Genomic DNA, 57,671 nt, shown 5'->3' with positions numbered 1-57,671 from the left:
GCTGTTTCCACACTGGACGGTGGCCCGCAATATCGCCATGGTACCCCAGCTTCTGAAATGGCCACGGGAGCGGATCGACGAGCGCGTGCATGAGTTGCTGACGCTGCTGGATCTGGACCAGGCCACCCACGCCAACAAATATCCCCAGCAATTGTCCGGCGGGCAGGCTCAAAGGGTGGGCGTTGCCAGGGCGTTGGCTGCCAACCCCAATATTCTGCTGATGGACGAACCCTTCGGTGCGCTGGATGCCATCACGCGGGAGAACCTGCAGCTGGAGATGCTGCGTATCCAGAGTCAGCTGCGGAAAACCACGGTCTTTGTAACCCACGATATTGACGAAGCCCTGAGGCTGGCGACCCGCATTGCCGTGATGGATCAGGGCCGGATTATCCAGCACGACACGCCGGAGAACATTCTCCGGCGACCCGCCTCCGTTTTTGTGGAGAATCTCGTGGGCAAGCAGGACCGAGGCCTGAAACTGATGAGCCTGCATACCGTGCGGGATCTGATGGAGGCTCACCCTCAGCCCAGAGAGCCGGAACCCGGCGCCGACGGCCTCAAGGAAGACGACAGCCTGCGAGTGGCTCTTTCAATCATGCTCTGGCAGAACTGGAGCCAGGTGCCGGTGTTCAATGCCGATGGCCAGGAAACCGGAACCATCACCCGTGACCGCATTATCCAGGAAGGTGCCTGATGCGGGTCTGGTTGCCGCCTGTGATGCTGACTGTGCTCCTCTGTGCCCTGAGCGCGGGCATGCCGGCTCTCGAACCGCTTTTCGAGTGGATGCAGCCCGATAAGCAGAATGTGATCTACGAGCGGGAGAGCTTTCTCTTTCTGCTCCAGAACCATCTGATGCTGGTGGTGATTTCCGCCCTGGTTGGAACCGTCGCTGCGGTTGCCGGGGGAATCTTCGCCACGCGCCCGGCTGGGCGGGACTTTCTGCCGCTGGTTAGCCAGATTGCCTCTATCGGCCAGACCTTCCCGCCGGTGGCGGTTCTTGCCCTGGCGGTGCCGGTTCTCGGGTTTGGTGAGGCGCCGATTCTGGTGGCGCTGATTCTGTATGGCTTGCTGCCCATTCTGCGCAATACCCTGGCCGGCTTGGAGGGTGTCGATGCCAGAGTGAGGCAGGCGGCGCTCGGTATGGGCATGTCGCCTTTTCAGGTGCTGTTGCAGGTGGAGTTGCCGCTGGCGGGCAGGGTGATCCTGGCCGGTATCCGGACCTCGGTAACCATCAACATTGCAACGGCCGCCATTGGCTCAACCATCGGTGCCAGAACCCTGGGGGATCCGGTGATCGCCGGTCTCGTCAATGGCAACACAGCCTACGTGTTGCAGGGCGCGATTCTGATTGGCATGCTCGCGCTGACGGTGGACAGCCTGTTCGAGGCCGCTGAGCGGGTCTGGGACCGCCGGTTTCTGCCCCAGACCGCAGGCTGATCGCTGGCGCAGGCCATCCGCTGCTTTAAAAATCCTGCTTTGATGTCTAGTCTGACGAAGATGGACAGCGCAAGGAGCACAGCGGAATGAAGTTTCCTTCGAGCACGTCATTTGCACTCCTCGGCGCAGCACTGATCGCGATCAGCTATGGTCTGGCGCGCTTTGCGTTCGGTCTGTTCGTCCCCCCGATCCGGGATGACCTGGGGCTGGCGCCGGATGTGATCGGTGTGATCGGTGCGCTGCCGCTGATCAGTTTCGTATTCGCTACCCTGGTGGCTCCGCTCTCGGCAAATCGTCTTGGTGCCCGCAATACCGCCATGGCATCCGGTATTTTTGGTGTTGTTGGCCTGGCGCTGATCAGCCAGGCCGTGGGGGCCGTCTCCCTCGGGGTGGGTGTTGTTCTCTGTGGTATCTGCACGGGCCTGATGATGCCGGCTCTCACAGCCGCCATGCAGGCGTTGGTGAGACGCTCGCTCCACGGCCGGGTAAGCTCGGTGATGAACGCGGGCACCAGTATCGGTGTCGTCGTTGCTGTGCCGACGATCCTGTTCCTCGCCGGGGCCTGGCGCTATGCCTACGCGTCCTTTGCCGTGCTGGCGGTAATTGGCGTGATTGCCACCTGGTTCTTCATTCCGTCTGTATCCCGTGTTGTGCCCGCCAATGCTGCGCCGGCGCAGCCAATCAGTGCGGATCAATGGTGGCGACTGCTCAGGCTCTCGCTGTTCGCGTTCATGATGGGCTTTGTCTCCGCCGCCTACTGGATTTTCGCACCCGATCTCGTGGTTAATCTGGGATCCATGCCATCCGATGCCACGGCATGGCTGTGGCTGGGGGTCGGTATTGCCGGCCTTGGCGGCGCGGTGGTGGCCGATCTGGCTGACCGGAACAACCCACCGGTTACCCAGGCCCTGATGCTGATGACACTGGCCGCGAGCCTGGCGTTGTTGGCGGCCAGCCCCGACAACCTGATGATTTCGGCGTTTTCAGCACTGGTGTTTGGTCTGGCCTACATGAGTCTGACCGGGCTGTACCTGATGACCGGCATTCGCCTGCTGCCGGGGCGGCTGTCCATGGGCCCCGTACTGCCTTTCATGGCAGTATCACTGGGCCAGGCGGCTGGCTCGCCGATAGTCGGTATTCTTGTTGGCAAGGTGGGTTACGCCGATGCCTTTGCCATGTTCTGCGCCATCGGCATTATCGTGGCCATGTTGTCGCCGCTCTATCCAAGGCATCTGGAATACGAACCGGATGATGAGACCGAAGAGGATACCGGTCTGCAGGCCGCCTACGACTATCAGCTGCAGAACGAGGAGGGCGAGCCCCTGTCGCCGGTCACCGGTAAGACCGAGAGCTATTAGGGCGGATAGCCGAGAGTGTTATTCCTCGGATGTATCTCTCGGCGCCGCCCAGCTTGTGTAGCCCAGGTCCATAACCCGGGCGACTTCCTCATCGGGTATCGCCGATAGATCGCCCAGTTCCAGCGGGTCATAGTGGAAGGCGTACAGTCGAGACGTGAATTCGGCCACGGGCAGGGAAGCTTCACCGCGAAACTCGCCATTGCCGTGGGTTGAGCAGGTAATGCCCTGGCCCCAGTTCTGGCCGCTGTCGTTGTTGGGGTTAAAAAAGTACACCCGCATCTCGTTCTTCGGGCTCAGGGCAACCCGCAGGATATTGATGGCGTGCCGGCCAACAAAGCGGGCGGCGCTGTCTGTTACAGCAATCCCTGCCGGCTGGGCGTGAATGACCGGTATGTTGCCGTTGTAGAAGGGGTGATAGCTCGCGTAGAAATGCCGGATAAATCCCTCGTAGTCCTTTACCTCGCCGGTTTTTACGTCGGCGACCACGCGGAAGCCGTGGCTGACCCACCAGCCGTAGAATTCCGGGTTGATCCAGCGATGGGCGTCGTCGTCCCGGGTCTCACAGCGGCGCCACATCTCACCGTAGAGGCGATCGAGATGAGGGATGAGCACGAGCGATACCGGGTCCACATCCACTGGCGTTCCCTTAACCAGGCCCGGTTCCAGATCGCGGGAAGAAACCTCCTGGCCTTCAAAGCGGCTCAGCACTTCGTTGTCGCGTGCTGCCCAGGCCAGGACTTGCAACAGGTAATCCGCCTCGTTTGACGCCCACATGGAGAGGCCAATGGCAGACTGGCAGGTGGGGTTGTTGCCCTGACCAACGCCCAGCGGCTGGCCCAGCAGGTTGATAACCCCGGCCAGCAGGAATACCCGGGGTGGCCGGGCATCGCCGAACGCCTCTCTGAGAGCCTGATCGGTTTCCGCAGAGGGCTTCAGTTTGATTTGCCGCCACAGTGCCTGGGCCACAGAGGGTGTAAACAGCGATCCGCGCTCCAGCATCATGGTCAGGCCATAGACGGCCTGGCAGGTTTCCGGGTAGATGGCCTCGTCAATCAGGGCATGGACCAGATCGGTGTAACAGTAGAGATCGTCCAGCCCGGTCATGGTCAGCCCCAGTGTGTTGGGGATGAGATCGTCCTGGCCGCTGGCGCGCAGGAACCGGAGCATCACCGCGTGGTAGGGAGAGGCAAGGCCGGTGTCGAACATGCTGCGGGCAAAGTAGGTGGCTTCGGAGGAGAGCGCCACGTCGTCCATGTCTTTCAAACGCTGCTCGTAAACGGCAAGGCCGGGGTCCTCGGCGCTGGCAGGTGTGGGGGCAAAGAGGGCCTTCACCAGCCGCGTGGCATCGGCATTGCGTCCGGTTTTGATGTCGGGGTCGTAAAGGCATTTGGCGATCTGCCCGATCATTTCCCGAATACTGTCGACCTGCACCGGCCCCTGGTCCAGCAATCGCCAGACTTCCGCCACCAGGCTGTCCAATAGGCTTTCATAACCGAGGTGGGAGATCAGGTACCGATAGAGTTCCTGAACGATGGTGCCAAGTTGCTTGGGTCTTTCACGATCGGCTTCGGTGAGCTGGCCAGACAGCAGGTCCAGGTTTAATGCCATCACCTGGGTGAGAAAGTGGCGTGCCTGCTCAGCAGAAATTCCGGGATGGAAGTATTTGCCACGGGTGACGGCCAGCATGCGCAGTTCGCTGACCGCCTCGACAATGGTGGTAACTGCACCCGCCTCCCTCAGAGAGTGTTTGGCGAGCGCCGGTTGCAGCAGGGCTGGCCGGGCCCAGTCGCTGGTGCCGAAAATGCCAGCGGATTCGAGCGACCTTACGCGCCGGTAGATGGCGTCGAAGCCGCCTGGCAGCGTCATTAGCATCCGTGTGCGCTCCAGGAGACTGAGACTGGAGGCTTTGGGGTCCGATTTGCGGGCGCGGGCAAATTCTGCCAGCGCCATGTCGAATTGCATCAATGCCGGCTTGAGCGCAGGATCTGCGTCTTGGCGCTCCATAGCGTTGGCTCCCTTGAGGTATTACCCGCCCTGGCGAAAGCGTTGAATAAAGGCTTCAGACTCCGCGATTGACTGTTCCATATTGCGAATCAGGGAATCTACATCCTGACGGATGCTGACCAGTTCGTTTTCCAGCGAACCGATCGCCTGGGCATTCAGATTATGCTTAAGGTACAGCACCTGATCCTCAAATGCCTGCAGCACCGGTTCCATTCTGTCCTCGGCGTCGTGCATCCGGCTGATCAGCTGGCCGTACTGAACGCGGGTCTCTTTCAGCTGCTGTTCGCTACTGCGGCGCAGTGATGCGCTCTCGTACAGGCTGAGTTCGTCTTCCCATTCATCGAACAGGTCCTCGGCGACTTCTTCTACCTTGTCGATCCGGTCTCTAACCTCTTCGGCACTCGCCAGGCTGTCTTCGTAGGCATCGCTGATTTCGGCATATTGTTCCTTTAGCTCGGTGTCAGGCGTGTCCACCACACTCTGGAAACGCTCAAGCGACGAACGGAAGGTTTCCTGGGCGTCGTTCTGGCTGTCCCGGGCATCTTCAACCCGATCCACCAGGATGTCCCGCTTTTCATACCCGAATTTTTCCATGGTTTTGTAGTACACCGTGGAGCACCCGCCAAGGAGCACCGCGCTGAGCAATAGCACCCAGACACGTTGAAGGCTGATTTTTGTTTTCGAGTAGTCGGTTGCGGGGCTGGGCATAGGGGCGTCTCCGGTTGCATGCTAATCACAGAAGTGAAGCATGGCGGTGGAGCGCTGACAAGCACGTATTCGGCCTTGATTTGCTGGAGCGGAAAACGACAAACCCCGGCAAGTGCCGGGGTTTGTCCGTTCAACCAAAGCAGGGACCGTGGTTATTTCTTCAGTCCCATCTCCTCGATTGAAATCTCCCGCATCTTGAATTTCTGGATCTTCCCGGTGACGGTCATCGGGAATTCGTCCACGAACTTGTAGTTCTTCGGGATCTTGAAGTGAGCGATCTTGCCCTTGCAGAAGGCCTGCAGGTCCTCGGCTGTGACTGGCGCCGCGTCTGGAGCCAGCTTCACCCAGGCAATCAGCTCTTCGCCGTACTTGTCATCGGGAATGCCGGTTACCTGCACTTCTTCGATGGCCGGGTGAGTGTAGAGGAACTCTTCGATTTCTTTCGGGTAGATGTTCTCGCCACCGCGGATGACCATATCCTTGATGCGGCCAACGATCTGGACATAGCCTTCTTCGTCCATGGTGGCCAGATCGCCGGTATGCATCCATCCGGCGCTGTCGATGGCTTCGCGGGTTTTCTCTTCGTTGTTCCAGTACTTCAGCATCACGCTGTAGCCACGGGTGCACAGCTCGCCGATCTCGCCACGCGGAACCACGTTGCCGGTGCCCGGATCAACGATCTTGGTTTCCAGGTGCGGCTGGGTGCGGCCCACGGTGGTGACCTGCTTCTCGAACGGATCCAGGGAGCTGGTCTGGGTGGAAACCGGGCTGGTTTCGGTCATTCCGTAGGCAATCTGAACCTCTTTCATGTTCATCTTGCCGTTGACCTTCTTCATGACCTCTGCCGGGCAGATGGACCCCGCCATGATGCCGGTGCGCAGGCTGGAAAGGTCATAGGTCTCGAATTCCGGCTCGGTCAGTTCGGCAATGAACATGGTGGGCACGCCGTACAGGGCGGTGGCCTTTTCCTGGTGCACGGCCTGCAGAACCGACTTGGGCTCGAAGCCTTCGCCGGGATAAATCATGGTAGAACCGTGGGTGATACAGCCCAGGTTGCCCATGACCATGCCGAAGCAGTGGTACAGGGGCACCGGGATCACCAGGCGGTCTTTCTCGGTCAGGATCTGGCTCTCGCCCACAAAGTACCCGTTGTTCAGGATGTTGTGGTGGGTGAGGGTAGCGCCTTTCGGGTTGCCGGTGGTGCCGGAGGTGAACTGGATGTTGATGGGGTCGTCAAACTGCAGTTCGCCCTGGCGTTTTACCAGATCGTCCTGGGACACGTCGCTTGAGAAGCCGAGGAATTCCTTCCAGGTCCACATGCCGTCGTGCTTGTCTTCGTGCACGTTGATCACGGCCCGCAATTCCGGAACGTGGTCGGCCTTGAGCTTGCCGGGGGAGCTTCGCTTCAGCTCCGGGGCCAGCTCGTAGATCATCTCGCGGTAATTGGAAGCTTTGAAGCTGTCAGCCGTCACCAGGGTGGTTATACCAGCCAGGTTGAGGGCGTATTGCAGTTCGTGGACACCGTAAGCCGGGTTGATGTTCACCAGGATGGCACCGACTTTGGCGGTGGCGAACTGGGTAACGGTCCACTCGTAGCGGTTGGGGGACCAGATGCCCACGCGGTCGCCGCGTTTGACGCCAATGGCCATGAAGGCGCGGGCGGCTTCGTCGACTTTTTCAACAAACTCTTTGTAGGTCCAGCGAATGTCCTGGTGCAGGCACACCAGGGCTTCGTTGTCCGGGTATTTCTCGGCGGTGCGGTCGAGCATTTCACCGATGGTCATGCCCAGCAGGGGCACTTCCGCGGTTCCGCTGGTATAACTTGGTAGAGTCTTGCTCATATCTCTGCCTCCATTGTTTTTGTATTCGAGGGCGAGCAGGGTGGTTTACCTGCTAGCGACTCTGACTGTGATATTCGGGGTTCGGTTGCATATCGCTGGCAATCGCCACCCGGTTGGACATGTTGTAAAAGCCGATCAGGTTACTGAGATCCCAGATGCCGCGGTCGCTCAGACCGGCATCCCGCAGGGCCTGGATGTCGTCTTCGGTGACGGTGGCCGGCGAGCGGGTAAGGTGGGATGCAAAATCCAGCATCGCCCGCTGGCGCTTGTCGAGTTTGGCGCTGCGGTAGTTCATCACCATGTGCTCACCCAACTGGGGATCGCCGCTCAGGACCCGCACGGCGGCGCCGTGAGCAACCAGGCAGTAGAAGCATTTGTTCTCGGAGGAAACCACCACGGCGACCATTTCCCGCTCCAGTTTGGAGAGTTCGCTCTCACCGAGCATAAGCTCGTTATACAGGCGGGTGAAACCGTCCAGCTGTTTAAGGTTCTGGCTGTAGGCGGTGAGTACGTTCGGGATCATGCCCAGTTTTTCCTGGCAGATCTGGAAGTACTTCTGGGTGTCTTCCGGCATGTCTTTGATCTCCGGGATGGGGAGATCGAGGGCCACTACGTTTTTGTTGCTCATTCTTGGGCTCCTAGCCTTCCTGTTTGGTGCTTTGGCGGGCGGGAACAGCTTCCCAGGACACGCTGTGAATACGTCCGTGTACGCTTGACTGCAGCATCCATGCTGCAGACAGTCCTGGGAAGCTGTTCCCACCCGCCAATTTGATCATTGGCAGTTGCCGCCTAGTGCCTGGCCGACTTTTGAGCCGTTGTGGCGATTCAGTTGGCTGCATATCCAGTCGCCTGTGGCGACAAGCTTTTCCAGATCGACGCCGGTTTTGATGCCAAGGCCGTTAAGCAGGTATAGCACGTCTTCGGTGGCGACGTTGCCCGAGGCGCCTTTGGCGTAGGGACAGCCGCCGAGGCCGGCGACGGAGGCATCGATGACGCTGACGCCTTCTTCCAGCACCGCGTACAGGTTGGCCAGTGCCTGGCCATAGGTGTCGTGGAAGTGGGCCGCCAGCTTTTCCATGGGCACGTGGGCAGCGACGGCTTCGAGCATTCGCTTGGCTTTGATCGGGGTGCCCACGCCGATGGTGTCGCCCAGAGAGATTTCGTGGCAACCCATTTCGTACAGGGCTTTGGCCACGGTGGCCACCTGTTCCGGGGCGATGTCGCCTTCGTAGGGGCAGCCCATGACGGTGGAAACGTAACCACGCACTGGGATGCCGTGTTTGCGGGCTTCTTCCACCACCGGGGCGAAGCGTTCGAGGCTTTCGGCGATGGTGCAGTTGATGTTCTTTTTGGTGAAGGATTCGGACGCGGCGCCGAACACCGCCACTTCGTCGGCCTTCGCCGCCAGTGCCCCCTCAAACCCTTTCAGGTTCGGGGTGAGGGCGGAGTAGCGAACGCCAGCCTTGCGGTTGATGCCGGCCATCACCTCGGCGGCGTCGCCCATCTGTGGCACCCATTTCGGGGACACGAAGCTGGCGGCCTCGATGTGGCTCAGGCCGCTGTCTGCCAGGCGGTCGATCAGCCCGGTTTTGATGACGGTGGCGATCACCGGGCCGGGCTCGTTCTGGAGTCCGTCCCGGGGGCTCATCTCAACCAGGCGAACCTGTTTGGGAAAGGCCATCAGCCTGCCTCCTCTTGTTGCGCTTCAGGGTCATTCACCTCAATGGCAATCAGTTCGGCACCTTCGGAAACCTGGTCGCCTTCGGCGAAGAAGATTTCAGTGACTACTCCGTCGGCCGGGGCCTTGATGGCGTGCTCCATCTTCATGGCTTCCATGATCACGAGGCTCTGGCCAGCGGTAACCTTGTCGCCAACCTTGGTCTGCACGGCCACGATGGCACCGTTCATGGGCGCGGCCAGGCTGCCTTCGCCGGCCATTTCCTCAAAGCCGTAGCTTTCCTTGTACACGGTGCAGTTGAAGGTGTCGCCTTCGTAGAACAGCACCAGCTGGTCGTTGTGCAGGTTGCCGTGGATGCTGATGCGATGACCGTTGATGACCGCCTGCAAGTAGTCGTCATCCAGCCGAGCAGTGAGGTTGTAGACGCTGTCACCAACGAATACCTGATAGCGGTCGTCGCGCTCCAGCACCTTGAGGTCGTGAATCTCTTCACCCACCTGCAGCTGCAGCGGCTGGGCAAATTCCGAGTTCATGCGCCAGCTGTTCTGGCGGCCGAACGGCGACCAGGGGTCGGTGCTGACCACTTCACGGGATTTGCGCTGTTCCAGAACAAAACCGGCGGCCAGTACCAGGGCTTTATGGGTATCCAGCTTGGATTTCGGGAACAGCAGTTCCCGGTGATCGTCGATAAAGCCGGTGGTCAGTTCCGCTTCCCGGAACGGTTGGGCGTCCGCCAGGGCGTGCAGGAACCGGATGTTGGTCTTCACGCCCGCGATGCGGTAGTGCTCCAGGGCCTGAACCATGCGGTTGATGGCCTGGTCGCGGGTTTCGTCCCACACGATCAGCTTGGCGATCATGGGGTCGTAGTGGATGCTGATGTCGTCGCCTTCGGTCACGCCGGTGTCGACGCGCACATGGGCGCTTTCATCCGGGGTGCTCAGGTAGCGCAGGTTACCGGTGGCCGGCAGGAAGTCCTGGTCCGGGTCTTCGGCGTAGATCCGCGCTTCCAGGGCGTGGCCCCGGGTTTTCACCTGGGACTGTTCCAGCGGCAGGGCATCACCCCAGGCCACTTTCAGCTGCCATTCCACCAGATCCTGGCCGGTGACCATTTCGGTAACCGGATGCTCGACCTGAAGGCGGGTGTTCATCTCCATGAAGAAGAAGGAGCCGTCGACGTCGTACAGGAATTCAACGGTGCCGGCACCCACGTAGTTAATGGCCTGGGCGGCGCGCACGGCCGCCTCACCCATGGCCTTGCGGGTTTCTTCGCTCAGGCCCGGGGCCGGGGCTTCTTCGAGGACTTTCTGATGGCGGCGCTGCACGGAACAGTCACGCTCGGCCAGGTACACGCCCTTGCCTTCCTGGTCGCAGAAGACCTGGATCTCCACGTGCCGGGGCTGGGTCAGGTAACGTTCGATCAGCATGTCCGGGTTGCCGAACGCGTTCTGGGCTTCGCGCTTGGCAGCAGCCAGAGCATCGTCAAACTCGCCCATGTTGTTCACGACGCGCATGCCTTTGCCACCGCCGCCGGCGACAGCCTTGAGCAGCAAGGGGAAGCCGCATTTCTCGGCTTCGGCCCGCAGGGTTTCAACCGACTGGTCGTCGCCGTGGTAACCGGGCACCAGCGGCACGCCAGCCTTTTCCATGATGGCCTTGGCCGCTGACTTGGAGCCCATGGCAGCGATGGCCGAGGAGGGCGGGCCGATGAAGACAATGTTGTTGGCTTCACAGGATTCGGCAAACCCGGTGTTTTCCGAGAGGAAACCGTAGCCCGGGTGGATGGCCTGGGCGCCACTCTTTTTGGCAATCTCGATGATCTTTTCGGCCCGCAGGTAGCTCTCGGAGCTCGGTGCAGGGCCGATGTGGAAGGCTTCGTCAGCCATGGCCACGTGCCGTGCATTGGCGTCGGCCTCGGAATAGACGGCGACAACGCGAATGCCCATGCGGTGGGCGGTTTGTATGATCCGGCAGGCGATTTCGCCCCGGTTGGCGATCAGTATCTTGCTGAACATTGTTATTCTTCCTCCGGAACCCAGTTGGCCTTGCGCTTGTTCAGGAAGGCGCTGAGCCCTTCCTGCCCTTCTTCACCCACCCGGATATCCGCGATGCGGTGTGCCGTGTCGTCAATCACGTCGTCGTTGATGGGCTTGTGGCTGACGGCGAATACCAGGTCCTTGGCGGCTTTCATGGCCTCGGGCCCGTTCATGGCCAGTTGCTGGAGCATGTCGTTGCAGCGGGCTTCCATGGCGTCGACATCGTCACAGACGATGTGTACAAGGCCGTATTCCTGGGCCTGCTTTGCCGTGAACACTTCGGCGGAGATGAAATACCGCCGGGCCTGGCGCTCGCCGATGGCGCGCACCACGTAGGGGCTGATCACCGCCGGAATCAGGCCGAGCTTCACTTCGCTGAGGCAGAAGCTGGATTTTTCGGTGGCAATGACGATGTCGCAGCAGGCGGCAAGGCCCACCGCGCCGCCGAAGGCAGCGCCCTGTACCAGTCCGATCACCGGCTTGGCCAGATGGTTGAGTACGTTCATCAGCCGCGCCAGTTCCCGGGAATCGTCCAGGTTTTCCTGGCGGCTGTTCTCGGCCATGCGGCGCATCCAGCCAAGGTCGGCCCCGGCGGAGAAGTGCTTGCCTTCGGAGCGCAGGATAACGATCTTCACGCTGTTGTCGGCATTCAACTCGGTGAGGGTGCTGATCAGCTGCTGGATGATCACGTCGTCAAAGGCGTTGCGTTTGTCAGGGCGGTTTAGAACCACCTCGGCAATGCCTTCGTCGCGACGTTTGAGCAGAACTGCGGATTCGTTGTCTGTCATGTCAGTCTCCCCGATTACATCCGGAACACGCCAAAGCGTGTCGGCTTGGCGGGTCGGTTAAGGGTGGCAGACAGGCTCAGGGCAACCACTTCCCGGGTCTGGGCCGGGTCGATAACGCCGTCGTCCCAGAGGCGGGCACTGGCGTAGTACGGGTGGCCCTGGTGTTCGTAAGTGTCGATGATCGGCTTCTTGAATTCCGCCTCTTCCTCGGCGCTCCATTCCTGGCCCTTGCGCTCCATGCCTTCACGGCGAACGGTGGCCATAACGCCGGCGGCCTGTTCGCCGCCCATCACCGAGATGCGGGCGTTCGGCCACATCCAGAGGAAGTCGGGGCTGTAGGCGCGGCCGCACATGCCGTAGTTACCCGCGCCAAAGGAGCCGCCGATCAGTACGGTGATCTTGGGTACGTTGGCACAGGCCACGGCCATAACCATCTTGGCGCCGTGCTTGGCGATGCCTTCGGATTCGTACTTCTGGCCAACCATGAACCCGGTGATATTCTGCAGGAACAGCAACGGGATGTTGCGCTGGCAGCACAATTCAACGAAGTGGGCGCCTTTCTGGGCGGCTTCGCTGAACAGGATGCCGTTGTTGGCGATGATGCCCACCGGGTAGCCGTGGATATGGGCAAAGCCGGTGACCAGGGTCTGGCCGTAATAGCGTTTGAATTCGTCAAACTCGGAACCGTCGACGGTGCGGGCGATGACGTCACGCACGTCGAACTGCTTGCGCAGGTCGGTGCCAACGATGCCGTAGATCTCCTCGGCGTCGTACAGCGGTGCCTTGGGTTTGCGGATTTCCACATCCGTTGGCTTGCGACGGTTCAGGTTGGAGACGCTGCGCCGGGCGATTTCCAGGGCGTGTGCGTCGTTCTCGGCGTAGTGGTCGGCAACACCGGAGATTTTACAGTGCACGTCGGCGCCACCGAGGTCTTCGGCGGTCACTACTTCACCGGTGGCGGCTTTCACCAGCGGCGGGCCAGCCAGGAAGATGGTGCCCTGGTTACGGACGATGATGGATTCATCGGCCATGGCGGGCACGTAGGCGCCACCGGCGGTGCACAGGCCCATGACGACGGCGATCTGCGGGATGTCGTCGGCAGACATACGGGCCTGGTTGTAGAAGATGCGGCCGAAGTGGTCGCGATCCGGGAAGACTTCGTCCTGGCGGGGCAGGTTGGCGCCGCCGGAGTCGACCAGGTAGATGCACGGCAGGCGGTTCTGCAGGGCGATTTCCTGGGCGCGCAGGTGTTTTTTGACGGTCAGCGGGTAGTAGCTGCCGCCTTTTACGGTGGCGTCGTTGGCAATGATCATGCATTCGGTGCCGGAGACGCGGCCCACGCCGGCGATGACGCCTGCAGCGGGGACTTCTTCATCGTAAACGTTGTAGGCGGCGAACTGGCCGATTTCCAGGAACGGGGAGCCGTCGTCCAGGAGGCGGTTGATGCGCTCTCTGGGGAGTAGCTTGCCACGGGCGATGTGGCGCTCCTGGTAGGAGGGGCCGCCGCCTTGCTGGATGGTGGACACTTTGTCGCGCAGGTCGGCAACGGCCTGGGCCATGGATTCCTGGTTGGCCTGGAACTCTTCGGACCTGGGATTAATCTTGCTTTGAAGTATTGTCATTTTTTCGGGCCTCGAGGTTCGGGGCGGCGGGACTGGCAGGGAATCTTTCCGGGAACCGCTACGAGCACATCCATGTGCGCTTGACGTCGGCCATCCATGGCCGCCGACATTCCCGGAAAGACACCCTGCCACTCCCTCGTTTTAACTTGGGAGCAGGCCGTCCCCGGTGCAGGGTTGAACGGCCTCGCCTTGTAACGGCAGCTTACTTGTTCAGGTACAGCTCACGACCGATCAGCATCCGACGAATCTCGGACGTGCCCGCGCCGATCTCATACAGCTTGGCGTCGCGCAGCAGGCGGCCTGTCGGGTATTCGTTGATGTAGCCGTTACCGCCGAGCAGCTGGATGGCGTCCAGGGCGATTTTGGTGGCCATTTCGGCGGAGTAGAGGATCGCGCCGGCGGCGTCTTTCCGGGTGGTTTCCGCGCCACGGTCGGCGGACATGGCAACCATGTAGACGTAGGACTTGGCGGTGTTCATCCAGGTGTACATGTCGGCAACTTTGCCCTGTACCAGTTCGAATTCGCCGATGGCCTGGCCGAACTGTTTGCGCTCGCGGATGTAGGGGACGACAACGTCCATGGCGGCCTGCATGATGCCCAGCGGGCCGCCGGAAAGAACGAGACGCTCGTAGTCGAGGCCACTCATCAGAACTCGTGCGCCGTTGCCTTCGCCGCCCAGTACGTTTTCCTTGGGTACTTTGCAGTCTTCGAACACCAGTTCGCAGGTGTTGGAGCCACGCATGCCGAGCTTGTCGAGTTTCTGGTGGCGGCTGAAGCCCGGGGCGTCGCGCTCTACGATGAAGGCGGTCACGCCCCTGGAGCCGGCGGAGGTGTCGGTCTTGGCGTAGATGACGTAGGTGTTCGCATCCGGGCCGTTGGTGATCCACATTTTGTTGCCGTTGAGGAGGTAGTGGTCACCTTCATCTTTGGCGGTCAGTTTCATGGAGATGACGTCGGAGCCGGCGTTGGGCTCGGACATGGCCAGGGCGCCAATGTGCTCGCCGCTGACGAGCTTCGGCAGGTATTTCTGTTTCTGTTCTTCGGTGCCGTTGCGGTGAATCTGGTTCACACACAGGTTGGAGTGGGCACCGTAGGAGAGGCCAACGGAGGCGGAAGCACGGCTGATTTCTTCCATGGCGATGACGTGCGCCAGGTAGCCCATGTCGGAGCCGCCGTATTCTTCGCTCACGGTGATACCCAGCAGGCCCATGTCGCCCATTTTCCGCCACAGGTCCATGGGGAACTCGTTGTTGCGGTCAATTTCCTCGGCGCGCGGTGCGATTTCGGAAGCAGCAAAGCCGTTGATCTGCTCGCGGAGCATATCGAGGGTTTCGCCGAGGCCGAAGTTGAGCTCTGAGTATTGTGATTTCATCGTTGGCTACCTTTGATTTCTGTCATTCATTAGTTTTCAGCGGTCTGCCTGGCTTCTTCTTTCGCCGGCGCCTGCTGTTTCTTTTTCTTCTGCAGCTCGGCCAGGGCTTCTCGGCACCGAGCTTCGGCTGTATCCATTTCCATTTCTGCCTGGGCAATGTCGTTTTTCTGCTGTTCCAGCTGAGCCCGTTTGTTTTCCAGGATGGTCAGCATCTTCAGCAGCTGTTTTTCATTGCCGCTGAGGGTTTCGTCCCACAGATCGAACAATTCTTTGGTTTCCGCGAGGGAAAATCCCATTCGCTTGCCGCGGAGAATAAGCTTCAGACGCACTCGATCCTTTGAACTGAAGATCCGTGTCTGCCCGCGCCGCGTGGGCCTGAGCAGCTCCTGATCCTCGTAGAAACGAATGCTCCGGGTTGTCACGTCGAACTCTTTGGCGAGCTCGCTGATGCTGTATGTCTGTTTAATGTCCATTGGGATTTCCTTTTTAGACTTAGGTTAGATAAAGTTTACGTAAACGTAAAGTAGTTTTAGGGTCCGATTTTTAACAAACAGAATCCTGAAAAGGGGAGTGAACGATGGAATTCAAAAATGTGGCAGCCATTGTAACAGGCGGTGCTTCCGGGCTGGGCGAGGGTGCGGCCCGTGCGCTGGCGGCATCCGGATGCAAGGTGGCGATCCTGGATCTGCAGAAAGAGCAGGGCCGCAAGGTGGCCGAGGACATCGGCGGGATTTTCCTTGAGTGTGATGTAAGCTCCCCCGACAGCGCCGAAGCCGCCATCAACGCCGCCCGCGAGGCCCATGGCCCCTGCGGTATTGCCGTGAACTGCGCCGGTATTGCCACGGCCTCGAAGATTCTGGGCCGTGAGGGTGTGATGCCGCTGGAGAACTTCAGCAAGGTTATTCAGGTCAACCTGATTGGTACCTTTAACATCCTGCGCCTGGCGGCAGCGGATATGGCCCAGCGCGAACCCAACGCCGATGGGGAGCGCGGTGTGATCATCAATACAGCATCGGTCGCCGCCTACGAGGGCCAGATTGGCCAGGCGGCCTACAGTGCCTCCAAGGGCGGTGTGGTATCGCTGACCCTGCAGTCGGCCCGTGAGCTGGCTCGCGAAGGCATCCGTGTAAATACGATTGCACCGGGCCTGTTCATGACGCCCATGATGGCGGGTATGCCCGAGGAAGTTCAGGAAAGCCTGGCGGCCACGCTGCCGTTCCCGAAGCGCCTCGGCAAGCCGGAAGAGTTCGGCATGATGGTGGATCAGATGGTGCGTAACCCGATTCTCAATGGCGAAGTGATTCGTCTGGACTGCGCGCTCCGCATGGCGCCCAAGTGAAGCATTCAATTGCAGGAGACATACATGACCGTGTCTGTTGATAAAGAAGAACTGGGGATGTTCCGGGATTCCGTTATCAAGGTCCTGGAAAAAGAAGTGACGCCGCACTACGAAGCCTGGGAGAAGTCCGGGCTGGTGCCTCGCGAGCTCTGGAACACCCTGGGCAACGCCGGAATGCTGTGCGTGGATGTGCCTGAAGAGTGGGGCGGCATCGGTGCGCCTTTCCAGTTCTCCGTGGTGGTAGGTGAAGAGCTGGCCCGCATGGGATTCGGCGCGCTATCCACCAACGTGATGGTCCATTCGGACATTGTCGCTCCCTATCTGAGCCACATGGGCAATGAAGATCAGCGTCAGCAGTGGTTGCCCAAGCTGGTTTCCGGCGAAGCCGTTGGCGCCATCGCCATGACCGAGCCCGGTGCCGGCAGTGACCTGCAGGCGATCCGCACCAGTGCGGTGAAAGATGGCGATGACTACATCCTGAACGGCTCCAAGACCTTCATCACCAACGGTCAGCACGCTGATATGGTCATCGTTGCCGCGAAAACCGATCCGAAGGCCGGCGCCCGGGGCATCAGTCTGTTCCTGGTGGATACCTCACTGCCTGGCTTCAGCAAAGGCCGCAACCTGGACAAGATCGGCCAGCATTCCGGGGATACCTCCGAGCTGTTCTTCTCCGACATGCGCATCCCGGCTTCCGCGCGTCTTGGCGAAGAGGGGCAGGGGTTTGTGTACCTGATGAAGGAACTGCCCCGTGAACGTCTGGTGATTGGCGCCCTTGGCGTGGCTGCCGCCCGTGGCTCCCTGGATCTGACCATTGCCTACGCCCAGGAGCGGGAACTGTTCGGACAGAAACTGGCCCAACTGCAGAACACCCGCTTTGAAATCGCGCGCATGGAAACTGACTACCGGGTGAACAAGGCGTTCGTGGACCAGTGCATCGACCAGTACGACCTGGGCGAACTGGACGCGCCAACCGCCTCCATGGCCAAGTACAGCGCCACTGAGATGCAGTGCCGCGTGGCCGATGGTTGCCTGCAGCTGTTTGGCGGTTACGGTTACACCACCGAATACCCGATTTCCCGGGCCTTTATCGACGCGCGGGTGCAGCGCATTTACGGCGGCACTTCGGAAGTCATGAAAGAAATTATTGCCCGGTCGGTACTGGGCAAGGCCTGAGGAAGGCAACTCGAATGCTCGGGGTCCGAGCAGGGGCAGCCTTTCCGGGACTGTCTGCAGCATGGATGCTGCAGTCAAGCGTACAGGGACGTATTCACAGCGTGTCCCGGAAAGGCTGCCCCTGATCGGGCCCTCCACCCAATCAGGAGGACAACAAAATGGACAGCAATGATGTGGTAATCGCAGGTTCAGCAAGAACCCCCATGGGTGGCATGATGGGCTCCCTCAGCTCCGTGCGCTCGCCGGATCTGGGCGCTATCTCCATCAAGACCGCCATTGAACGCTCCGGCCTTCAGCCGGCGGATGTCCAGGAAGTGATCATGGGCTGCGTATTGCCCGCAGGCCTCGGCCAGGCCCCGGCCCGCCAGGCTTCCCGGGCTTCCGGCATTCCCGACAGCTCCGGCTGCACCACGATCAACAAGATGTGCGGCTCCGGCATGCAGGCCGTGATCATGGCTCACGACCAGATCAAGGCAGGAACCAACAACATCATGATCGCTGGCGGCATGGAAAACATGAGCCAGGCGCCGTACCTGCTGCCTAAAGCCCGTGGTGGTATGCGCATGGGCCACGGCCAGGTGATGGACAGCATGTTCCTGGATGGCCTGGAAGACGCCTACGAAGGCGGCCTGATGGGCGTTTTCGCCCAGCGTACCGCTGATAAATACGACATCAGCCGCCAGGCCATGGACGAATTTGCCATCGGTTCCCTGCAGAAATCCCTGGCGGCCATCGAAAACGGCTGGTTCCGTGATGAGATTGTTCCGGTCACCGTTTCCGGTCGTGGCGGCGACACCGAAGTCGACACCGACGAGCAGCCGGGCAACGCCAAACCGGAGAAAATCCCGCACCTCAAGCCGGCTTTCGCCAAAGACGGTTCCGTGACTGCGGCCAACTCCAGCTCCATCAGCGACGGTGCCTCCGCCCTTGTTCTGGCCTCCGCCGCCGAAGCCGACGCCCGAGGCCTGACGCCCCAGGCCCGCATCGTGGCCCACGCCACCCACGCACGCCTGCCCGCCGAGTTCACCCTGGCGCCCATCGGTTCCATCGAGAAGGTGCTCAAGAAAGCCGGCTGGAGCGTGGACGACGTGGATCTCTTCGAGATCAACGAAGCTTTCGCCGTGGTGACCCTGGCAGCCATCAACGAGCTGAAGCTCCCCGCGGAAAAGGTCAACGTCCACGGTGGCGCCTGTGCCCTGGGGCATCCGATCGGTTCTTCCGGCTCCCGGATCATCGTTACCCTGATCAATGCCCTGAAGCAGCGTGGTCTGAAGCGCGGTGTGGCTTCGCTGTGTATTGGTGGTGGCGAGGGGACTGCCGTTGCCATCGAGTTGATTTGATCGGTTCTTGTTGTAGCCTGCCCGGCTAGGGGCGGGCTGCGGGGTGGCCGGTGAATTTTTCTTGGAAAAAGAACTCGCTTCGCTCAGACACCTTTTTCCGGCGAAAAATTCACCAGCCACCCCACGCCGAGATACCCCCTGAGATATCGCGAAGTTAGTGACTTTGATATCAGTCATGCGGCCCAAGCCATGATTTGCTAGCCTTAAATGCATTGAACGTCCCCGGCATTGGAGAAAGAACCCCCGTGCGAAAGAGCCACGAGTTTATTGAGGAATCCCGCAAACAGTGGAGCTCCGAGCCTGCGTTTGTGGCCTCCATGGCCGCAGCGGCTGTGGGGCTTGGGAACCTGTGGCGGTTTCCGTACATGGTGGGGGAGAACGGTGGTGGCGCTTTTGTGGTGGCCTATCTGCTGGCGCTGATTGTCGTGGTTTTGCCCATCATGATTCTGGAAGTGTCTGCAGGACGTCTTTCCAAGGGCAGTACGGTTCAGACCTACCGGCAGGTGAACCGCTTCGGGGTTGTTTACGGGTGGTTTGTGGTGCTCATCACCATGGCCATTACCAGCTATTACCTGGTGATTACCGGCTGGACCCTGGGTTATGCGGTGGATGCCGCAACAGACAATCTCCGAGTGTTTGGTGACTTTACCGCCGGGTATAACTCGCTCTGGTATTTCTTCGCGGTGACCGTGCTGGGGGCAATCATCCTGGCCAAGGATGTGACGGCCATCGAGCTGATGTCGAAGATCCTGATGCCGGTTTTGATCATTGTGATGATCGGTCTGGTGATTTTCGCCAGCCGCACACCCGGTTGGGAGCAGACCAAGGATTTCTTTTTCCAGGTGGACTGGAGCCGGTTGGCGGACGGCAAGCTGTGGGCGTTTGCGTTCGGGCAGGCGTTCTACACGCTGGCGATTGGCCAGGGCTACCTGGTGACCTATGGCAGTTTTATCCCCCGGCAGACCCACGTGCCCCGGGCCTGTCTGATTGTTGCAGGTACCGAGACCAGTGTGGCGCTGCTGGCGGGCTGGATGATCTTTCCGTTTGTGTTCAGTCTTGGCATGGAGCCCGCGGAGGGCAGTCAACTGGCGTTTGTGACCATGCCTCGGGTGTTCGAGGACATGGTTGGCGGCTACTGGGTGGGTACGCTGTTTTTCAGCCTGTTTTTCATGGCCGCGTTCAGTTCCAGCCTGGCCGGTCTGAAGGTGATGATTGCGGCGGTAGCGGAGGAGTTCCGGCTTAGCAATGGCAAGGCCGTCAGTCTTGTTACCCTGGTGATGCTGGTGCTGGGCACGGCATCGGCACTGAGTTTCACCCCGCTGGAGTGGAACATTGCCGGGGAGCCGGTGCTGGATGTGATCGACCGGGTGGCCGGCGGTAATGTGATCATCTTCTCCGGGGTGTTGGGGGCCGCCATGTTCTGCTGGTTTATTCCGCCCGAGAAGATACGAACGGTGCTGGGCACCCAGAGCCGCTGGTGGGAGTGGCGTATGTACCTGGTTGGTCGCTACCTGCCGCTGGTGATGCTGATCTGGATTGTGGTGACCTATGCCCTGAACCAGGTGGGCATTACTCCGGCCTGACCTGGAACTCCCTGGCGTCGATCTTCAGCTTCTTCAGGCGCGAGGTCAGGGTGGTCGGTTTGATGCCCAGCATGGCCGCCGCGCCGTCATCGCCGAAGACCCGGCCACTGCTCATGGTGAGGGCCCGGGCCAAATTCTGTTTCTCCAGTTCCCGCAACTCCTGCTCCGTCATCAATTCGCCGCTGTAATGTCTCGCAGGCGGCGCTTCTGCCGTGTTGGACCGGGCTGCGGACTCTGGGCCTGGCAGGTCCAGATCCAGCCGGCCGTCGGCGGTGATTACCTGGCGCTCGATCACATTCTCCAACTCCCGCACATTGCCGGGCCAGTGGTAGGCTTTCAGGGTTTCAACGTCACGTTCTTTCAGGGCCAACAGAGGCCGGTTGAACTTCTGGCACGCGCGGTTCAGGAATTCCTGGGCGAGGATGGGGATGTCCTCCAGCCGCCGGCGCAAGGGTACGGATTCGATGGGGAAAACATTCAGGCGGAAGTAGAGGTCTTCCCGGAAGGTTTTTTCCTGAACTTCCGCCTTCAGGTCACGGTTGGTGGCCGCGATCACCCGCACATCCACAGCCCGGGTTCGGTTTTCGCCAACCCGCTCGAATTGCTGATCCTGCAGCACCCGGAGCAGTTTACCCTGGAGTTCAAGGGGGATTTCGCCCACTTCGTCCAGGAACAGGGTGCCGCCGTCGGCCAGTTCGAACCGGCCCACGCGATCGCTGACGGCGCCGGTGAAGGCACCTTTGATGTGGCCGAAGAACTCGCTCTCGAACAGATCCTTGGGGATGGCCGCACAGTTCACCCGAATCAGGGGCCGGTCACGTCGGCTGCTGGACTGGTGGATGGCACGGGCAATCAGCTCCTTGCCCGTGCCGGATTCGCCGGTGATCAGCACGTTGGCATCGGTGGGCGCCACCATACCGATACGGCGCACGATGGCTTTGATGGCCTCGCTCTGGCCGAAGATTTCGTGGAAGTGGTACTCGGCGCTGAGTTCTTCCTGCAGATAGGCGTTCTCCATTTCCAGTCGGTGTTTGAGGGTCTCTACTTCTTCCAGCGCTTTCTGCAGTTCTTTCTGGGCTTCCTGACGGGCGGAAATATCCCGGAACACAACCACCGCGCCCACCGGATGCCCGTTGTCCAGGATCGGTGTGCTGGTGTATTCCACCGGGAAGCCGCTGCCGTCCTTGCGCCAGAACCAGTCCTCGCCAACCCGCTTCACGCTGGCATCGCGGAAGGCGGCGTATATCGGGCAGTCCTTCAGGGGATACAGGCTGCCATCGGCATGGGAGTGGTGCACCACGCGGTGCAGAACCCGCCCCATGAGTTCGTCAATTCGCCACCCCAGCATGCGCTCGGCTGCGGGGTTTGCGAAGGTGCCTCGCCCCTCGGCATCCACCCCGTAAATGCCTTCCCCGACGGCATGCAGGATCAGCTGGTTTTCCCGCTCCATGTCCTTGAACAGTTCTTCCACCCGACGCCATTCAAGCAGGCCGCCCCGGTGGTAGTGGTTGGCATCGTGGCGCTCCCGAAGGGTTCGCAGCTGGCGTCGGTCCCTCAACAACAGCAGCACATTCTGGGTTTCCGCCTCGCCGACCCTGGATGAGGAGATTTCCAGTTCCACGGTGTGGCCGTCCCGGTGCTGGAGGAAGAAATCCCGGCTCCAGCCGTGGCTGCGAAACAGGGTTTCCTCAGTGAATGCAATCAGTTGCGGCCGCTGGTCGGTGAACAGGTGGGTGCATGGCGTTCCGACGAGGGATTGCCGGTCGGAGCCGATCATTCGGCCCATGGCACTGTTGGCGGACAGAATCAGGTCCCTGCCTGCATCTACCAACAGCGCAGCCTCTGGCAGATGGTCAATCCAGTTGCCGGTGATTTCAGGGCGAATGATGGCTTCGGTGTTCATGGCGATTTCCTGAGTCAGTTCCCGAAGGAAGAAACAAACCCTGTGCCAACTACGAAAAATCGCAGTCCGGGCTACGAAAAATCGTGAAATACGAAATGTCGTAGCTCTCCTGTTTTCAGGCTCCTCATTCCTGATGCCTTAAAAACAATGGGTTAAAAAAATAACCGGACTTGGCACAAACCCTGCGATACCTCTCTCAGAACGCGGAGCCGACCCGACCATTTCCAGCCTCGGGCCCGAGCCGCACCTTTGTTGCACCGTGAGAGTGCAGAAATAACCCAAAACTTAGGTCCCAAACCCAGGAGAGTGCGCCATGACCACGAAAAGCCTTGGAAACCCGTTTGACGGTGACAAGTCCCTGATTCATGCCAAGACCTGCGGCTGCCCCGAGTGCAAACCCGGCGACAGCACCCCGTCGATTTCCCTCGATCTCAAGCCCTCTGCCGGCCAGCAGGCAGTTGCTGACGAGCATTTGGATTCAGAAGCGATGATGGATCGCGCCATCGAAGGCGCGGTGGTGCGCTCGGTGTTTGGTCACAACGAACACAGCCGGCGCGCCTTCATGAAAATGATGGGCGCGGGCACCGCGGCGGCCGTTCTGGGCAGCGTGTTCCCGATGGAAAAGGCCAAGGCCGCGGTGAAGGAATCCCTGGGCAAGCTCGAGAAGACCAAGCTGAACGTTGGTTTTGTACCGATCACCTGCGCCACGCCTATCATCATGGCCCACCCGATGGGCTTTTATGAGCGGTACGGCCTCGATGTGACCGTCACCAAGACCGCAGGTTGGGCGGTGGCCCGGGACAAGTCCCTGGCTGGCGAATACGACGCCTCACATATGCTTACTCCCATGCCCCTGGCGATGACCATGGGCGCGGGCTCCACACCGGAGCCGTTCATCATGCCGGCCGTTGAGAACATCAATGGCCAGGCCATCGTGCTGCACGTCGACCACAAGGACAAGCGCGACCCGAAACAGTGGAAAGGCTTCAAGTTTGGCGTGCCGTTCGAGTACTCCATGCACAACTTCCTGCTGCGTTACTACCTGGCCGAGAACGGTATCGACCCGGACAAAGATGTGCAGATCCGTGTGGTCCCGCCACCCGAGATGGTTGCCAACCTCCGCGCCGGTAACCTGGATGGCTACTTGTCACCGGATCCGTTCAACCAGCGTGCTGTTTGGGAGAAGGTGGGCTTCATCCACATGCTGACCAAGGACATCTGGGAAGGCCACCCGTGCTGCGCCTTTGCCTGCAGCAAGCAGTTCGCGACCCAGAACCCGAACACCTACGGCGCCCTGTTGCGCGCCATCATCGACGCGACGCAGTACTCCAACAATCCGGATAACCGTAAGGAAATCTCCGAAGCCATCGCGCCAAAGAACTATCTGAACCAGCCGGTTCCGGTGATTCAGCAGGTGCTGACCGGCTACTACGCCGATGGCCTTGGCGAGGTAAAAGACGTGCCGGACCGCATCGACTTCGACCCGTTCCCGTGGCACTCCATGGGCGTGTGGATCCTCACCCAGATGAAGCGCTGGGGTTATATCGAGGGTGATGTGGACTACAAAGGCATTGCCGAGCAGGTCTACCTGGCGAGCGAGACCGGCAAGATCATGGAAGAACTGGGTTACACCGCTCCGGACAAGACCTACAAGACCCACACCATCATGGGCAAGACGTTCGATTCTGATCGTGCCGAAGAATACGCACGCAGCTTCGACATCGGGAGGGTGTAACCATGGCTTCCCTGAACGTCCGGGCAGCACTGCTGTCGGTGTCGTTCCTGATTCTGGCCCTGGGGCTCTGGGAAATGGCAACCCAGCCCCCGGAGGCCCAGACAGGACTGACCGAATACGAAATGCTGATGGGTGGTGTGGAGCAGGAATCCCGGGTGCCGCCACCCTCGGCGGTGATCAAGCTGGCCTGGGCGGAGTTGTCCGATCCGTTCTATGACGCCGGCGCCAACGACAAGGGCATCGGCATCCAGCTGGCCTATTCGGTGTACCGGGTATTGACCGGCTACCTGGCGGCCATGGCCATTGCGCTGCCCGTCGGGTTCCTGATCGGCATGTCGCCGCTGATGTACAAGGCCCTGAACCCTTACATCCAGGTGCTGCGGCCAATTTCGCCGCTGGCCTGGATGCCCCTGGCCCTGTTCATCATCCAGGACTCCGATGCCTCAGCGATCTTTGTGATCTTCATCTGCTCGATCTGGCCAATGCTTCTGAACACCGCCTTTGGTGTGGCGAACGTGAGGCAGGACTGGGTCAACGTGGCCCGCACCCACGAACTCGGCCCACTGCGCACCGCCATTACGGTGATCCTGCCGGCCGCAGCACCCACCATTCTGACCGGCATGCGGATCTCGATTGGCATTGCCTGGCTGGTCATCGTGGCCGCGGAAATGCTCGTGGGCGGCACCGGCATTGGCTACTACGTGTGGAACGAATGGAACAACCTGGATCTGGCCAGTGTGATCTTCTCCATCCTGATGATCGGGGTGGTGGGCATGCTGCTCGACCTGGCCCTGGGCAAGGCCCAGAAACTGGTGGAATACAAAGAATGAGCGGTCCGGCACCGGTTTCCGGTGCCGGCCTCAACCCTCCGAATGGAGACCTGTTATGAGTAAGTCATTCCTGGAAGTAGATGGCCTGTCCAAAGTCTATCCGGACGGCCAGGGCGGTGAGCTGACCGTCTTCGAGGATATCCGCTTTGCCCTGGAGAAAGGTGAGTTTGTTTGCATCATCGGCCACTCCGGTTGCGGCAAATCCACCATCCTGAACGTGTTGGCAGGCCTGGACGAAGCCAGCGCCGGCAACGTGGTGATGAACGGCAAGGAAATCAAAGGCCCAGGCCTTGAGCGCGGGGTTGTGTTCCAGAACTACAGCCTGCTGCCCTGGAAAACCACCCTGAACAACATCGTCTTCGCCGTGCGCGCCCGCTGGCCGGAGTGGTCCAAGGAAAAGGTGAAAGAGCACAGCGAACGCTACCTGAAGATGGTGGGCCTGGACCACGCCCTGAACCGCAAGCCGTCCCAGCTGTCCGGCGGTATGCGTCAGCGGGTGAGTATCGCCCGGGCCTTCGCCACCCAGCCGGAACTCCTGCTGCTGGACGAGCCTTTCGGCGCGCTGGATGCGCTCACCCGGGGTGTGATTCAGGACGAGCTGGTGAAAATCTGGGAAGAAACCCGCCAGACCGTGTTCATGATCACCCACGATGTGGACGAAGCCATTCTACTGTCTGACCGCATCTTCCTGATGTCGAACGGCCCCAACGCCCGCATCGCTGAGAGCGTGAAAGTGGACATTCCGCACCCGCGGGCCCGGGCCACCATCTTCCAGAACCCGGCCTACCACAAAACCCGGGACTACCTGGTGGACTTCCTGGTCAACCGAAGCGGCTCGGCTCTGCCGGAAAAAGACGGCACCCCGAAAATCGTCGAACCCGCCAAAGGCGTTGCCCAGTCCACGCCAGCGTCTGCCGACTCTGAAACCGAATCCGAATCTGAGACTGCCGCCCGTGCGGTGAATGCCTGACGTTAAAACCCAAGAGAGGAAACAGCCATGATGAACAAAGAACTGATGACCGCAAAAATCCTGGAAGCCAAAGTGTCCAAGGGTATGACCTGGGAATCCATCGCCGAAACCATCGGCCTATCCCCGGTGTTCACCACCTCAGCGGCCCTGGGTATGAACAGCCTCACCGAAGACAAGGCCTTCGCCCTGTGCGAAGTGCTCGACCTCGACAAGCCAATAGCCGAAGCCCTGCAGGTCTGCCCCAAAAAAGCCTGGGACGGTGCTGTTCCGCAGGATCCGCTGATCTATCGTTTGTACGAAGTGGTGGGTGTCTATGGCGATACCATGAAAGAGCTCATCCATGAGAAGTTCGGCGACGGCATCATGAGTGCCATCGATTTCACCATGGACATCGAGAAGGAAGAGAATCCGAAGGGCGACCGTGTGGTCGTGACTATGAACGGGAAGTTCCTGCCTTACAAAGCCTGGTAAATCGGAAGAGCCCGCCTTTGTAGCCTGTTGGTTGAGGGGCGGGCCTGCGGGGTGGCAGGTGGAGTTTTTCTTGGAAAAAGAACTCGCTTCGCTCAGACACCTTTTTCCGGCGAAAAATCCACCTGCCACCCCGCGCCGACGTGCAACACGGGTTCACCGGTTTAAGGATTTTTGTGCTTTTGTAGGTTGGATTAGCCGCAGGCGTAATCCAACGGGTTTTGTCGGATTACGCTTCGCTAATCCTACGAAATATTCCCTTTAGAATTATCGCTGCTGCCCGTCGGTAGGGGGTGGGGGTATTTTTTCTGACAGGGAAAAGATGTCTGAGCGCAGCGAGTTGTTTTCCCCGAAGAAAAGATACCCCCACCCCCGTACCTGCCCGCCAAATCTCAGGCTACAGAAAGACCACGCCCGCCAAACCTCAGGCTAGGAAAGGACGATACCCCCAAAGTCTCAGGCCGAACGAGACCGGGCCACAGATCCAGCCGCGAGGGCAACCTCGGCAACGGTGTGAAGCTTCTCCAGTTGCGACTGCAACATGGCAATCGGCCGCGTTCCCTCCAGCGTCAGCGCGATATTCAAATGCTCGCCGGCGGTTTCGACCGCCATGGTGGCAATCCGGAACCCGCGGATGCGGACCACCTGGCAGAGCCGCTCCAGGGCGGCGGCTTCGTGGGTCATGCGGCAGTTGATGGTATAGCTGGGTGTCGAAGGTTGGCTTTGCGCGTTCATGCAACTTGCTCCTTGCTGGCTTTAGCGGTGCGGGCGGTTTCGTCGATCATGTCGGTATTGCTGGCGCCAGGTTTTACGATGGGCCAGACGTTCTCTTCACGGCTGATGGCGACGTGCAGCAGCATCGGGCCGTTGTAGGCCAGGATGGTTTCAATGCCGCGGCGGATCTGGTCGGTGCGTTCGATGTGCAGGGCCGGGATATCGAAGGCCCGGGCCATGGCTACGAAGTCCGGGTTGTCGTCCAGGTTTATCTGGCTTTCCCGGTTGTTGTAGAACAGCTCCTGCTGCTGGCGGACCATGCCCAGGCACTGGTTGTCCATGACGATCAGTTTTACCGGCAGGTTGTAGCGGCGGATGGTGGCCAGTTCCTGGGCGTTCATCATGAAAGAGCCATCGCCGGTGACGTTGATGACGGTGCTGTTGCGATCCGCAAACTGGGCGCCGATGGCGGCGGGCAGGCCGAAGCCCATGGTGCCGAGGCCGCCGCTGGTCAGGTGATGGCGCGGATGATCGAAGTCGTAGTGCTGGGCTACCCACATCTGGTGCTGGCCAACGTCGCAGGCGATCACGGTGTCGTCCGGGGCAATCCGGGAGAGTTGGCGGATAAACGCTGGGCCGGTAATCGGGGCCAGGGGCTCTTCGTTGTCAGCGGCGTGGAAGCCGCCGGTGGTGTACCAGGTACGGCACTGTTTCTGCCATTCACTGATGGCCAGTGGCTCGGCCTGCAAGGCGCCCGCCAATGCTTTCAGGATGTGGTTCAGATCACCGCGAATGGCCAGATCGGCATCGCGCAATTTGTTGATCTCGGCGGCATCAGCATCAATGTGGATCATCCTGGCATTGGGTGCAAAGCCGTCCAGTTTGCCGGTGGCGCGATCGTCCAGGCGGGCGCCGATGACCAGCAGCAGGTCGCACTCGTCGACGGCCTTGTTGGCGGCCCGGGAGCCATGCATGCCCAGCATGCCGAGGTTGTAGGGGTTGTATTTGCCGGGGTTGCCAATGCCCTTGAGCGTGACAACCGCCGGCAGGGCTGAGGACTCCGCAAAGGCCCGGAAGGTCTCCTCGGCGTGGGCCAGGCTGATGCCACCGCCGGTGTAAAGCAGGGGCTTGCGGGCGGCGCGCAGCATCGCCAGGGCTTCCGTCAGGTCGGTTGAAGCTGTTTCACGGGCTTCAGGCTGGGGGAAGGGCGCATCGGCCGCTTCGGACAGCAACAGGTCCTTGGGGATATCAATCCAGACCGGCCCGGGGCGACCGCTCTGAGCCAGTTCGATCGCCTCTTCCATGATGGTCGGCAGGCTGTTGGCATCATCGATCAGGTAGCTGTGTTTAACGATGCCCAGGGTCATGCCCAGTACGTCGGTTTCCTGGAAGGCGTCGGTGCCGATCAGGCCCGAGGGAACCTGGCCGGTGATCACCAGCATGGGAATGGAATCCCGGTGCGCGTTGGCAACGCCGGTGATCAGGTTGGTGGCGCCGGGGCCCGACGTGGCAATGCAGACGCCCAGCTTGCCACTGGCCCGGGCGTAGCCGTCTGCCGCCAGGGCGCAGCCCTGTTCATGGCGGCACAGCACATGCTCCACGCCCACATCGTCCACCAGCGCGTCGTATAGCGGCATGATGCAGCCACCCGGATATCCGAAAACCGTGCTGATGTTGTGGCGGTGGAACGCGTCAAGAATGTGCTGTGCGCCGTTCATGGTCGTCTTTCCCTTTTCTTTTGCCGTAAAAAAAGAAACCCCGGGACCTTTCGGTGCCGGGGGTTTCTGGTGTCTTGTCAGGTTTGTCGCTATCTCACCCGCTTGTCCACGCAGAAGCCCCCGGACGGTACCACGACCACCAGGACAAGCTTCACAAGGACAATCACTGCGTTGAGATTCATAAAATCGACAGTCTGCTCTGAATTCGTAAAAAGATTCTGTGTAGAATCTACCCCACGTTTTTAGCCGGATGCAACCGTTAATTGCCGGTTTTTTCTGCCAACCTCCGATTCAGCAACAGTGAGCATTCAATGACGAAAGCAAAATGGGGTTCTCTTGGGCTGTCACTTCTGATCGTGATCGCAATGGTGATCTGGATGGCGACTGGCGAGGTGAAGGTGGCCAGTGACGAGGCTCCGGAACGTCAGGACAGCGGCGATGGCCAGCCTACAACGGTGCAGGTGGAAACCCTGACGGCCCGGCTGCATGAGCCGGGCCTGATGCTGCAGGGCCAGTTGGAGCCCTGGAGTTCGGTGATGCTGAGTGCCCAGGTGCCCGGCCGCGTGGAGTCTCTGGCTGTGAGTCTGGGTGAGCAGGTCCAGCAGGGTCAGAAGCTGCTTACGATAGCTGATGAAGGGCGGAGTGCCGCGGTGTTGCGCTGGCAGTCCCAGGTTCGGAAACTGGAAGCGGACCTGGTGGCGGCCCGCCGGCTCCGCGCCAATAACCTTGCCTCGGAATCCCAGATTTTGAGCCTGGAAAGCGAACTTGCTGCCGCTGAAGCGGAGCTGACCGGTGCCCGACAGGCCATCAGCCACCTCACTCCCGAGGCGCCTTTTGACGGCATTATCAACAGCAAATCGGTGGATATCGGCGATCTGGTGCAGGTGGGTTCCCCCCTGTTTCAATTGGTGAGGGTGGATCGCCTGAAGGCTACCGCGCAGATCCCCCAGCAATCGGTGGGCAATGTGGCGCCCGGTCAGTCTGTTCGCGTGGATTTGCTGGATGGCAGCCGTCTTTCTGGCGTGGTGACCTTTGTGGCCAGCGCTGCCTCGCCCGAAACCCGGAGTTTTGCCGTGGAGATCGCGGTGGAGAATCCGGATCGCAAACGGGTGGCCGGTGGCAGCGCCAGCCTGCGGGTGGCATTGCCGGAGGTAAAGGCGATGTTTATCTCACCCGCTTATTTGTCCCTCGGTGATGACGGTCGCCCCGGTGTGAAATACGTGAACGGTGAGAACCGTGTCGAGTTCGGTGAAGTGAAGTTGTTGAGTGTATCCACCGAGGGTGCCTGGGTGACCGGTTTGCCGGATGAGATCCGTCTGATTACCCGCGGCGGTGGGTTCGTGAGCACCGGTGAGCAGGTCGTGCCGGTCGACGCCGCTGAAAACAGGGGCTAGACCGCATGCGCGCACTGATCTTTGCCGCCATCGACCGCAGCCGGACCACCTTGCTGACGCTGCTGTTCCTGATTCTCGGGGGGATTGCCGCGTTTCAGACCATCCCCAAGGAAGCCAACCCCGACGTCACCATTCCGATGATCTATGTCTCCATGACCCTGGACGGAATCAGCCCGGAGGACGCCGAGCGCCTTCTTGTTCGTCCCATGGAGCAGGAATTGCGTTCGCTGGAAGGCATCAAGGAAATGCGGGGTACGGCCTCGGAAGGGCATGCCTCGGTGATGCTGGAATTTGATGCCGGGTTTGATCCGGACAAGGCGCTGCAGGATGTTCGCGAGAAAGTGGATACCGCCCGAACCAAGCTGCCCCAGGAGGCGGACGAGCCCAGGGTGAACGAAATCAACGTGTCCCTGTTCCCGGTGTTGTCCGTGGGTCTGTCTGGCCCCTTGTCGGAGCGGGAGCTGATAACCATCGCCCGGCGGTTCCAGGATGCCATCGAGTCTATCCCGGAAGTTCTGGAAGTGGAGATTGGTGGCGATCGGGAGGATCTGCTGGAAATCGTGGTCGATCCCCAGGTGCTGGAGAGCTATGGCGTTGATTTTGATCAGCTGGCTTCGCTGGTAACCCGCAACAATCAGCTGGTGGCGGCCGGCTCGCTGGATACCGGCAATGGCCGCATGGCCCTGAAAGTGCCCGGGGTGATCGAAACCATCGAGGATGTGATGTCCATGCCGATCAAGGTGGACGGTGACACAGTGGTCACCTTCGGCGATGTGGCCATGCTCCAGCGTACCTTCAAGGACCCCACCGGTTTCGCTCGTATCAATGGGGAGCCGGCGCTGGTGCTGGAAGTCTCCAAGCGCTCGGGTGCCAACATTATCGAGACCATTGCCCAGGTTCGTGAGTTGATTGATCAGGCCAGACCGGAGCTGCCGGACTCTCTGGAAATCCGCTACATCATGGACCAGTCCGAGGAAGTCCGGGATATTCTCAGTGACCTGCTGAATAACGTGCTCACCGCCATCGTGCTGGTTCTGATTGTGGTGATTGCCGCCATGGGGCCGCGTTCGGCGGTTATGGTGGGGCTGACGATTCCTGGTGCCTTCCTCACCGGCATCCTGGTGATCTGGAGCATGGGGCTCACGCTCAACATCGTGGTGCTGTTCAGTCTGATCCTGGTGGCCGGCATGCTGGTGGATGGCGCCATTGTTGTGTCGGAGCTGGCGGACCGGAACCTGTCGGAGGGGCAGACGGTAAAGCACGCCTGGGCCGAGGCGGCCAGTCGCATGGCCTGGCCCATTATTGCGTCGACCGCAACCACGCTGGCGGTGTTTGTGCCGTTGTTGTTCTGGCCCGGCGTTGTCGGGGAGTTCATGAAGTTCCTGCCGCTGACGGTGATTATCTGTCTGATTGCTTCCCTGGCCATGGCGCTGGTGTTCCTGCCCGTGCTGGGCAGCACCAGTGGGGGGCGCCGGGCGCGGCAGGGGCATTCTTCGGGGCGCCTGATGGAGGGTTATCGACGGGTACTGGGGCTGCTACTTCGTTCACCGGGGCTGACGTTGATTGGTGTGCTCTGCGTGATCGCCGTGATCTACGCCGCGTACGCCCGCTTCAACCATGGGGTTGAGTTCTTCCCCAGTGTGGAGCCGGATTCCGCCCAGGTTCAGGTGAGGGCGAGGGGTGATCTTTCAGTGTGGGAGCGGGATGCCATTGTGCGTGAAGTGGAGCAGCGGTTGCGTGGCATGCCCGAGGTGAAGGCCCTGTACGCCCGCTCAATGGTACAGACCAGCTCGCAACTGGCGCCAGATGTCATAGGCGTTCTGCAATTCCAGTTTACCGACTGGTTCACCCGGCGACCGGCCAGCGCGATTCTCGAGGACTTCCGCGACATGACCTCTGATATAGCGGGCGTTGAGCTGGAATTCCGCAAACAGGAAGGTGGGCCTGCCGAAGGCAAACCGATAGAGCTACAGGTGAGCAGCCGCGAAGCAAACAGTCTCAATGGCTACGTGGACGAAATCAAAGACCGCATGCGTGAGCTCGGTGGTTTCGTGGACATCGAAGACGACCGCAGCCTTCCGGGGATTGAGTGGCGGCTGCAGGTTGACCGGGAAGCCGCCGCTCGCTTCGGTACCGATGTGCTGGGTATCGGCAGTGCCGTGCGCTTGGTGACCAACGGGTTGAAACTGGCCACCTATCGCCCTGAAGACGTGCGGGATGAAGTGGACATCGTGGTGCGAGTTCCGAATAACTGGCGGGAACTGGATCATCTGCAGCGCCAGACCATTCATACCTCCCGGGGCCAGGTGCCGCTCTCTGAATTCGTCGATCTTCGCCCCGGCGACAAAACCAACAGTATTGTCCGGGTGGATGGCCAGCGCACGGTAACCATCAAATCCGATCTGGCACAGGGGCGCCGCGTGGATGAGCTGCTGCGGGCCCTGCAGGCCGAGATGCCGGAACCGCCAGAGGGAATTTCGGTGAAGTTTGCCGGCGAGAACGAGGATCAGCAGCAGGCATCAAACTTCCTTGCGACGGCCTTCCTGGTAGCCATCGGCCTCATGCTGTTGATACTGGTGACCCAGTTCAATTCGTTGTACCAGACCTTCCTGATTCTCTCGGCGATTGTGCTCTCCACCGCCGGGGTGCTGCTCGGGCTTCTGGTAAACGGTCAGTCGTTCGGCATTGTGATGGTGGGAATGGGTACGATTGCCCTGGCAGGCATCGTGGTAAACAACAACATCATTCTGATCGATACCTACAACCAGATGCGCAAGGACGGGGTTGAGGCCTACGAGGCCGCCCTGGAAACCGGTTGCCTTCGCCTGAGGCCGGTGCTGCTGACGGCCATCACCACTGTGCTGGGGTTGATGCCCATGGTCCTCGGCGTCAATGTGGACCTGCTGACGCCCTCCCTGGGCCTTGGTGCGCCATCAACCCAGTGGTGGACCCAGCTGTCCAGTGCCATCGCGGGGGGGTTGGCGTTTGCTACGGTGCTGACGCTGTTGCTCACACCTGCATTGCTGGTGCTGGGTAACCGGGCCGGTCGGGCTTTCGGGAGTCTGACCAGCCGCTTCCGAACTACTTAATGCTTGATCCGGCCCGCCAGTTCCTGGGCCCGGGCAGCCATGGCTTCCAGTTCAGGTACCGTGCGCAGGTTGTTTTCAGCAGCCTGGTGCATGGCTTCGGAGGTTTCGGCCACATCCGTGACATTGCGGTTGATGTCTTCACAGACACTGGTCTGTTCTTCGGCCGCTGTAGCAACCTGGGTTGTTGCGTCGTTGATGCTGCCCATGCGCCGGTTGATTTCGGCCAGGGTGGCGCGTACGGCTTCAACGGCCTCGCTGCTTTCCTGAGCTACAACGCCTGAGGCCTGCATGAACTCGGTGGCGTCCCGCGAAGCCCCACTGATGGCGCCGATGATCTGGTCGATTTCCACGGTGGCTTCCTGGGTCTTGGCAGCCAGGTTCCGGACTTCATCGGCAACCACCGCGAATCCGCGACCTGCGTCGCCGGCCCGGGCCGCCTCGATGGCGGCGTTCAGTGCCAGCAGGTTGGTCTGGTCTGCAATTTCCCGGATAACCTGCATAACGTCGCCGACCTTCTTGCCATCATTGGCGAGTTGGTTAACGGTTTCGGCCGAGTTCCGGATCTGGTCGGTCAGACGCCGCATGCTGTCTACCGCCTTGTTGATCTGCGAATCCGCTGTAGCCGTCTCGTCGGATGTCTGGCTCACTTCGGTGGCTACCGAGGCAGCGTGACTGGCCACATCCTCCGCGGTGGCAGACATTTCGTTCATGGCTGTCGCAATCTGCTCAATGCGCTGGTGGGCCAGGTCAGACTGGCTGACGACACTGTCGGCGTTCTGGCGGATCAACTCGCCGGTATCGTTCAGTTGCCTGGCGTTCTCGCTCAGTTGGCTTCCGGTATCGCTGAGGAAGCGGTGCAGGCTTCGGGCAGCGTCGGCCAATTGCCCCAATTCGTCAGCCCGCTGCATGGTTACAGGATCCGAAAGATCACCGTCGCCCAGTCGGGAGATCTGCGAGGTGAGCTTCTGTGCGGGCCGGACCACACCTGACAAAAGGATCATTATCAGCGCGATGGTACCCAGAATGATGGCGGCAATCAGAAGACCCGCCACCAGCCAGCTACGCTCGGTGACAACGGTGTTCAGGGTTCGGGCCCGGACAAGGCTATCTTCACGGACTGCGGTTGCAGCATCTACAATCAGTCTGGCAGGTTCACGGTCGATCCCCTGTACCGCGGCATCGCCTGCGTTCGGATCAAAGCCTGAGCGTGTGAACGCCTCGAATCCCTCACGATAGGCACGCCCCATCGTCTGGTGTGCCTGTTTGAAGTCGGACATCAGTGACTTTGCCTGTGGCTCCTGAATTCGGGGAATCAGGTCATCAAGCTGGCTCTGTATTGATGCTTCGCGCTGCTGAAATCGGCCCCAGTATTTGTCCAGTTGTTCCGGGTCGGCTCCGCGGATCAGGACGTTTTTCCACTCCTGGACCTGGGTCTTGAAATCAGAAAGCACATCCTGGGCTTCAAGGGCGTTCACCATCCTGGTACTTACAAGACTGTTGAAGTCATCTTTGACTTTCAGGGAGAAGTTCAGGTAAATCACCGCCACTGCGGCGACGACTAGATTTGCCGTCAAAACGACGAGAAGAACCCGGTTGAGAATGCTTTTCGAGTACCAGTTCATCAGCTATTCCTGGGAGCGATCGATGGTAAGGGTGTGTCGCTAGTGTATACGTAGCGTTAGTTGATTAGGTTATCTACTTTGGTATCGGCTAGGGAAGCGGGCTCTTGAATGCAATTGGCCGACTTGAATATGAAGCTTTTATGACATCTATCTTATGAGCAACCCACTAACCGTTCTTTACCGGGACGAACACCTTCTGGCTGTCCACAAACCGGCCGGGCTGTTGGTTCACCGGAGCCCTATCGACAAACACGAAACCGAGTTTGCCCTGCAATATGCCCGGGCGCTAAATGAGGGCCAGCATGTTTACCCGGTCCATCGACTGGACCGGCCTACCTCCGGCGTCCTGGTGTTTGCCAGGGACAGCGACACTGCCCGCACGCTGGGTATGGCGCTGATGGCCGGTGAGGTGACGAAAACCTATCTGGCGATGGTGCGTGGCTGGCCGCCGGAACACGGGGAGATTGATCATCCCTTGCGAGAGGAACCGGAGGATCGACGGCTGAAAGGGGAAGAGCAGCCGGTGCGGGACGCTCTCACTTATTACCGCACGCTGGCGACGACCGAGATACCAGTGGAGATCGAGAAATACCCGAGCAGTCGCTACGCCGTTGTTGAACTGAACCCGAAAACTGGCCGAAAGCACCAGTTGCGCAGGCATATGAAACACATCAACCACCCGATCATTGGCGATGCCAATCACGGTCGGGGCCGCCACAACCGCTATTTTGCAGAGCGATTCGGCCAGGGGCGGTTGATGCTGGCCGCAACCCGGATGGCATTCCAGCACCCGGTTTCGGGTAAACCACTGACCATTAGCGCCGCGCCTGAGGCGAGCTTTCTGGAGGTGTTATCGCTTTTCCCGGGATTTGACGTACGGGATCACTCGGAAAAGTAGCGCTTGATAAACCCTGGGTAGGGAAGCGGTTTACTGTAACGGTAGCCCTGAAGGTAGTCGCAGCCTTTCTCGAACAGCCAGCTTTCATGGGCTTCGCTCTCCACACCTTCTGCAACGACAGAAAGGCCAAGCCCCCTGGCCAGGCCAATGATCGACAGGGTGATAGCGCAATCGTTTTCGTCATCCGGAAGGTTGTTGATGAACGAGCGGTCGATCTTGATGCGGGAGAAGGGCAGGCTTTTGAGCCGGGTCAGCGATGAGTACCCGGTGCCAAAGTCGTCGATAGCGAGCTCGGCGCCGGCGTGTACCAGCTGTTCCAGAACCCGACCGATGACACTGAAATCACCCTGGATGGAGTCTTCGGTCACCTCAAACTGCAGGGCACTGACCGGCATGCCCTGGTTACCGCAGATCTCTTTTACCAGCTCTGGCAACTCTGGGACCAATATCTGCTCTGCCGACAGGTTGACGGATATCGTTGGTAATGGCGTATTCCGGTCTTTTGCCTCACGCCAGTGAGCGCAGACGTTTTTCAGCACACAGGCGCCCAGCTCATACATCAGGCCGGCGCTGCGCGCCACGTCCAGAAATTCAATCGGTGACAGCCAGCCACGTTGCGGGTGCTGCCAGCGAACCAGGGCCTCGGCGCTTTCCAGCTGTGTTCCCGTGCGGTCCATGATTGGCTGGTAGAAGACATCGAGGCCGCTGGTTCTGAGTGTTTCCCGCAGCTCGCTCTCGAGCGCAAACCGGGAGCGGGCTGTCATCTGGATTTCCGAATCGAACAGGGTCGAACGGTCCCCGCCCTGCCGCTTCGCGTGGTACATCGCAGCCTCTGCACCTCTGAGCAGTTCTTCTGACTCGTGGCAATCGCCCGGGAAGTGACAGATGCCCACACTGGCACTGACATTCAGATCCTGATCGGACACCCGGATAGACTGGCGAATACGGCTGTGGATCTCGCGGATCACCTCGTCCAGAAAGCTCGGCTGGGTGTAGTTGCGAATAACCAGGGCAAATTCATCCCCTCCAATGCGCGCCAGAAAGTCCTTGCCCGCCAACTGGATTTCTTTCAGGCGCTGTCCGATATCGGCGATGACCTGATCCCCCGCCTGAGGGCCAAGGCCATCGTTGATGGTTTTCAGGCGGTCAACGTCAATCCAGAGCAGTGCAAGACTGCCGGTACCCCGGCCTTTGATCTTGCGCACCAGGTGGTTCAGCCGGTCACGCAGTGAATCAATGTTGGCGAGTCCGGTGAGGGAGTCGTAGCGACTGACGTATTCCAGCGCCCGCTTGGATCTCAGCCATGCCTCGTGAGTGTTCATCAGGCTTATGGTGTCTGCAATGGCAGCTGACAGCGAAATGTCCGGGACCGACCAGTCACGGCGCACACTTGACTCCAGGCAGACAACCCCGCTGAGTTGTTCGCCGTCGAAAATCGGCGCGTCTAACATGGAATGAATGTTTTGCACGGACAGATAATCGCGGTCGAAGGAACGGGTACGGATATCATTGCGGGCGTCTTCCACGGCAATGACTCGTTCTTCGGTGATGGCGCGGAAGTAGTCGGGGTGGTCTGAGCGAAACAGGTTGAACTCTGAGCCATTCTGCGCGATGCAGCTATTGCGGCCGGGCAGCTCTGTGTCGTGAAGCCACTCACAGGTGATCCGGTCCCGTTCTGGAGGGAAAAGCCAGACACTTGCCCGTTTCACGCCCAACAGCCGTGTGCACAGCTCCATGAGGGCTGCCAGCTTCCGGGGGCGGGGCATCTCGATAAAGCTGGTATTGTGGCTCAGCTCCATCAGTGCCTTGTGGTGGGTCACGAGGACTTCACTGTCACGCATGGCCGGGCTCAATAAATTGTCCTTCTTCGAATTACGAACGGCCTTGGCTCTCGGTTTGGATACTTGAACAGGTTATGTCTAAGTTCTTTAAAGAATATGGCAGCTGTTTTTATAAGTGTCCAACTTCAAACGGGATTGGTCAGTGAGTCCCTGGTGTTTTGCTCTCCACTACCAAGATGGTTCCGGCTGAAATCGCAAAGCAGCGGCCAGGGATGGTTGGCTTCCAGAGTAAAGGCGATATCCAGCAACGTGCGTTCGCCTCCGTGCCGCCCCATAAACTGAACGGACACGGGCAGTTGATCGGGCGTGTGGCCCATGGGCAATGAGATTGCCGGTGCGCCCGTGGCGTTTGCCAGAGGGGTGAAGCTCACATACTCGCGCAGCCGTTCGAACAGGGTGTCAAAAGGCACATCGGGGCTCAGGTGGCCAAGGGCGGGCGTGGTGTGGCCAAGTACCGGTGTGAGCACGGCATCAAATCCGGCCATGGCATGTGCATAGTCGTGCCAGGAACGCTTGAGCCGCCAGAGTGCGGTTGGCAGGCGCCAGAACTGTCGCCGGAACATCCTGTCGAGGCCGTTGGTCAGGCCGTCTGTTTTGTGTTTGTCGAAGGCCGGGTGAAGCAGTTTCCTGCCGTTGGCCCTGATGCCGAAGGCAAGCAGTGCCCAGTACAGGGCAAAGTCATCAGGGAAGGTGCTGTGCACCGGAACGGGCACTGGCTCAATGCGGTGGCCCATTTTTTCCAGCCTGAGCGCCGTTTCTTCGACAGTCCGTCGGGTGATGTCATCGGTTTTGTGACCGTTGATGGAATCCAGCACCAGTCCGATTCTCAAAGGACGACCGGAGGGGCCCTCCATTCTTCCAATGGGCGGCAGGCCGGGATTGCGGAAATAGGTCTCGGCCTGCTCGAAAAAATTAGCGGTATCCCGTACCGAGCGCGTCACTACGCCCTCGCTGATAATGTTGATCGGCAGGGAGGCCGCCGCTTCGTTGTCTATCAATCGTCCTCGTGTGGGCTTAAGGCCGACCAGGCCGCAGCAGGCGGCCGGAATCCGTATGGAGCCTCCGCCGTCATTCGCGTGGGCAATGGGTACCACGCCGGCCGCCACCAGGGCCGCTGAACCGCCTGAGGAGGCGCCGGAGGAATAGGCCAGGTTCCACGGGTTACAGGTTGCCGGCGCGTGTGCGGGCTCGGTTGTGGCGTTGAATCCGAATTCCGGCAGGGTGCTTTTACCCAGGCACAGAAAACCCTGGGCAAGCAACTGGCGGGCAAATGGACTGGTATCGGATGCAGGAACGCTGGGCAAGGCCAGGGAGCCGTGCCGTGTGGTCATGCCCGACACGTTGGTGTTGTCTTTGATCAGTGTTGGAACACCGCGGAACAGGGGAAAGGAACCGGTCTGGTCGGTGGCATCAAGCTGTGAAGCAGTCCATATCACCTGGTCGTAATTCGCCGCGGCCAGACCATGAATTAGCGGTTCGACCGCCTGTGCGCGAGCGATAGCGGCTTGCGTGAGTTCGGTGATCGATATTTCCCGGCGGCGGACCTTCTCGGCAAGGGCAGTGGCGTCATCGCAACCTATCGCGTCGTTGCTGAAACTGTGTCAGGACTGCGGGGCGCTCACGGCCAGACTCTCCTTGAAAGTGATTCCACGACTCTACTGCATTTGAAAACGTGATGACATGTCATTTTAGGTAGGGTGAGTGGTCGGCAGCCAGCACAGGGCCTTTTCACAGACCTCTTCAGATAATAAGCTGTCCGCCTGAAAACGTTGTAAGCGATCCTGATGGAATTTATTGAACCCCTCGTACGCCACTTTCTCGGCATTTTCTTTCTGATGATCGGTCTGCAGTTTGCTGGCCGAAGCCTCGGGCTGTATCAGAGAATGCGCTTTTCGCACATTAACTATGGTGAGCGAGGGAGTGCGCCCTGGTGGCACCGGCAAACCTTCAATGTGTTTCGGGCGTTCATTCTCGGCGTCTGCGTGGTGCGGATTTTTGCGGATATCGACCCCTGGCTGGGCGTGTTCGGCCCGCTCTATGTATGGCCGATTTTGTTGGTTGGTATGCTCCTCCTGATTGGCTCATTTACTTCGGTGAACTATCTGCAGGCCTACATGCATGAGGACTGGCGCTCTGGTATCGATCCTCGGAAGGATAAGCGCAAACTGCTCACAGGCGGGCCATTTGGCCGCTCCCGTAATCCCCTGTTCCTGGCTGTGATGGCTGGGCAACTCGGTTTTTTCCTGGCCTTGCCCAGTGTGTTTTCCCTGGTATGCCTGGTGGCCGGTGTACTGGTGATCACCCGCCAGGCCCGGGAGGAGGAGAAGGCGCTGGCGGAAAAATTTGGCGAGGACTACGAGCGTTATCGCGTGCGGGTACCGCGCTGGTTCTGACCCGCTGACGGCAGAGGGCTTTACGCAGATTTTTTCCGGGCTTCCTTGATCACATCGTAGGCATGACTGATTTCGCGGGTGCGTTCCTCTGCCATCTCCCGCATGCTCTCGGGCAATCCCCGGCCGGCAAGTTTATCCGGGTGGTTCTCGCTCATCAGCTTACGGTAGGCCTTCTTGAGTTCATCATCACTGGCGGAAGGCGATACCCCAAGAACCTTGTAGGCATCGCTGATCTGATCAGCGGAGGAGGGCTGGCCCGCACCGGCCCGGTTGGTGTGGGCTCCTCGGAGCATGGCTTCCAGCTGGTCCACCTGGCTCTCCGGTAGCCCCAGCCCACGGGCGATTTTTACCAGCATTTCGTGTTCGGCCGGGTGCACCTTGCCGTCTGCAGCCACGGCCGATACCTGAACCTGCAGGAACATCTGGAGAAACGCGGGTTGGCGTCCGCTGGCCTGGAGGAACTGGTTAAGCTCGGCATCCAGGTCGAAATCCGGCTCTTTACCACGGTTGAAGGCGGTTTTTGCCTTGGCTTTCTGTTCTTCATTCAGGCGGAAGCGAACGAACATGGCTTCGGCCATCTGAATTTCATCCCTGGATACCACGCCATCTGCCTTGCAGAGGGCACCCATCACAGCAAAAACCGATTCAATAAAACCGGACTGAATGCTCTGGAGCTTGCCAATCAGGCGGCGCTTGAGAAGGTTCAAGAGAAAGGCGCCAATCGCCGCACCTATGAGAAAGCCCGGGAATTTGCCAAAGGCGTAGCCAATCAGACCGCCAATTATGATTGCAAACAGCATTAATAAGTCCTTAACAGGAATGAATCAGCCCATAGAATATACGTGTTTTTCAGCCCGGCTTCATGAACAGGCTTTCATCGACCTGTGAAAAAGCCACGTAAGCTATTAGATTAAATCATTTATGAGGGGGCAGTAGTCATGACCCAAGACCTGTTTTCTAACCTGCCACCGGAACAGACAGTCGAGCCTCTGATGGATGGCGCGGTGGTGCTGCGGCAGTTCGCGCTCCCGAACGCCGAATCACTCATGGCCAGCATTGAAACGGTTACCTCAGAAGCGCCGTTCAGACACATGAAGACCCCTGGTGGCCATGCCATGTCTGCGGCCATGAGCTGCTGCGGGGATCTTGGCTGGGTTACCGATAGCAGGGGTTACCGGTATCAGGCGGAGGATCCGGAATCCGGCCGGCCTTGGCCCGCCATGCCTGCGGCTTTCCGGGAACTGGCCAGAAGCGCCGCCGAAACCGCTGGTTTTGAGGGATTTGAACCGGACGCCTGTCTGATCAATCGATACCAGCCCGGGGCAAGAATGGGGCTGCATCAGGACAAGGACGAGCAGGACTTCACGCAGCCCATCGTGTCGGTTTCTCTGGGCCTGCCGATGGTGTTCCAGTTTGGTGGTCTCAAACGCAGCGAACGCCCCATCCGCGTGCCACTTGCCCATGGTGACGTTGTGGTCTGGGGCGGCCCGGCCCGGATGCGTTATCACGGCGTGCTGACCCTCAAAGCCGGGGAGCACCCGCTAACGGGCGGGTATCGTTACAATCTGACGTTCCGTCGGGCCAGGTAAGGGATTACTGCAGCCAGGCGACCAGAAGCCCGGCTGCCAGAGAGAGCACCATCGGCCCCCCGACCAGCAGCCCGATCTGGCGATTGCCGACAAACCCGGCCAGCGCCGATTTCACGAGGTTGTTGGTGGCAGCGGCGATCACAATGCCTATGACTGCTGTTCCCATGGCCAGGCTGTTGTTGGACATGCGGGTCAGGGAGAGGGTAATTGCGTCCACATCCGCGATGCCGGAGGTGGCTGCCAGGAAATAGATGCCCGCATCACCTAGCCAGTTGCCGAGGAACTCGCCCATAAGCAGGATGGCTGTGAGCAACGCGCCAAAAACCAGGGCAGAGGTCAAATCCAGCGGGTTCTGGTTAAGGGTTGGTTGGCTTACCTGAAGCTCTCGGTCATTTTTCCGCCAGATAAAGAGCGCGGGCCCGTAGAGCAGGGCGGTCATCACCAGCACGGGCCAGATCAGACTGGGCAACAGATCGGGATTGATCACCAGGCAATAAACCAGGATACGGGGGAACATGGTGCCGCAGGCAATCAGGATACCGGTGGCGAACTGGGCGTTGAGCTGCGGAGTTTTCGAGGCCTGGCGGGCGAAGTGCAGCGTGAGGGCAGTGGACGAGCTCAACCCGGCGAATAGGCTGGTAAACAGGATGCCTTTGCGGGTACCGGCGACCCTTATGGCGAAATAGCCGACAAAGGAAATGGAGGCGATCATCACCACCATCCACCAGATTTCCCGGGGATTCAGAACCCCGCCAGGCCCCATCTTTTCGTTTGGCAGCAACGGCAGCATGACCACGGAAATCAGCAGCAGCTTGAGAGCGGCATCCAGTTCATGTTCCTTCAGCTTGTTGACCCAACCGTGGATTTCTTCCTTGTTGTCCAGAATGATTGCGGTTACCACCGCTGCGGCCGTGGCGATGACCGGGTCCACTGCCACCGCCACCGCACCGAAGCAGAAGGTCAGCACCATGCCAACCATACCGGTGATGCTGAAATTACGGATATGCTCAAGGCGCTCGCTGTAGGCCACGATGGCCATGGCCACGACACTGACCAGAAGCACGGGAAACGCCCATTCCGTGATTTCCTGTGCCAATACCGCGGAAATACCGCCAAGCAGGCCTACCAGGGCAAAGGTGCGGATGCCGGCAATTCGCTCGCCGGATTTCTGTTCCCGGGCATCCCATCCCCGCTCCAGGCCAATGATGGCGCCAAGCAAAAGCGCAACGGCGAGGTCGAGAGTGGTCTGGTTTCCGGCCAGAAACTGGGAAGCAAGATCATCCATGGGAGGGCGTAGGCTCCTGTTAATAATTGAATATGTTGATGATAGCAGCAGGTGCAACCGGTCGTTACACCTCTAAGAAGATTCCCGTAACCGCCTTACTTTCCCGTTAGGGGTCTGGTAAGCTTCGCGACCCTGAAATTCGCAGTTACCTGATTTTCATCAACCGTGCAGCAAACTGAAACCGTGACGATCCTTCCGCCCTAGCGCTCAGCTTCCTCTTCCTCTGGTTTAATCCCCTGAGACATATCCCTGTAGCCAACGTGAGATAGGTTGGGTGCAATCGACGGTTTTATCTCAGTTTTTTTATCTCCACAGCAATCCGGAAACCCGACATTATGGTGAATTCCCTAAAAGCCAACTGGCTTTCGAACATTCGTGGCGATGTGCTCGCCGGTATCGTCGTGGCGCTGGCACTGATCCCGGAGGCCATTGCCTTCTCGATCATTGCCGGTGTCGATCCCAAAGTGGGTCTTTACGCCTCTTTTTGTATTGCGGTGATCATTGCCTTCGTGGGTGGCCGTCCCGGCATGATTTCGGCAGCCACTGGCGCCATGGCCCTGTTGATGGTGACACTGGTTAAAGAGCATGGTCTCGAGTATCTCCTTGCTGCGACGCTGCTGACCGGTGTTCTTCAGATTGCCGCTGGCTACCTTAAGCTCGGCGGCCTGATGCGGTTCGTCTCGCGCTCGGTGGTAACCGGTTTTGTAAACGCCCTGGCCATCCTTATTTTTATGGCGCAGCTGCCCGAACTGACGAATGTTACCTGGCATGTCTACGCCATGACGGCGGCCGGCCTCGGCATCATCTACCTGTTCCCGCTGCTGCCCCGGATCGGCAAGATCCTGCCTTCACCTCTGGTGTGCATTGTGGTTCTGACCGGCGTTGCCATGTACCTGAACCTCGACATCCGCACGGTCGGTGATATGGGCGAATTGCCCGATACTCTGCCGATCTTCCTGTGGCCGGATGTGCCCCTGAACCTGGAAACCCTGATGATCATCCTGCCGTACTCCGTGGGGCTGGCTGTTGTGGGGCTGCTGGAATCGATGATGACCGCAACCATCGTCGATGACCTGACCGACACCACCAGTGACCGCAACCGTGAGTGCAAGGGTCAGGGCATTGCCAACATCGGCTCCGGCCTGCTTGGTGGTATGGCGGGCTGCGCGATGATCGGGCAGTCCATTATCAATATCAAATCCGGCGGCCGTACCCGGCTGTCGACACTGACTGCCGGTGTGTTCCTGCTGATTATGGTGTTGGTGCTGGACAAGTGGCTGGTCCAGATCCCCATGGCGGCCCTCGTTGCTGTGATGATCATGGTGTCGATTGGTACCTTCAGTTGGGGCTCGATCAAGAACCTGCGGGAACATCCGCTTTCAACCAACATCGTGATGGTTGTTACGGTGATTGTGGTGGTTGCCACCCATAACCTGGCGTTCGGCGTTCTGGCCGGCGTTCTGCTGGCGGCCCTGTTTTTTGCCAACAAAGTTGGCCATTACATGCTGGTGACCTCTGAGCTGGATGAAGCAAGCGATACCCGCACCTACACAGTGGTGGGCCAGGTGTTTTTCAGTTCCTCGGAAAAATTCACGGAATCCTTTGATTTCAAGGAAGCAGTCGATAATGTGGTCATCGACCTGAGTCGCGCGCATTTCTGGGATATCACCGCAGTGGGTGCCCTGGACAAGGCCGTGATCAAGTTCCGCCGTGAAGGCTCGGAGGTTGAGGTGATCGGTCTGAATGAAGCCAGTGCCACGATCGTTGACCGCTTTGGCGTGCACGACAAGCCGGACGCCGTTGACCAGCTGATGGGGCACTGACATGACACAGACCAAGGAATCCAACAGCGATCGCAGTCAGAATAACAATCACAAGGATCATGAAGGCGAGGTTGAGATGTTACGAGTAGTTGCCTGTATTGATGGCTCCCAGGCGGCGCCGGCGGTTTGCGATTACGCAGCCTGGGCCAGCAAGCACATGGAAACGCCCATGATGCTGCTGCACGTGCTGGACGAGGAACGTTATCCGGCGGAGCCGGATCTGGCTGGCAACATTGGTCTGGGCAGCCGTGAACAGCTGCTCGAAGACCTGGCAGAGCTGGACCGCAAGCGCGCCAAGCTGGCCCTGGAACACGGCCACCACATGCTGGACGAAGCGGCAAAGCGGGTCAGCGAATCCGGTATCAATGACGTGGTGCAGCGTCAGCGCCATGGTGACCTGACCGAGTCTCTGCTGGCGCTGGAGAATCAGACCCGCCTGCTGGTCATGGGCCTGCACGGTGAAAGCAGTTCCGAGCGTGACACCCACATCGGCAGTCAGTTGGAGACGGTGATTCGCAGCATGCACCGCCCGATTCTCTTGGTGCCGGACGACTATACCCAGCCCCGCAGCGCCATGCTGGCCTTCGATGGCAGCGCTACGGCGTTCAAGGGCGTGGAATTGCTGGCTGGCAGCCCGGTTCTGAAAGGCATGCCGTTGCATCTGGTGATGGTTGGACCGGACACCAACGACCGCTGGGAGCAGCTCAGGAAAGCCGAGAAAATGCTGGCAGGGCTGGAATCCGAAATCACTCTGGCGATCCGGGCCGGCGATGTGGAGCCCGCGTTGCACGCCTACCAGGAAGAACACGACATCGACATCCTGGTGATGGGCGCCTATGGGCACTCCCGCATCCGTCAGTTCCTGGTGGGCAGTACAACCACTACGATGCTGAAAACCGCCAAAAAGCCCCTGGTAGTGCTTCGCTAGGCTACTTCCTGGGCCAATTCGGCCAGATAGGCCATCGCCGCGCGGTGGCCTTGCTGATACCCCAGATCCAGCTTGTTCAGGTCGGTCGTCAATCGGCCCACCGGAAAATCTTCCGGTGGCGCGATAATCCGGAGCCGGCAGTCCTCCGGCGGATTTCGAATGAATTCCAGTGTCTCGTTGTATCTTTCGCCCCGCCGGATTATGGCCTCGGCGAGCCCCGGTTGCTCCCGGAACATCCGTTTGGTGAGCGCCGGAAACGCCAACGGCTTCTTCTCATAGCCCAGCGGTCGGGAAAGCACCACCGTGATATCCCGGGCTCCCCGGCGATAGGCCTCCGCAACCGGAATAGAATCGGCAATTCCGCCATCACTCATGGGCTCGTCCTCCACTCTTGGATAATCACGGTAGGCCAGGGGAATGGAGCAGGAGGCGGTGAGCACGTTGTGGATGTTCTGGTCGTCGACAGGAAAATACCGGGCCTCACCGGTGACCACCGACGTGGTTGCCACCCAGAGTTTGGTGGTGCCAGACAGGTAGCGTTCCAGATCGAGCGGCACTTCCTGGTAGGACTGATGCCAGAGCCAGTGAACATCGCACAAATGCCCGCCCTGGAAGAAACGACCCCAGTTGATGAACTCCGGCCGACAGGCGTGGTCGGTAATCACCCGATGATTTCGGCCGTGATGGCCGCAGAGGTAGCCGATGAGATTGGTTGAGCCCGCGGAGACGCCCCAGGCTTCCGTGAAAGGCTGATGCCGCTTTTCGAGAAAGGCATCGAGTACGCCGGCGGCGAAGATGCCGCGCATGGCGCCACCTTCGACAACGAGGGCATTGCTGGTTGCGGTGTCACTGTGGGTCTGGAGCATCCGTTTCCCCTATCTTGTGTGTTCTCCGGTCCTTGCGTGGTCTCCGGTCATGCCAATACATGAACTCAGCTTACCAGTTCGACGGTCGCTTTGGGCAGTCGGATGTGCCCTCAGGCGCTGTTGCCGGCCGCCACACCCGAAGCCCAGGCCCACTGGAAATTATGGCCGCCGAGGTGGCCGGTCACGTCCACCACCTCACCGATGAAATACAGGTTTGGCTTCTCCAGCACCGCCATGGTTTTGGAGGAGAGCTGGCGTGTATCCACACCCCCCAGGGTAACCTCTGCCGTGCGGTAGCCCTCGGTTCCCGCCGGCTTGATCGACCAATGGCCGAGGACATCGGCAACCTGCTCAATATCGCTGTTCTTGTAGCCCTGCAAGGGACCGGTCCAGCCCTGCAGTTCGTTGAAGGCCTGGGCAAACCGTTTTGGCAGGTGCTGGGTCAGGTAGTTTGCAATGGTCGATTGTGGGCGGGTTTTGCGCAGGTTCAGCAGGTCGTCCTTGATGCGGCAGGCCGGCAGAAGATTGATGGCCAGGCTGTCACCCGGCTCCCAGAAACTGGAAATCTGGAGCATCGCCGGGCCACTGAGCCCGCGATGGGTGACCAGCATCGGTTCCCGGAAGTGCTGGTCATGGCACTGCACGTCAACGGGACAACTGACGCCGGACAAAGGCGCGAGCTGGTCTTTCAATTCCGGCTGCAGGGTAAAGGGCACAAGTCCAGGGCGGGTAGGAAGGATTTCCAGGCCGAACTGCTCGGCTACCCGGTAGCCAAACGCTGTGGCGCCCATGGTAGGAATCGACAGGCCTCCGGTGGCGATCACCAGGGATTCACAGGTGAGGTCACCGGAGCCGACGCGCAAGCGGTAGCCGCTGTCGGTTTCGGTGATGCGGTCGACCGCTGTCTTCATTCTCACGTCCGCGCCCGCCCACTCACATTCGGTCAGCAGCATATTGAGAATGTCCTTGGCGCTGTCTTTGCAGAACAACTGACCAGGGGTTTTTTCCTCATGTTCAATGCCGTGGCGGTCTACAAGTTCCAGAAAGTCCTGGGGGGTATAGCGCTTTAGCGCAGAAATGCAGTAGTGCGGGTTATCCGAAAGGAAGTTGGCCGGCGTACTGTTCAGGTTTGTGAAATTGCAGCGTCCGCCGCCGGACATCAGGATTTTCTTGCCGGGTTTATTGGCGTGGTCCAACACCAGCACGCTGCGGCCGCGATAGCCCGCAGTGGCCGCGCACATCAGGCCTGCTGCGCCAGCGCCGATAATAATGACATCGTAGTGTGAAGGCATGGGGTAACCACAAACCGGGTACGAACATTGAGTGGGCGAATTATACGGATATGGGGGGCTGGCGTCTGTGGTGCCGGGGTAACCACGTATGAAGTGGCGGGATGAGAAGGAATCAGAGACCGGGCCCGTGGGGCCCGGTCGCCTTTGCAGTTACCCGTTTTTCAGGGTGTGCATATCGATCACGAAGCGATACTTCACATCGCCTTTTTTCATGCGCTCGTAGGCCTCATTGAGGTTGTTTATATCAAGCATCTCCACGTCGCAGCTGATGTCGTGTTCTGCGCAGAAATCCAGAACTTCCTGGGTTTCCGGCATGCCACCGATCAGCGACCCGGCCAGAACACGGCGCTTGAATACCAGGGCGCCAGCCTCTACGGGTGGCTCTACCGGCTCCAGCAGGCCAACCAGTATGTGAGTGCCATCGTGCTTCAGGCAGTTGAGGTAAGGGTTCAGATCGTGCTGGACCGGAACCGTGTCCAGCATGAAATCAAAGGTTTCAGCGGCTGCGGCCATCTGATCTTCATCGGTGGAGATCACTACATGATCGGCACCCTGCTTTTTCGCTTCCGCAACCTTGCTCTCGGAGCGGGTGAAAATGGTCACCTCCGCGCCAAGTGCCCGGGCGAATTTAACACCCATGTGACCGAGGCCGCCCATGCCGATAACACCGACCTTGTGGCCCGCTTTGACGCCATAATGGCGCAGCGGCGAGTAGGTGGTGATGCCGGCGCAAAGCAGAGGCGCAGCGGCCTTGATATCCAGCTTTTCCGGAATGCGAACGACAAACCGTTCGCTGACGGTGATACGCTCGGAATAGCCGCCAAAGGTGATGGAGTGATCGTGGCGGTCCTGGCCGTTGTAGGTGGAAGTCATGCCTTCGCTGCAGTACTGCTCCAGACCTGCTTCACAAGCTGAGCAGGTACGGCAGGAATCCACCATGCACCCGACGCCGACGACATCGCCTACGTTAAAGCTTTTGACCTCGGGGCCAACGGCCGTGACCCGCCCCACAATTTCGTGGCCGGGGACAACCGGATACTCGGTGATCCCCCAGTCGTTTTGTGCAAAATGAATGTCGGTATGGCAGACCCCGCAGTAGTCGATCTCGATCGCAACGTCATCGGGACGTGGATCCCGGCGGTCTATGGTATGAGGTGCCATGCCGGACGTTGGTGACTGTGCTGCAAATGCTTTGGTCGCTGTCATCACTTCGCCTCTGATTAAGAATTGAGGATAAGTTTACGAAACTGACCGTCAGAGCTATCACCGGCGACCATGTCGGTTTTTTCATTTGCACTCTGCAAGTGTGCCTCACAAATGAATGGCGCCTTCCATAAAGAAGGCTGCCTGGCCGGCAATGTCGACGCGATCCCCCTTTAACTCGCAGCGAAGTACACCGCCCCGGGCAGAAATCTGCCGAGCCTCAAGCTCGGTTTTGCCCAGTTGTTCGGACCAGTAAGGCACCAGCACGCTGTGAATGGAACCGGTAACCGGGTCCTCATCAATGCCGGCGCCAGGCGCGAAATAGCGGCTGACAAAATCGCAGTTGTTGCCAGGTGCGGTGATGATCAGCCCCTGGTTGCCCAGTTGCTTTAATTTGCGCAGATCCGGTTGCGCAGACCGCACAGCGTCTTCGTCCTTCAGGACCACCATGTAATTGGTGTCGTTTGGAACAAAAAACGCTGTATCAGGCGCGCTTTCCAGAGCTTCCCGAATCAGGGCCGGCGTGGGCTGTTTCTCGTAGGCCAGATTCGGGAAATCGAGTACCAGCCAGCCGTCGTCGGATTGCCGGACGGAGAGTGGGCCGCTTTTGGAGCGTAAACGGATTTGCTCTCTGTCCCAGCCGAGTTTGTTGAAGATGATCCAGGCGCTGGCCAGGGTGGCATGGCCGCACAGTGGTACCTCTGTGCCCGGAGTAAACCAGCGGATATGGAAATCCGCGTCCTCGCCGGCCGGAAGAGGCACGAAAAAGGCTGTTTCGGAGAGGTTGTTCTCCGCGGCAAGCGAGAGCATGAGGTTATCTGGCAGCCACTGGTCCAGCGGCATGACCGCGGCCGGGTTGCCACCGAACACCTCGCTGGTGAACGCATCAACCTGATAGATGGGTAAAGTCACGGTCTCTTCTCCTATTTTAAAGCGCTGGCCTGTTTGGAAATATCATCTGATTTCGAGCCTATTGTAGGAAAAGATCTGACTGCCATAACAGATTCAGATAATCTGGTTTTGAACCGGTACAGAATGCATTTGGTGAGATCTGTACTGGTCATATCGGAAGCAATCTGTACTGCACCGAACAGCTCGGGTTCTGGTGCAATAGATCATTATCACGATGAAGCTTCGCAGGCGAGGGCGGGCAATGGGCATTCTCTACAACCAGGTCGCGGATCAGCTTCAGGGGCTGATTCATGAAGGCGTGTACCGGGACGGCGAACGGCTACCGGGCGTGCGACAGTTGAGCCGGCAGTTCGGGGTTAGCATCTCGACCATCCTCCAGGCACACCAGACGCTGGAGGCGCGGGGTTTTCTGCAGGCCCGTGAACGTAGCGGCTACTTCGTACGGCTGCCCACTGTGGACGCCCCCGAGCCTGTTATGCGCCGGCACCGAAGCCGTCCGGTTCCAGTCAGTGCCAGGGAGATGGCCCTGGACCTGTGCGCGGACGAACAGAAGCGCATGGTACCGCTGGCCACGGCGATCCCCCACCCGGATTACCTGCCGCTCCGCCAGATCCAGCACAGCACGCTCTGGGCGGCACGCCGGGGTCTGGAAACCCTGGACTATGCCTTTCCCGGCAAGGAATCGTTCCGCCGGCAGATCGCCCAGCGGATGGCCACCCTCGGTGTGCCGGTGACGCCAGACGACGTACTTGCCACCAATGGCGCCCAGGAGGCGATCATACTGGCGCTGAGAGCGGTAACCCAGCCCGGAGTTATTGTGGCCGTAGAATCGCCGTCTTTCCCGGGCATTCTTCAGGCTCTGGAAGTGGTCGGGCTGAAGGTCATTGAAATTCCAACGCATCCTTCCGAGGGTCTGAGCCTTGAAGGCCTGCAACTGGCCCTGGAACAGTGGCCCCTCAAAGCCTGTGTGGTCGTGACCAATCACAGCAACCCCATGGGTGCGCAAATGTCCGACGAGCGCAAGAAGCAGCTGGTCTCCATGCTGGCGGCAGCGGCTGTTCCGCTGATCGAGGACGACATCTACGGCGACCTTCACCACACCGGGGACCGGCCGAAACCGGCCAAGGCCTTTGATCGGGCGGACAATGTGATTTATTGCAGTTCGTTTTCGAAGACTATTTCACCGGGCCTCCGGCTGGGCTGGATGGTGCCGGGGCGGCATATGGCCAGCGCCAGGCAGCACAAGTATTTCGTCAATCTGGCCACGTCATCGATTCCACAGATGGCGGTAGCGCATTTTCTGGAGCAGGGCGGCTATGATCGCTACCTCCGTTCAGCCCGGCAGCACTATCGCGAAGCCACCGAACGGATGCGGACTGCTGTGGCCAGGGCCTTCCCGGAAGGTACGGCAGTGAGCCGTCCCCAGGGTGGGTTTGTGCTATGGGTCCAGTTGCCCGACGGCGTTTCCGGCACCGAGGTTTACCACAAGGCCAGGGCGGAGGATATCAATGTGGCGCCGGGGCTGATGTTCTCAACCGCCGACAAATACGACAATTGCCTGAGACTGAACAGCGCCAACCCCTGGAGTGAGCGCATCGAGCATGCCGTGGCCAGGCTGGGTGTGCTGGCGCACGACGTCCAGTCTGCGGCGCGTTAGTGCCGTTCAGGTTTTCTCGCCACGCAGGTCCAGCGGATCGAGAAGGCCGGCGGCAATGGCGGTGCCGGTCACATCCGGCAGGCGATCGGCGCCCAGGCGTTTCATGACTCGTGCCCGGTAGAGATCAATCGTCTTGACACTGACATCCAGCTGTTCTGCGATTTCCCGGCTCGTGTAGCCCTGGGCCAGTGGCAGGAACACGTCCCGTTCACGGCGGGTGAGGGTGGCCAGCAGGGCTTCGGTTGCCTCATCACCCTGCAACTCTGGAGCGGACTGCTGATGTTCCTGCAGCGCCTGTTGGACGCTGTCCAGGAGCAGTTGTTCATTGAACGGCTTCTCGATGAAATCGAAGGCCCCGGACTTGAACGCCCTCACCACAATGGGAACGTCGGCGTGCCCGGAGACAAAGATGATCGGCAGGTCCAGCCCCCGCTTCTGAAGCTCCTCCTGAACGTTCAGGCCGCCCAGCCCGGGCATCCGCACATCCAGAACCACGCAGCCCGCTTTCTTGTTGCCAACCGCATCCAGGAATTTCCGGCCGTCGCTGTAGGCTTCCACGTTCAAGCCGACCGATTCCAGCAACCACTGGGTGGATTCCAGCATGCCGGCGTCGTCGTCAACCACATAAACGGTGGTGGCTTCCGGTGTCGCTTGATCACTCATCTGGCTGCATCTCCGTGTTCGGGGTTCTGTTCTTGTGGCCCGGGCCGGCCGGGAAACGGCAGATCAGGGAGAGTCCGCCCGTTGCTGCCGGCCTGGCGTCCAGGAAGCCTCCAAAGCCTTCGATAATCGAACGGCTCATCGAGAGCCCGAGGCCAAGCCCCTGGGGCTTGCTGGTATAGAACGGCTGGAACATCTGGCGAATGCCCTGCGCGTCGAGCCCCGGGCCTTCGTCGATGACCTCAATCAGGGTTTCGTTCTGATCGTTGATGCAGGTCGTTATGGCGATCTGCGAGTGTGGGCCCGGGTTGTCCTCACCGCGAGCCTCAACAGTGGCTTCGATACCGTTGCGGATCAGATTGATCAGCACCTGTTCCAGAAGCACCGGGTCGGCGGTGATGACGGGCGCACAACAGGCCAGATTCTCGCGGATCTGCACTTTGTTTTTCTCGGCCTCCCATTGGCAAAGACGGGCGACATTGCTGACGACTTCATTCAGTGCGATTGGTGCGGTCCGCTTCTGCCCCTTGCGCAGGAAGGCTCGCAAACGTTTGATGACCTCCGAGGCCCGGTTGGCATGGTGAACAATCTTCTGGAGGCCATCGTCCACTCGATCGAGGCATTCGGGATTGGTTCGGGCGCTTTTGAGATAGCGCTGGCTGGCGCTGGCAAAGTTCACGATGGTGGCCAATGGCTGGTTCATCTCGTGGGCAATGCTTGAGGCAAGCTCCCCCAGAGTGGCGAGCCTGGCGGTGTGGGCGAGTTCGTCGGCCAGCCTGCGGTTGTTCTCCTCGGACTCTACCCGGGCGGTGATATCCCGGGATACGCTGATGACTTCAATCACAGCGCCAGTGTAGGTTTCCCGAATGGCCCTGCTGGCAATCTCGAACCAGCGGCGGGAACCGTCCCGGTGAATAATCTCAAGGGTCATGGTGGCGTAGCCGTCGTCCCGTAGCTGGTTGCGGGTTTCAGCCAGCTTCTGAACCACCTGATCGCCCCGGAAAATTTCTTCCAGGGGCTTACCCCTCAGTTCTTCCGGCCAGTAGCCCAGCAGCCGCCAGGATGCGGGCGTGGCATCGATAAACCGTCCGTCCGGGGCATGGCGGGAAATGAGGTCGGTGGTGTTCTCGGTAATCAGCCGGTAAAGACGGTTGGAGCGGGTCGCTTCTTCCCGGTTGATGATTTCGTCTGTAGCGTCTCTGGCCCGCGCCAGAACCGTCGAGCTCCCGATATCGGGGACGAACGTCCACACCAGGAAACGCTCGGTGGTGTCTGCCGGAATTCTGGCTTCCACATTCTCGATCGACCGTTCCTGCTCCAGGGACGACTTCACAAGCGCCTGAACGTTGATCGGCAGCAGATGGAACAGCGAGGTCAGGTTGGCGTTCTGGCAAAGATGATGGCTGGCCAGGTTGCCCTCCAGAACGCTGCCTGTCGCATCCAGGATCAAACCGGGTTGCGGGTCGGCGTCATGCAAACTAAATACACTTGGAGTGGAAAAATCGTTCATGGCTTATCGTTATAGTAAATTAACTATAATACGTTGGTATAGTTTCTAGTGTTTTTGCTATCCAATACTATTCTGACCAGCCCGAAGTATAGCTAGTTTAGCGATATTCCTGAATACGCCATAAGAACAACAGTACTCAAGAGGACCACGCAATGACCTCGATATTTGATCAAGGCCTGGCGCCCGTCGACGCCAACTACGCCGTCCAATCCCCCGTTGATTTCATCGAACGGACCGCCACGGTTTACCCGGAGTATCCCGCCGTCATTCACGGGGCCATCCGTTACAACTGGGCGCAGACCTACGAACGTTGCCGCCGTCTGGCATCAGCCCTCAAAGGGCGCGGCATCGGACGCGGTGATACCGTTGCTGTCATGCTTCCGAATATTCCCGCAATGGTGGAAGCCCATTTCGGGGTGCCCATGATTGGCGCGGTGCTGAACACCCTGAACGTTCGCCTGGACGCTGAGGCTATCGCCTTCATGCTGGATCACGGTGAGGCCAAGGTTGTGATTGCCGACCGGGAGTTCGGTGAGGTGATCAGGGACGCCGTCAGCCGGCTGGACACCAAGCCGCTGGTGATCGATGTGGACGATCCAGAGTATGGCGAGGGTGTTCAGGTCAGCGATCTGGACTACGAGGCGTTCCTGCAGGAAGGGGATCCGGCATTCCAGTGGAGCTTCCCGGAGAACGAGTGGGATGCGATCTCTCTCAACTACACCTCCGGCACTACCGGCAATCCAAAAGGTGTGGTCTATCATCATCGTGGCGCCTACATCAATGCCATCGGCAACCAGACAGTCTGGTCCATGGACATGCATCCGGTGTACCTGTGGACCTTGCCGATGTTCCATTGCAACGGTTGGTGTTTCCCCTGGACCATCACCGCCATGGCCGGTACTCACGTCTGCCTGCGCCGGGTTGATCCCGAGAAGATTCTGCAGCTGATCCGGGATCATCAGGTTACCCACATGTGTGGCGCCCCGATTGTGCTTAACGCATTGCTGAACGTGCCGGAATCAGCCAAGGCCGGCATTGATCACGACGTGAAGTCCATGACAGCCGGCGCGGCACCCCCCGCCCAGGTCATTGGTGCCATCGAGGAAATGGGCATCCAGGTGACTCACGTTTACGGTCTGACCGAAGTCTATGGCCCGGTAACCGTTTGTGCCTGGAAATCCGAGTGGGATGCGCTGCCACTGCATGATCGTGCCCGGAAAAAGGCCCGTCAGGGCGTTCGTTATCACACTCTGGCAGGCACGATGGTCGGCGACCCGAACACCATGGAGCCAGTGCCCAAAGACGGCAAGACCATCGGTGAGATTTTCCTGCGCGGCAATACGGTGATGAAGGGCTACCTGAAGAACCCCAAAGCCACCGAAGAGGCCTTCCGGGGTGGCTGGTTCCACACCGGCGACCTGGCGGTATGGCACGAAGACGGCTATATGGAGATCAAGGACCGGCTGAAGGACATCATCATCTCCGGTGGTGAGAACATTTCCACCATTGAGGTTGAGGATACCCTTTACCGCCACCCGGCTGTGCTTGAGGCAGCTGTGGTTGCCCGGCCGGACGAGAAGTGGGGCGAAACCCCCTGCGCCTTTGTGACCCTGAAGCCGGAAGCCGGTGATGTCAGCGAAGAAGACATCATCAACTTTTGCCGCGAGCATCTGGCCCGGTTCAAGGTACCGAAGACCATCGTCTTCTCGGAGCTGCCCAAAACCTCCACGGGTAAGATCCAGAAGTTCGTGCTGAGGGACCAGGCCAAAGAACTGGACTGATTCCCCGATCGGCTGCGCCGGCCCCGGCGCAGCCGAATTAAACCAGAAAAAACAACGCTGTCAGGCACACGCGCCGCGTGAGCCCGGAGACCTTTTTATGCAAATGTTTCACCGAAAGAACGGGGAAGAGCAGCCGTTCTGGCCGGCCGGTCCCTTCAAGGTTCGTCTGCCGTTCGTTCATTACCGCTGGGAGTTCGCGGAGATGGTGCAGGCTCTGATCATGTTCGTGGTCAGCCTGGCCATGATTCCCCTTCTTGAGAAATACCTGGGTGTGCCCTACGACGTGGCTCTGGCTTACGTGGTGATCTGTGGTATCGGTTTCATGCTGCCGGCACTGCTGGGTGTTCCCCTGGTTCCGGGCTGGATTACGCCGGGGATTCCTGTGGTTCTGCTGTTCCTGAGCGACTATGAGCCGGGCCCCGAGGCGATTCAGGCGCTGTTCGCGCTGCAGTTCCTGGTGTTCATTATCTTCCTGGTTCTGGGTATTACCCGCCTGGGCAGCAAACTGGTGGAGCTGATTCCCCGTTCCATGAAAGGCGGGATTATCATCGGTGCCGGTATCGCCGCCCTGATGGGTGAGATTGAGGCAGGCGGCCGTCTCGCCAACACGCCGATCTCCCTGATCATCGGTGGCCTGGTGTGCCTCTACCTGATGTTCTCGGTATCGTTCAAAGGTTTTGTGGAAAGCAATTCAATCGCCCGCAAGATTGCCAACTACGGCATGGTGCCGGGTATGGTGGTTGCGATCCTGGTTGGCTTTGCAACTGGCGAATACGAGGTGCCCAATGTGGAGTGGGGCATCACCAAACCCGCGTTTGATGAGCTGTGGAACTACCTGCCGTTTGCCGTCGGATTCCCGGATGCCAACGTCTTCCTGTACGCCATTCCCACGGCGGTGATCGCCTACGTGATTGCCTTCGGCGATATCGTGGTCGGCCAGTCATTGATGAACCGCGTTGATCATCTGCGCAAAGACGAAGATATCGATAACAGCATCGACCGGGTGCATCTGGTAACCGCTATCCGCAATGGTGGCCACGCGTTCTTCGCACCCTATCCGGGGCTGGCGGGCCCGATCTGGACGGCTGTCACTGCCACCATGGCCGAGCGCTACAAGTACGGTCGTAACGCCATGGACTCCATCTACAGTGGCGGCGGTACTTTCTGGATTACGGGTTTTATTGCGCTTTTCGTTCTGCCGCTGGTGAGCTTCTTCCAACCGGTGCTGCCGATTGCCCTGTCACTGACACTGCTGCTGACCGGCTATATCTGCCTGATGGTAGGCCTGGAGCAGCTGGAGAATAACACCGAGCGTGGCATCGCCGGCACTATGGGTGTGGTTCTCGCGGTATACGGTGCAGGTTGGGGCCTGGCCACCGGCGCCGTCCTCTATTTCCTGATTGAACGTACCAAATTGCTTGGCTTTACCGCCGACCCGGAAGCGCCGGGCGTACAAGCCGCAGAAGAGCACTAAACCAGCGCCTTCCGGCTCTGCACCGGAAGGCGCTGACCCCCTGTGTGTCCTTGGGAGGCTTCGTGCCTCCCTTTTTTCGTTGCGCGGCAGCTTCAATGACCGTGTTTACCCGCTCCAGCCGCACCGTGAACAGCTTCTACGTAATGGATGTAGTCAACATAGTCGGTCACGAAGTGGCGCCCTTCCTTGACACTCTGATCGGCGCTGGCCAACGAGTTGTGGGCCTGGTCATAGCGTTCCCGAATCCCGGTCTCTATTTTCCGGGTGATGTTTGCAATCAGCTGGTCAATCTCGCCGTTGCTTAGTGCAGCATCTGCCGCCTTCAGTCCGGGGTCGATGTTCCCTGCCGGCTTGATCCCGGTAAAGGGTGCACCCTCGGAGGCACGATGAACTTTTACCAGTGTTGCAAAGAGATGCTTGTCTGCAATTTTGCGTACCTTCTCGCCCTCGCCCCGGATGTCCCGGACATCGGCGAATACACGCCTGATTTCGGCCTCGTCCTCGGCGGGAACCCATTTCAGTAGTGGGGTAACATCACCGGCTTCGAGCGCTGCCCGGGCTTCGGTAATGACAGGGCCATCCAGCGCATCGCAATGGGCCTGGGCATTACCTGCCAGCATGAGCCCCAGGAGGACGGCAGCACTTGCGGTAAAGGTGGCTTTTCGTAGTTTGGTTTTCATGGACGTTTCCTCGCGTTTGAGTTATGGTGATTTCTGGTGTATGGAAGCAGGCTGAAAGGATGGCGTATCCTGTTGGTTGATCACCACCAAGATCACAACCAACAGAGGATGGATACGCCATGTCCAAGTCTAACCTGCATGCTCTTTCACAACCAGA

The 57,671-nt window shown here is 59.5% G+C and carries 45 protein-coding genes and 1 pseudogene (1 of these 46 running past the window's edge); 21 read left to right on the top strand and 25 right to left on the bottom strand.

The genetic code is table 11. The features are described from left to right. From AC13DD_RS20945 to AC13DD_RS20935, 3 genes are all read left to right on the top strand, one after another. Window positions 1-694, top strand: partial view of an ABC transporter ATP-binding protein gene (locus AC13DD_RS20945; protein ID WP_053114743.1) — the 3' portion only. 254 nt of this gene lie to the left of the window's left edge; 694 of the gene's 948 nt are visible here — the last part of the coding sequence; its start codon lies beyond the left edge, outside the window; its stop codon occupies window positions 692-694. Continuing rightward, window positions 694-1,437 carry an ABC transporter permease gene (locus tag AC13DD_RS20940; RefSeq protein WP_273085163.1) on the top strand — a complete coding sequence of 248 codons (744 nt, stop codon included), beginning with the start codon at window positions 694-696 and terminating at the stop codon, window positions 1,435-1,437. The genes AC13DD_RS20945 and AC13DD_RS20940 overlap by 1 nt, the downstream gene beginning before the upstream one ends. 86 nt (window positions 1,438-1,523) lie before the next feature. Then, on the top strand, window positions 1,524-2,795 hold the full coding sequence (locus tag AC13DD_RS20935) for an MFS transporter (protein WP_008170625.1): 1,272 nt from the start codon (window positions 1,524-1,526) through the stop codon (window positions 2,793-2,795). Between the two features lie 18 nt (window positions 2,796-2,813). Here AC13DD_RS20935 and AC13DD_RS20930 read toward each other — a convergent pair whose 3' ends face one another. From AC13DD_RS20930 to AC13DD_RS20885, 10 genes are all read right to left on the bottom strand, one after another. Next, window positions 2,814-4,799 carry a hypothetical protein gene (locus AC13DD_RS20930; protein WP_273085166.1) on the bottom strand — a complete coding sequence of 662 codons (1,986 nt, stop codon included), beginning with the start codon at window positions 4,797-4,799 and terminating at the stop codon, window positions 2,814-2,816. A gap of 21 nt (window positions 4,800-4,820) precedes the next feature. After that, window positions 4,821-5,507, bottom strand: coding sequence for a DUF2959 domain-containing protein (locus AC13DD_RS20925; RefSeq protein ID WP_008170621.1), 687 nt, complete (start codon window positions 5,505-5,507; stop codon window positions 4,821-4,823). A 152-nt stretch (window positions 5,508-5,659) separates the two neighbouring features. Beyond that, on the bottom strand, window positions 5,660-7,348 hold the full coding sequence (locus AC13DD_RS20920) for an AMP-binding protein (protein WP_104270262.1): 1,689 nt from the start codon (window positions 7,346-7,348) through the stop codon (window positions 5,660-5,662). 52 nt (window positions 7,349-7,400) lie between these two features. Beyond that, the gene (locus tag AC13DD_RS20915) at window positions 7,401-7,976 is read right to left on the bottom strand and encodes a peroxidase-related enzyme (protein ID WP_008170617.1); all 576 of its coding nucleotides are present in this window, start codon (window positions 7,974-7,976) and stop codon (window positions 7,401-7,403) included. Between the two features lie 144 nt (window positions 7,977-8,120). Beyond that, complete coding sequence (locus tag AC13DD_RS20910; protein ID WP_482931687.1) at window positions 8,121-9,029, bottom strand: hydroxymethylglutaryl-CoA lyase; 909 nt, start codon at window positions 9,027-9,029, stop codon at window positions 8,121-8,123. Then, the gene (locus AC13DD_RS20905; protein WP_482931686.1) at window positions 9,029-11,038 is read right to left on the bottom strand and encodes an acetyl/propionyl/methylcrotonyl-CoA carboxylase subunit alpha; all 2,010 of its coding nucleotides are present in this window, start codon (window positions 11,036-11,038) and stop codon (window positions 9,029-9,031) included. Before AC13DD_RS20905 ends, AC13DD_RS20910 begins: the two co-directional genes overlap by 1 nt. Before the next feature lie 2 nt (window positions 11,039-11,040). Further along, a complete protein-coding gene (locus AC13DD_RS20900; RefSeq protein WP_482931685.1) occupies window positions 11,041-11,847 on the bottom strand; it encodes an enoyl-CoA hydratase-related protein in 807 nt (268 codons plus the stop codon). A 14-nt stretch (window positions 11,848-11,861) separates the two neighbouring features. Then, window positions 11,862-13,469, bottom strand: a complete 1,608-nt coding sequence (locus AC13DD_RS20895; RefSeq protein WP_008170608.1) for a carboxyl transferase domain-containing protein — start codon at window positions 13,467-13,469, stop codon at window positions 11,862-11,864. A gap of 202 nt (window positions 13,470-13,671) precedes the next feature. Next, window positions 13,672-14,841, bottom strand: a complete 1,170-nt coding sequence (locus AC13DD_RS20890) for an isovaleryl-CoA dehydrogenase (RefSeq protein ID WP_482931684.1) — start codon at window positions 14,839-14,841, stop codon at window positions 13,672-13,674. A gap of 29 nt (window positions 14,842-14,870) precedes the next feature. Next, a complete protein-coding gene (locus AC13DD_RS20885) occupies window positions 14,871-15,314 on the bottom strand; it encodes a MerR family transcriptional regulator (protein WP_014576484.1) in 444 nt (147 codons plus the stop codon). Window positions 15,315-15,418: 104 nt separating this feature from the next. Between AC13DD_RS20885 and AC13DD_RS20880 the strand changes: the two genes are divergently transcribed. From AC13DD_RS20880 to AC13DD_RS20865, 4 genes are all read left to right on the top strand, one after another. Then, on the top strand, window positions 15,419-16,180 hold the full coding sequence (locus AC13DD_RS20880; protein WP_014576485.1) for a 3-hydroxyacyl-CoA dehydrogenase: 762 nt from the start codon (window positions 15,419-15,421) through the stop codon (window positions 16,178-16,180). Window positions 16,181-16,204: 24 nt separating this feature from the next. After that, entirely contained in the window at window positions 16,205-17,356 is a 1,152-nt protein-coding gene (locus tag AC13DD_RS20875) for an acyl-CoA dehydrogenase family protein (RefSeq protein WP_008170599.1), read from the top strand. 158 nt (window positions 17,357-17,514) lie between these two features. After that, window positions 17,515-18,696 carry a thiolase family protein gene (locus tag AC13DD_RS20870; RefSeq protein WP_482931683.1) on the top strand — a complete coding sequence of 394 codons (1,182 nt, stop codon included), beginning with the start codon at window positions 17,515-17,517 and terminating at the stop codon, window positions 18,694-18,696. A gap of 245 nt (window positions 18,697-18,941) precedes the next feature. Then, window positions 18,942-20,279, top strand: coding sequence for a sodium-dependent transporter (locus AC13DD_RS20865; RefSeq protein ID WP_273070800.1), 1,338 nt, complete (start codon window positions 18,942-18,944; stop codon window positions 20,277-20,279). Here the strand turns inward: AC13DD_RS20865 and AC13DD_RS20860 are convergent. Further along, the gene (locus tag AC13DD_RS20860; protein ID WP_482931682.1) at window positions 20,266-22,182 is read right to left on the bottom strand and encodes a sigma 54-interacting transcriptional regulator; all 1,917 of its coding nucleotides are present in this window, start codon (window positions 22,180-22,182) and stop codon (window positions 20,266-20,268) included. The two genes, AC13DD_RS20865 and AC13DD_RS20860, sit on opposite strands and share 14 nt — an antisense overlap. 313 nt (window positions 22,183-22,495) lie before the next feature. Between AC13DD_RS20860 and AC13DD_RS20855 the strand changes: the two genes are divergently transcribed. From AC13DD_RS20855 to cynS, 4 genes are read left to right on the top strand one after another with little or no spacing between them, the layout of a single operon-like run. Then, window positions 22,496-23,917: an ABC transporter substrate-binding protein gene (locus tag AC13DD_RS20855; protein ID WP_008170591.1), complete on the top strand. Its 1,422-nt coding sequence runs from the start codon at window positions 22,496-22,498 to the stop codon at window positions 23,915-23,917. A gap of 2 nt (window positions 23,918-23,919) precedes the next feature. Next, window positions 23,920-24,747 carry a nitrate ABC transporter permease gene (gene ntrB, locus AC13DD_RS20850; protein WP_008170590.1) on the top strand — a complete coding sequence of 276 codons (828 nt, stop codon included), beginning with the start codon at window positions 23,920-23,922 and terminating at the stop codon, window positions 24,745-24,747. A 55-nt stretch (window positions 24,748-24,802) separates the two neighbouring features. Continuing rightward, window positions 24,803-25,717, top strand: a complete 915-nt coding sequence (locus AC13DD_RS20845; RefSeq protein ID WP_008170588.1) for an ABC transporter ATP-binding protein — start codon at window positions 24,803-24,805, stop codon at window positions 25,715-25,717. Window positions 25,718-25,744: 27 nt separating this feature from the next. Beyond that, window positions 25,745-26,188 (top strand): cyanase, encoded by a 444-nt coding sequence (gene cynS / locus AC13DD_RS20840; RefSeq protein WP_053114755.1) that lies wholly within the window; start codon window positions 25,745-25,747, stop codon window positions 26,186-26,188. Window positions 26,189-26,641: 453 nt separating this feature from the next. On the opposite strand, the gene AC13DD_RS20835 is transcribed toward cynS, so the two are convergent. Both AC13DD_RS20835 and ilvG read right to left on the bottom strand, forming a co-directional pair. Further along, on the bottom strand, window positions 26,642-26,920 hold the full coding sequence (locus tag AC13DD_RS20835; RefSeq protein ID WP_476157760.1) for an ACT domain-containing protein: 279 nt from the start codon (window positions 26,918-26,920) through the stop codon (window positions 26,642-26,644). Next, window positions 26,917-28,617, bottom strand: coding sequence for an acetolactate synthase 2 catalytic subunit (gene ilvG, locus AC13DD_RS20830; RefSeq protein WP_482931681.1), 1,701 nt, complete (start codon window positions 28,615-28,617; stop codon window positions 26,917-26,919). The genes AC13DD_RS20835 and ilvG overlap by 4 nt, the downstream gene beginning before the upstream one ends. A gap of 311 nt (window positions 28,618-28,928) precedes the next feature. Here ilvG and AC13DD_RS20825 point away from each other — a divergent pair, with 311 nt between their 5' ends. Both AC13DD_RS20825 and AC13DD_RS20820 read left to right on the top strand, forming a co-directional pair. Continuing rightward, a complete protein-coding gene (locus AC13DD_RS20825) occupies window positions 28,929-30,011 on the top strand; it encodes an efflux RND transporter periplasmic adaptor subunit (RefSeq protein ID WP_092031723.1) in 1,083 nt (360 codons plus the stop codon). A gap of 5 nt (window positions 30,012-30,016) precedes the next feature. Then, the gene (locus AC13DD_RS20820; protein ID WP_482931680.1) at window positions 30,017-33,100 is read left to right on the top strand and encodes an efflux RND transporter permease subunit; all 3,084 of its coding nucleotides are present in this window, start codon (window positions 30,017-30,019) and stop codon (window positions 33,098-33,100) included. Here the strand turns inward: AC13DD_RS20820 and AC13DD_RS20815 are convergent. Next, a complete protein-coding gene (locus AC13DD_RS20815; RefSeq protein ID WP_008170578.1) occupies window positions 33,097-34,722 on the bottom strand; it encodes a methyl-accepting chemotaxis protein in 1,626 nt (541 codons plus the stop codon). The genes AC13DD_RS20820 and AC13DD_RS20815 overlap by 4 nt on opposite strands. Before the next feature lie 154 nt (window positions 34,723-34,876). Between AC13DD_RS20815 and AC13DD_RS20810 the strand changes: the two genes are divergently transcribed. After that, the gene (locus tag AC13DD_RS20810; RefSeq protein ID WP_008170576.1) at window positions 34,877-35,620 is read left to right on the top strand and encodes a pseudouridine synthase; all 744 of its coding nucleotides are present in this window, start codon (window positions 34,877-34,879) and stop codon (window positions 35,618-35,620) included. Here AC13DD_RS20810 and AC13DD_RS20805 read toward each other — a convergent pair. Beyond that, window positions 35,605-37,461, bottom strand: a complete 1,857-nt coding sequence (locus AC13DD_RS20805; RefSeq protein ID WP_104270361.1) for a putative bifunctional diguanylate cyclase/phosphodiesterase — start codon at window positions 37,459-37,461, stop codon at window positions 35,605-35,607. The two genes, AC13DD_RS20810 and AC13DD_RS20805, sit on opposite strands and share 16 nt — an antisense overlap. Before the next feature lie 125 nt (window positions 37,462-37,586). Beyond that, window positions 37,587-39,050 (bottom strand): annotated as a pseudogene (locus AC13DD_RS20800) (amidase); the annotation flags it as partial. A gap of 195 nt (window positions 39,051-39,245) precedes the next feature. Between AC13DD_RS20800 and AC13DD_RS20795 the strand changes: the two are divergent. Continuing rightward, window positions 39,246-39,854 carry a methyltransferase family protein gene (locus AC13DD_RS20795; RefSeq protein WP_273017255.1) on the top strand — a complete coding sequence of 203 codons (609 nt, stop codon included), beginning with the start codon at window positions 39,246-39,248 and terminating at the stop codon, window positions 39,852-39,854. Window positions 39,855-39,874: 20 nt separating this feature from the next. Here AC13DD_RS20795 and djlA read toward each other — a convergent pair whose 3' ends face one another. Further along, window positions 39,875-40,654 (bottom strand): co-chaperone DjlA, encoded by a 780-nt coding sequence (gene djlA, locus AC13DD_RS20790; protein ID WP_273017254.1) that lies wholly within the window; start codon window positions 40,652-40,654, stop codon window positions 39,875-39,877. A gap of 138 nt (window positions 40,655-40,792) precedes the next feature. Here djlA and alkB point away from each other — a divergent pair, with 138 nt between their 5' ends. Continuing rightward, window positions 40,793-41,443 (top strand): DNA oxidative demethylase AlkB, encoded by a 651-nt coding sequence (alkB, locus tag AC13DD_RS20785; protein ID WP_273017253.1) that lies wholly within the window; start codon window positions 40,793-40,795, stop codon window positions 41,441-41,443. Between the two features lie 4 nt (window positions 41,444-41,447). On the opposite strand, the gene AC13DD_RS20780 is transcribed toward alkB, so the two are convergent. Next, window positions 41,448-42,728 carry an MgtC/SapB family protein gene (locus tag AC13DD_RS20780; protein WP_053114764.1) on the bottom strand — a complete coding sequence of 427 codons (1,281 nt, stop codon included), beginning with the start codon at window positions 42,726-42,728 and terminating at the stop codon, window positions 41,448-41,450. A gap of 335 nt (window positions 42,729-43,063) precedes the next feature. Between AC13DD_RS20780 and AC13DD_RS20775 the strand changes: the two genes are divergently transcribed. Both AC13DD_RS20775 and AC13DD_RS20770 read left to right on the top strand, forming a co-directional pair. Continuing rightward, entirely contained in the window at window positions 43,064-44,551 is a 1,488-nt protein-coding gene (locus AC13DD_RS20775; RefSeq protein WP_273156016.1) for a SulP family inorganic anion transporter, read from the top strand. A gap of 1 nt (window position 44,552) precedes the next feature. Beyond that, window positions 44,553-45,479, top strand: coding sequence for a universal stress protein (locus AC13DD_RS20770; RefSeq protein ID WP_053114766.1), 927 nt, complete (start codon window positions 44,553-44,555; stop codon window positions 45,477-45,479). Here the strand turns inward: AC13DD_RS20770 and AC13DD_RS20765 are convergent. From AC13DD_RS20765 to AC13DD_RS20750, 4 genes are all read right to left on the bottom strand, one after another. Next, the gene (locus AC13DD_RS20765) at window positions 45,476-46,345 is read right to left on the bottom strand and encodes a patatin-like phospholipase family protein (RefSeq protein ID WP_273156014.1); all 870 of its coding nucleotides are present in this window, start codon (window positions 46,343-46,345) and stop codon (window positions 45,476-45,478) included. The genes AC13DD_RS20770 and AC13DD_RS20765 overlap by 4 nt on opposite strands. Before the next feature lie 110 nt (window positions 46,346-46,455). Next, window positions 46,456-47,637 (bottom strand): BaiN/RdsA family NAD(P)/FAD-dependent oxidoreductase, encoded by a 1,182-nt coding sequence (locus AC13DD_RS20760; RefSeq protein WP_482931679.1) that lies wholly within the window; start codon window positions 47,635-47,637, stop codon window positions 46,456-46,458. Between the two features lie 150 nt (window positions 47,638-47,787). Further along, entirely contained in the window at window positions 47,788-48,843 is a 1,056-nt protein-coding gene (locus AC13DD_RS20755) for an NAD(P)-dependent alcohol dehydrogenase (protein ID WP_053114768.1), read from the bottom strand. A gap of 105 nt (window positions 48,844-48,948) precedes the next feature. After that, window positions 48,949-49,752 carry a PhzF family phenazine biosynthesis protein gene (locus AC13DD_RS20750; RefSeq protein ID WP_104270276.1) on the bottom strand — a complete coding sequence of 268 codons (804 nt, stop codon included), beginning with the start codon at window positions 49,750-49,752 and terminating at the stop codon, window positions 48,949-48,951. A gap of 241 nt (window positions 49,753-49,993) precedes the next feature. On the opposite strand from AC13DD_RS20750, the gene AC13DD_RS20745 reads away from it, so the two are divergent. Then, a complete protein-coding gene (locus AC13DD_RS20745; protein WP_482931678.1) occupies window positions 49,994-51,409 on the top strand; it encodes an aminotransferase-like domain-containing protein in 1,416 nt (471 codons plus the stop codon). 6 nt (window positions 51,410-51,415) lie between these two features. Here AC13DD_RS20745 and AC13DD_RS20740 read toward each other — a convergent pair whose 3' ends face one another. Further along, the gene (locus tag AC13DD_RS20740) at window positions 51,416-52,072 is read right to left on the bottom strand and encodes a response regulator transcription factor (RefSeq protein ID WP_062785235.1); all 657 of its coding nucleotides are present in this window, start codon (window positions 52,070-52,072) and stop codon (window positions 51,416-51,418) included. Beyond that, window positions 52,065-53,579, bottom strand: coding sequence for a PAS domain-containing sensor histidine kinase (locus AC13DD_RS20735; RefSeq protein ID WP_008170553.1), 1,515 nt, complete (start codon window positions 53,577-53,579; stop codon window positions 52,065-52,067). Before AC13DD_RS20735 ends, AC13DD_RS20740 begins: the two co-directional genes overlap by 8 nt. Before the next feature lie 152 nt (window positions 53,580-53,731). On the opposite strand from AC13DD_RS20735, the gene AC13DD_RS20730 reads away from it, so the two are divergent. Then, window positions 53,732-55,360, top strand: a complete 1,629-nt coding sequence (locus AC13DD_RS20730; RefSeq protein WP_421862402.1) for an acyl-CoA synthetase — start codon at window positions 53,732-53,734, stop codon at window positions 55,358-55,360. Between the two features lie 97 nt (window positions 55,361-55,457). Continuing rightward, on the top strand, window positions 55,458-56,834 hold the full coding sequence (locus AC13DD_RS20725; protein ID WP_008170547.1) for a solute carrier family 23 protein: 1,377 nt from the start codon (window positions 55,458-55,460) through the stop codon (window positions 56,832-56,834). Between the two features lie 92 nt (window positions 56,835-56,926). Here the strand turns inward: AC13DD_RS20725 and AC13DD_RS20720 are convergent, their stop codons facing one another. Further along, window positions 56,927-57,514 (bottom strand): DUF6448 family protein, encoded by a 588-nt coding sequence (locus AC13DD_RS20720; protein ID WP_092031505.1) that lies wholly within the window; start codon window positions 57,512-57,514, stop codon window positions 56,927-56,929. Between the last annotated feature and the right edge of the window lie 157 nt (window positions 57,515-57,671).

This window comes from Marinobacter sp. L-13, from assembly GCF_056857715.1.
This window is presented reverse-complemented; position numbering and strand designations above follow the sequence as displayed.

Coding starts and splice junctions, on each gene's coding strand:
- AC13DD_RS20940 (WP_273085163.1), top strand. CDS start 694: ATGCGGGTCTGGTTGCCGCCTGTGATGCTGACTGTGCTCCTCTGTGCC.
- AC13DD_RS20935 (WP_008170625.1), top strand. CDS start 1,524: ATGAAGTTTCCTTCGAGCACGTCATTTGCACTCCTCGGCGCAGCACTG.
- AC13DD_RS20930 (WP_273085166.1), bottom strand. CDS start 4,799: ATGGAGCGCCAAGACGCAGATCCTGCGCTCAAGCCGGCATTGATGCAA.
- AC13DD_RS20925 (WP_008170621.1), bottom strand. CDS start 5,507: ATGCCCAGCCCCGCAACCGACTACTCGAAAACAAAAATCAGCCTTCAA.
- AC13DD_RS20920 (WP_104270262.1), bottom strand. CDS start 7,348: ATGAGCAAGACTCTACCAAGTTATACCAGCGGAACCGCGGAAGTGCCC.
- AC13DD_RS20915 (WP_008170617.1), bottom strand. CDS start 7,976: ATGAGCAACAAAAACGTAGTGGCCCTCGATCTCCCCATCCCGGAGATC.
- AC13DD_RS20910 (WP_482931687.1), bottom strand. CDS start 9,029: ATGGCCTTTCCCAAACAGGTTCGCCTGGTTGAGATGAGCCCCCGGGAC.
- AC13DD_RS20905 (WP_482931686.1), bottom strand. CDS start 11,038: ATGTTCAGCAAGATACTGATCGCCAACCGGGGCGAAATCGCCTGCCGG.
- AC13DD_RS20900 (WP_482931685.1), bottom strand. CDS start 11,847: ATGACAGACAACGAATCCGCAGTTCTGCTCAAACGTCGCGACGAAGGC.
- AC13DD_RS20895 (WP_008170608.1), bottom strand. CDS start 13,469: ATGACAATACTTCAAAGCAAGATTAATCCCAGGTCCGAAGAGTTCCAG.
- AC13DD_RS20890 (WP_482931684.1), bottom strand. CDS start 14,841: ATGAAATCACAATACTCAGAGCTCAACTTCGGCCTCGGCGAAACCCTC.
- AC13DD_RS20885 (WP_014576484.1), bottom strand. CDS start 15,314: ATGGACATTAAACAGACATACAGCATCAGCGAGCTCGCCAAAGAGTTC.
- AC13DD_RS20880 (WP_014576485.1), top strand. CDS start 15,419: ATGGAATTCAAAAATGTGGCAGCCATTGTAACAGGCGGTGCTTCCGGG.
- AC13DD_RS20875 (WP_008170599.1), top strand. CDS start 16,205: ATGACCGTGTCTGTTGATAAAGAAGAACTGGGGATGTTCCGGGATTCC.
- AC13DD_RS20870 (WP_482931683.1), top strand. CDS start 17,515: ATGGACAGCAATGATGTGGTAATCGCAGGTTCAGCAAGAACCCCCATG.
- AC13DD_RS20860 (WP_482931682.1), bottom strand. CDS start 22,182: ATGAACACCGAAGCCATCATTCGCCCTGAAATCACCGGCAACTGGATT.
- AC13DD_RS20855 (WP_008170591.1), top strand. CDS start 22,496: ATGACCACGAAAAGCCTTGGAAACCCGTTTGACGGTGACAAGTCCCTG.
- ntrB (WP_008170590.1), top strand. CDS start 23,920: ATGGCTTCCCTGAACGTCCGGGCAGCACTGCTGTCGGTGTCGTTCCTG.
- AC13DD_RS20845 (WP_008170588.1), top strand. CDS start 24,803: ATGAGTAAGTCATTCCTGGAAGTAGATGGCCTGTCCAAAGTCTATCCG.
- cynS (WP_053114755.1), top strand. CDS start 25,745: ATGATGAACAAAGAACTGATGACCGCAAAAATCCTGGAAGCCAAAGTG.
- AC13DD_RS20835 (WP_476157760.1), bottom strand. CDS start 26,920: ATGAACGCGCAAAGCCAACCTTCGACACCCAGCTATACCATCAACTGC.
- ilvG (WP_482931681.1), bottom strand. CDS start 28,617: ATGAACGGCGCACAGCACATTCTTGACGCGTTCCACCGCCACAACATC.
- AC13DD_RS20825 (WP_092031723.1), top strand. CDS start 28,929: ATGACGAAAGCAAAATGGGGTTCTCTTGGGCTGTCACTTCTGATCGTG.
- AC13DD_RS20820 (WP_482931680.1), top strand. CDS start 30,017: ATGCGCGCACTGATCTTTGCCGCCATCGACCGCAGCCGGACCACCTTG.
- AC13DD_RS20815 (WP_008170578.1), bottom strand. CDS start 34,722: ATGAACTGGTACTCGAAAAGCATTCTCAACCGGGTTCTTCTCGTCGTT.
- AC13DD_RS20810 (WP_008170576.1), top strand. CDS start 34,877: ATGAGCAACCCACTAACCGTTCTTTACCGGGACGAACACCTTCTGGCT.
- AC13DD_RS20805 (WP_104270361.1), bottom strand. CDS start 37,461: ATGCGTGACAGTGAAGTCCTCGTGACCCACCACAAGGCACTGATGGAG.
- AC13DD_RS20795 (WP_273017255.1), top strand. CDS start 39,246: ATGGAATTTATTGAACCCCTCGTACGCCACTTTCTCGGCATTTTCTTT.
- djlA (WP_273017254.1), bottom strand. CDS start 40,654: ATGCTGTTTGCAATCATAATTGGCGGTCTGATTGGCTACGCCTTTGGC.
- alkB (WP_273017253.1), top strand. CDS start 40,793: ATGACCCAAGACCTGTTTTCTAACCTGCCACCGGAACAGACAGTCGAG.
- AC13DD_RS20780 (WP_053114764.1), bottom strand. CDS start 42,728: ATGGATGATCTTGCTTCCCAGTTTCTGGCCGGAAACCAGACCACTCTC.
- AC13DD_RS20775 (WP_273156016.1), top strand. CDS start 43,064: ATGGTGAATTCCCTAAAAGCCAACTGGCTTTCGAACATTCGTGGCGAT.
- AC13DD_RS20770 (WP_053114766.1), top strand. CDS start 44,553: ATGACACAGACCAAGGAATCCAACAGCGATCGCAGTCAGAATAACAAT.
- AC13DD_RS20765 (WP_273156014.1), bottom strand. CDS start 46,345: ATGCTCCAGACCCACAGTGACACCGCAACCAGCAATGCCCTCGTTGTC.
- AC13DD_RS20760 (WP_482931679.1), bottom strand. CDS start 47,637: ATGCCTTCACACTACGATGTCATTATTATCGGCGCTGGCGCAGCAGGC.
- AC13DD_RS20755 (WP_053114768.1), bottom strand. CDS start 48,843: ATGACAGCGACCAAAGCATTTGCAGCACAGTCACCAACGTCCGGCATG.
- AC13DD_RS20745 (WP_482931678.1), top strand. CDS start 49,994: ATGGGCATTCTCTACAACCAGGTCGCGGATCAGCTTCAGGGGCTGATT.
- AC13DD_RS20740 (WP_062785235.1), bottom strand. CDS start 52,072: ATGAGTGATCAAGCGACACCGGAAGCCACCACCGTTTATGTGGTTGAC.
- AC13DD_RS20735 (WP_008170553.1), bottom strand. CDS start 53,579: ATGAACGATTTTTCCACTCCAAGTGTATTTAGTTTGCATGACGCCGAC.
- AC13DD_RS20730 (WP_421862402.1), top strand. CDS start 53,732: ATGACCTCGATATTTGATCAAGGCCTGGCGCCCGTCGACGCCAACTAC.
- AC13DD_RS20725 (WP_008170547.1), top strand. CDS start 55,458: ATGCAAATGTTTCACCGAAAGAACGGGGAAGAGCAGCCGTTCTGGCCG.
- AC13DD_RS20720 (WP_092031505.1), bottom strand. CDS start 57,514: ATGAAAACCAAACTACGAAAAGCCACCTTTACCGCAAGTGCTGCCGTC.